Consider the following 47,785-nt stretch of genomic DNA (forward strand, 5'->3'; position numbering starts at 1 on the left):
GGATGCTGTCGCCCGTCGAGTTCGAACGGCAGCGGAAACTGAGAGCCGAAGGCGTCTAAGAAACGCGGGGCTATTCACCTTTCGGAAGGGTTGGTTAAGTGGCGAGCTGATCAGCTTTCGGGCCGGTTCAGCAGCTTCGCTCTTTTCTTGAGGAACAGGTCCGCGCCCTTCATCTTGCTGGTCAGGAAGTCCCCTGCGGTGAAGAAACCAAGGAAGGAATTCCCCTGTTTGGGGCCAAGCGGCACAAGGATCGGCGCCTTGCTGCCCCATGGCTTGTAAGGTTTTATGCCTTCGACGGTTTTGCCCTGCCCCAATCCGACCAGCGTCGCCTTGAGCCAAGGCAGTTGGCGGCTGATGGCGACGATCGTCATGGCGTCGCCTGCATCGGCAACATCACCCACCGCAAAAACGTTCGGCAGCGAGGATGGGCGCATCCACGGGTCGACCTTGATCCGGTTTGCCGTCGTTTTCTGGACACCGCTAAGCGTTTCAAGCACCTCGGAATGCGCGCGCGATCCGATAACCGGAAAGATCAGGTCGAAGCCGTGCTGTGACCCATCGGCGAGTTGCAGGGTGCCCGCATAAGGCTCGGTCAAGCTTTTCAGGTTCTCCGCCATCTGGCCAAGAATGAGCGTGACGCCAGCCTTGCGCAGTTTCGCAGCCAAAGAGGTGCCCAGCTTTGATGGCATCGTCGGGAACAACGCCTCGTCGCTTGAGATCAACGTCACCTTCTTGTCCGGCATGGCATAGGCGATTTCGCCCGCAAGCTCGGTGCCAACGGCACCAGCCCCGACAATGCCGATGTTCCGCGCCGCTTTGAGTTGCTGGTGAATGCGCTGGTTGTCCGCCTTGAGGCCCGCGATATCGGCGCCTTGAGGCTTGAAGGGAATGGCGTTGCCAGATCCGGTGGCAACAACGATTTGATCCGCCTCTACCCGAATGCCGTCCTCCAACGTGACACCCTTGGCGTCTATGGCTTTTGCCTTGGACGCGATGACCCTGCCGTTCGTGAGCAGCCGATCATAGGGAATGAGAGCGCGATCCAGCAGCGAAGGGTCGACAACCGCGCGGATCATGGCCGGCGCGTGAACGAAGTGACTGCGCGGCTCGATCAATGTGACTTCCGCAGTGTCGTCGAGAGACTTCGCGAGTTCGGCACCTGCGTGACCGCCGCCGACAATGGCAATTTTCTGTGACATGATTTCTAACCTTCTTGGGGGCCTTGCGGCGTTGTTCTATGATTTGTGGGCGGCGTGATCGGCGGGATAGGTGATCTGTCCGAATTTCCCGGCGCGATACTCGCGGAACGCCTCGGTCAGCTCGCCGTCGCTGTTCATGACAAACGGGCCGCGCATGGCGATGGGGTCGGTGATCGCCTCACCGCCAAACAGCAGCAGATCGAGCGGTTCAACAGCCGGGTTGGTTATCTCCAACGTCCCCCCCCGGGCGTCCAATCCGATGAGGGTATGAGCGTCGATCTTGGCATCACCGACCACGGCCCCATGCGTCGGCAGGAATCCCGCTACAGGCAGACCGGCGTGCAAGGCGATATCGACCGTCGCAAGCGGCTCGATCCTGACGTGCCAGATAAATTCGCCCGCATAGGTGGGGATGGGCGAGGATTGCCCATCATAACCGCCAAGCAGAACTTTGACCTCCCCACGCCCACCCGCGAGCATAACAACGGGCAGGTCCGGGGATGAGACGGGCATGTATTGCGCAGGCTCGATCTTGTTCGGCGCGGGCAGGTTGATCCAGAATTGAAAGGAATGCAGCACCCCGCCATCACGGCGCACGGGCGTCGCGAGCATTTCGTCATGGATAATGCCGTTGCCCGCGTTCATCCATTGCACGCCTCCCGCCGTGACGGTGCTGTTGTTTCCCAGGCTGTCGAAATGGGTCATTGCGCCTTCCATGACATAGGTGAAGGTCACGATACCCCGATGGGGATGGGCGAAGCTGCCATCGGGCTCGGGCAACTCACCGGCAGCAATTTTGCGCTTGGGCAGATGATCGAGAAGCAGGAACGGGCCGACCGCGTTCACAGCCCGGTTCGGAAGGGCACGTGCGATGGTAAATGTACCGACCCGATCGGGCTGCGCTGGCTCTTGGAAAGAAACTTGTTTCATTGGATTGCTCCGGTTGTTGATCCGGAGATAGGCGAAGCAGAACTTGATTGATATTTATACTTTTTTAGTATCTACATAAGATATTATTAACTTATGGTGCCTGATGAAACTCGATCAACTGAACGTCTTGCGCGCCGTTGTTGAAACCGGCTCGGTCAAAGCGGCCGCCGAACGCCTCAACCGGACGCAGCCAGCGATCAGCCAGGCGTTGAAGGCCCTGGAATTCCAGACCGGAACCGAATTGTTTGACCGGTCGGGGTATCGGCTTGAACTCACACCCGTCGGCAAACGGGTTTATCTTCAATCCTTGCGCGTTTTGACGGAGGCGGAGGATCTGGGTCAGTTGATCCAGCATTTCGAGAAAGGGCAGGAAGAAACGATCACGATCGCGGTGGATACCAGCACCAACCTCAACGCGCTGACCCTCATCTTATGCAAACTGCAAACGGACTTTCCCGAGACCCGCGTGATCCTGCGCCCCGAGGTTCTGTCCGGCGCCATCGAGGCCTTAAAAACGGAAACTGCGTCAATCGCGATTTCGCCAATGTCCTCGATCATGCTCGAGGAAGAGGGTTTCGACTACATCCCCCTCGGGACATCGACGTTGCGCAATGTTACGTCACCATCCCTTTGGGCTGAGATGGACAATCCCAAGCGGCTCTCGGACATGCGGCGCTTCCATCAGGTCATCGCAAGCGACAGCGGGCAAGCCAGAGGGCTGTTCGACCGCGAAATCGGCGTCCAGAAAGGCCAGCGCCGCTGGTACGTCAGCGATCTCCACACAAAGAAGCACCTTCTGATCGCGGGCCTCGGCTGGGGCCGCCTGCCAGAACACATGATCGCAGAGGAGTTGAAGCAAGGGCGGCTGTGCGAGATAGACTTACCACACACGCATCTTGCCTTCGACGTCACCATCTATGCGTTTCGCCAGTCCAAACCAATCGTCCGCGCCGTAGCGGAATTGCTTTGGAGAGAATTTGAAGCCCTTGCTGCGTAAGGCATGTATATCGTGAAGGTCGGCTTTGATAGCCGATTTCCCGATGCGTTTCTGCTCCTGACCCTTTATGAAAGTAGTGCTCCGGCTATCCCTGTGATGCCGACAAATGCATCATGGGACCCCTGACAGTCGAATGGCAGCTTCGGCGAAATCCACACGCGATTTCGCAGTCGAAGCGAAAGTCGGCAATCCGCCGATTCCGTGGAAAAACACCCGCATGCGACCGCAGTAATTCGCCGCCTGAGTCGACCGTGAATGCCTTTCCTATCAGGCCTGCCGCGGTTGCTGCGGTGCAGGAAGGATCTTGGCCAGTTTCCGGAGGTGCTGAGCGGTGGCCGCGAGGAGCAATTCGTCATTTGCGCCGCATGGGCTGCGTAGTCGGAACCGTCCCAGGCCGAGTTTGCGCTTGAGGTGGGCAAAGAGCATCTCGACCTTCTCTCGTAGCTTCATCGAGATTACGTATTGGTCGGTCTTGGAGATGTCGCGGGCAACCTGTCGGGCGTCTTCATGTTCCTCGCGGGTGATCTTGCGAGCATCCGCGTTCGGGCAGCACATGGCCTTGGATGGGCAGGCTTGGCAGACTTCTTTCAGGGCCCGATAGCGGGCGGTCCCCTTGCCGGTCGGCCCTCGGGTGGGGTCGGATAATTTCGGCGGAACTGCTTCAGCTCGTGCCCCTCGGGGCAGATGTATTGGTCTTTTTCTGCATCCCACTCGAAGTCGGCGCGGGTTCAGGTCCCGTCATTGCGCCCCGACTTGTCGATGACGGGGATATGCGGGGCGATCTTGCGATCGACCAGCCAGCCCAGCATCGGCCCGGTGCCGCATGCGGTGTCCGCGATCAGGCGTTCAGGGTGAAGGTCGAACCTGGCCTCCACGCGCCTCAGCATGGTCTTGGTTGATCCTACTTCAGCCTGCCGGATCGATCTTGTCGCTTCCACGTCCAGGATGACACCATGGTCCGTGTGGATCAGGTAATTGTCGGAATAAATGAAGAAGGCTGGTCCCTTACGTGCCGCAGTCCACTGGCTCGCCGGGTCGGAATGCGAGCTGAACTTGGGCTGAACCTCGCTTGCTGCGCCGAATGCGGCTTCGTCCAAGACGTCCAGATACTCGCGAACGGCCCGGGGCGCGTCAGCCAGATCGATCTGCCTGACGTCCCAGTCCTCCTTCGGAGATGAGTTCTGCTTGTTCGCATCCGCCTCGATAAGGCTGGCATCAACTGCCATGCGCTGGCCGCTAACCAGTCCCTCGTCTATGCACCGCGCCACGGTCGTCTCGAACAGATGCCGAAACAGCTCACTGTCACGGAACCGGCCGTGCCGGTTCTTCGAAAAAGTCGAGTGATCCGGGACCCGGTCGCTAAGGTCCAGGCGGCAGAACCACCGGTATGCGAGGTTCAGATGCACCTCCGCGCAGAGCCGCCGTTCCGACCGGATGCCGAAGCAATACCCCACCAATAGCATGCGGATCAGCAACTCTGGATCGACAGACGGGCGACCCGTATGGCTGTAGAAATCGGCGAGGTAAGCGCGGATGCCAGACAGATCCACGAACCGGTCAATCGAGCGCAGAAGTTGATCTGGCGGGACGTAATCTTCCAGCGAGGACTCGTAGAACAGCGCCGGCTGCGCCTCCTGCCGCGGTCCCATCATTGCCGATCCTCCCACCCGGTGAGGGAATTAAAAGGCACCTCGATCAAGCACGAGTTTTTCAACGGAATACGCCCTTCTTCCCTGAAGGCTGACGGCCCACAGGAGACCTTGGCCGCCAACGTGGATGCCGCGGCGCGGCATCACCAGACCGGTCCTTCGCTGCATTGCAAAAGCCAAGCTAACGCGAATACACTCAATGAGGCGCGAAAAGGGGGCGTTGTCTAACGTGCACGCGCTTTTTGCAGCGTCTTTGACAAGGCCTTCCCTTTCGAGACGTTCGGAAAAACCCGTCGACTTACGCGGTACAAAACCCACTCGAAACGCCAACCGCCTCTTGGCCGCAAGCGAGCCTTTCGTTGCCCTCGACTGAAATGACAACCCTCCTGGATGCCAACCCGACATCGGCCCGAGCCGTTCAGGCCGTCGGTTGCGCGCCCGGTTTGTCCGCACATTCGTTGAAACACCGGATCTCGCAACCGGCGCAGATCGGGTCGGACGCCCGGGCGACGGCCGGTCGGATGGCATCCGACTTGTGCGGATGCACGTTGTCTGGACCCAGTTCGTCCAGACAGTGCAGCCGTTTGAGCACGTTCAGGACGCTCGGATTGGCGGCGATCAGGTGAAGATCGTTGCCATGCGCCCGCGCGCGGCGCGCCTCGGACAGGATGAAGTCGGCACCGGAAAGGTCGATCTTCCCGACGCCCTTGAGGTTCAGGATGCAAGTCTTCAGACCGTCCTTTTCCTCCATCCGCCGAAATTCGCGCTCAACATGCTCGATCGAGGCAAAAAACAGCGGGCCTTCGATGCGCACGAACCGGATTTGCGGGCATTGCGGCAGGTTGAAGGACTCGGCATTCATAAAAACCCGTCGGCCATTCACTTCTGTCGGAGCGCCGACCGCGACCAAGGGATGCGCGCTCTTGTTGAGGAAGATCGACAGCGAGGCGACGACGCCGACGAGGATGGCGAAGTCGAGCCCCGAGAGGATGCCGGTCAGGAAGGTGGCAGCAAGGATGAAGGTCTCGGACCGGCTGGTCGCGACAATGTGGCGGATCTCGGCGATGTCAATCAGTCGCCAGGCGACGTAGAGGATGATTGCCGCCATGGCGGGCACCGGCACGAAACGCACGAACGGCGAAAGCAGCAGCAGTAGGACCACGAGGAAACCCGCGGCAAAGACTGCCGACATCGGCGAGGCCGCACCGCTTTCCGCGTTCAGGCCGGAGCGGGTGAAGGAGCCGGACCCCGCGTAGCAGTGAAAGAAGCTGCCGGTGAGGTTTGAGAGGCCCTGGCCGACCATTTCCTGATTGCTGTCGTAGGTCTCGCCGCGCCGTATGGCGAAGGATTTGCCGATCGAGATTGCCTCGAGCAGACCGACGCAGGCCACGGCCGCGGCGGCGGGCAGCAGCGCGCCTATTGTGCCTATCGACAGGTCCGGTGCCTCGAACGACGGCAACACCGCATCGAGCGGCGCGAACATTGCCACTTCGGCGCCAAGCAGGACGGCGGCGAGCGAGCCGGCCACCAGCGCGATGATGTAGCCCGGCAGGCGGCGGCTGATGCGGAAGGAGGCGATCAGGCTGGCGAGCGTCACCGCCGAGATGATCACCGCGTCGATGTTCAATGTTCCTGCGTCCGCCACGATCCGCGACAGGCGATGCAGCACACCGCCCTCGCCGCCCGCAAGACCCAGCGCCGGGCCAAGCTGTGACACGGCAATCAGGACCGACGCGGCGGCGGTGAACCCGACGATGACCGAATGCGAGATGAAGGCGATCAGCCCGCCCAGCCCCGCCATCCCCGCCGCGAGTTGCAGCACGCCGACGAGGAAGGTCAGCACCAGCGCCAGCGCGATATAGGTCTCGCTGCCGGGCACGGCCAAGCCACTCAGCGAGGCAAAGAGCACGGCGGAGATCGCGGTGGTCGGCCCCGAGACCATGACGCGCGACGATCCCCAGAGGGCGGCAACGACGGTCACGATGATCGCGGTGAACAGCCCGAATTCCGGCGGCAACCCTGCGATTATGGCAAATGCGACGCCCTGCGGCAGCACGATGGTGGCGCCCGTCAGCCCGGCAAGCGCGTCGGCTTTCCAGGACGCTGGCGTCTGCTCAAGGACCCATGGCCTTACAGGAGAGAGGCGCTGCAGGACAGCGCGCGCCAAGGCCATCGGATCATCCGGCCTTACTAGTTTTCCCGGCGCGGACCACGTCCGGCCCGAGAACCTCGCGCAATTCGTCCTCGTTGCGATAGCCGATCAGGATGCCCGCCTTCGCTTCGCCCAGGCTCGGGTCTCGGGCTGCGATCCACGCGTCGGAGCGGGTTGTGCGTTGCGATGTGCGGCGTGCCCAGGCAAACAACAGCTTTTCCATGCGGGCGCACTCTGCCCGATGCGCCGGATCGGCGCCGAGGTCGGTCAGTTCGGCAGGGTCATTTTGCAGGTCGAAGAGCATCGGGCGGAACCCTTCGGCGAAGATATACTTCCAGCGCCCGTCGAACAGCATCGTCAGCTTGGCGTCCTTGACCTCGACACCCAGTCGCCGCCGGACGTCGCGCATGGAGTAGTCGTATTCCGAGACCGCAACGTCGCGCAGGCTGTCGGTCTGGCCGTGCAGCAACGGCATCAGCGAACGGCCTTCGATGATATGCGGCACTGCCGCGCCGCCGAAGTAATCGAGGATCGTCGGAACGACGTCGATCGCCTCGACCAGCGCGGAAGATTTCAGACCGCGGGTGGCATCGGCCTCTGCACGCGGGTCGACCACGATCAGCGGGATGCGGGCCGAAGCGTCGTGGAACAGTTCCTTCTCGCCCATCCAGTGATCGCCGAGGTAATCGCCGTGGTCCGAAGTAAAGACGATCATCGTCTCGTCCGTCAGGCCTTGCTCGTCCAGAAACGCCATCAACCGGCCCATCTGGTCGTCGATCTGCTTGATCAGCCCCATATAGGCAGTCAGCACGCGGGTCCGGGTGCCATCGTCGCAGAAGGCGCGGCTCACGCGTTCCTCCATGAAGGCACCATAGACGGGATGGGGGGTGTCGCGCTCGGCCTCGCTGCGCACCGGGTCGAGATGCGTTTCGGGGCCGTACATGTCGTGATAGGGCGCGGGCACGATATAGGGCCAATGCGGCTTGATATAGCTCAGGTGCAGGCACCAGGGTGTAACCCCGGCTTCGCGGATGAAGTCCATCGCGCGCGAGGTGATGTACGGCGTCTCGCTTTCCTCGTCGGCGGCGCGGGCGGGCTTGTCGGCATTGTCCATGAACCAGCCGCTGAGGATGTTGCCATCCTCGTCCTCGGCGCTGTTGGCGACCGTTTCCCAGGGGTTGTCGTCCTGCCAGCCGCGCGCCTTCATGAAGGCGTCATAGGCCTCGTTGCGGGGATAGCGCCCACCGTCGGGGTGAAGCCCGTCCTCGCGCTCGAAGGGCTCGAAGCCGCATTCCGCGACCCGCACGCCGATCTCGCTGTCCGGCGCGAGGCCGAGGCGCTTCATGCCCTCGACATCGGCCGCCATATGGGTCTTGCCGCAAAGAGTGGTGCGCACACCCAGTGGGCGGAGATGGTCGCCCAGCGTCATCTCGCCGACCTTCAGCGGGATGTTGTTCCAAGTTGACCCATGCGAGCTGACATAGCGCCCGGTGTAGAAAGACATCCGCGACGGGCCACAGATCGGGGATTGCACATGGGCACGGTCAAAGAGCACCCCGCGGGCCGCAAGGGCGTCGATATTCGGCGTATGCAGATGCGGATGCCCGGTGCAGGACAGGTAGTCCCAGCGCAGCTGATCGCACATGATGAAGAGAACGTTCTTGGTCATGACCGGGGCCCACCTGATAGTCGGGCCGGGGCGCTGCCGCCCCGGCTGTTTGCTTGTCTACCCGCGCGCGATATCGGGGATCGTGACGCCAAGCTCTTCGAGCGCGCGCAGCGCGCCGAGATGCAGCGGCATGTTGAGATCCGCCACCGCGCCCTCGGGCGTGATCGCCTTGAGCCACGGTGCGCCGTCGCGCATCTCGGCCACGCCTTCGAAGAAGGTCTTGGTCATGTCGTAGATCATCGCCTCATCAGCGCTCTCGTTCGTGACGATGCCGACGGTGACGCGCAGGGTGGTTGTGTCCTGATCGTTGACCTGGTTGTCGCCGTAGACCCCCGCCGGAAGCGTGCCGAGACCAAAGCCGGGGCGGTTTGCCAGAGCCTTGATCGCGTCGGTTTCCAGCTGGTCCGCAGGAATGCCGAGGAAACGGATCGGGTTGGTCACCGCGATCTGGGTCAGCACCGGGCTGGGCGCGTTGGTCGGGTTGCAATAGATGTCGAGGTTGCCGTCCTGGAACGACGCGGCTGCGGCGTCCCATCCCAGTTTGACCGCTTCGTAATCCTCGCCAGCCTTCAAGCCGGTGACCGCCTCGAACAGGCGTTCCATGGTGGAATAGGCAGCACCGCCCGGAGGGCCGAGGAAAACCCGCTTGCCCTTGGCCTGATCCAGCGACGTGATGCCCGAGGAGTCGTAGACCGCGATGTGGTAGACGCCCATCGGGAAGTTCAGCACGGTGCGCAGCTTCTTGGACAGTTCCGGTGCCTGGTCCATCTTTTCGAACATGGCGCGCTGGTTCGCCATCAGCGCATGCAGTGCCGGCGAGGACATGCAGAACGCGGTCTTGCCCATCGCCACTTCGAGCACGTGGCGGGTGGCGGCGCCTGTGGCGTTGATCTGGATCTCGTAGTCCGGCAACTCGCGGTTGATGATATTGGCGAAGGTGGTCATCACCAGGTTCGGGCTGGTGCCCGGCCCCAGCGTCGACATGCGCAGCAGTTCCTTGGCCAAAGCGGCGCGGGGCAGCATGGCCAGCGTCGCGGCGGCGGCGGTGCCGGCCAATAGGCTACGGCGATTAAGGGTTGTGGTCTTCATGATTGTTTTTTCCTCCATTGCGATCATGAAACTTGGTTCTTGGCGGTTATCTCCAGCCGGTCGATGTACATCAGCCCGACCGCGGCCACGGCGGCGATCCACGAGACCAACGGCCCGAAGAAGATCAGCGCAACGGCCAGTCCCAGACCCACCGGCAACATGTAGGCCTTGCCCCTGCGTGGATAGCAAGCGCGCGAGATCAGGATCGTGGCGAGCAGGACAAAGACGATTGCCTGCGCCGACTCCGCCAGCGGAAACCCTGTCCCCAGCAGCAGCGCGGGTTGGTAGATGAAGGCAAACGGGATCACGAAGCCAGGCAACGCCAGCCGCGACGCCTCCAATGCTGTCATCATCGGGCTTGAGCCCGCGATTGGTGCGGCGGCAAAGGCGGCGAGCGCGACCGGCGGGGTGATCGCCGACAAGACGCCGAAATAGAGCACGAACATGTGCGTGTGGACGATCGGTACGCCGAGTTTCTGCAGCGACGGTCCCATGACCAGCACGATGATCAGGTAGGCCGGCACCGTCGGCATCCCCATCCCCAGCAGGAGGCAGGCGACGGCCATCAGGATCAGCGATATGATCAACTGGTCTTCCGCGAGGCTCGACAGCAGCGAGGCAAAGCGCAGCCCCACGCCGGTAAGATTCAGCACGCCGATGACGATCCCCACGGCGCCGACGATGACCACAAGCTGGGCCGAGATCAGGCCGGCGGAGCGGATAAACTTTACCCAGGCGGCCCCGTTGAACAGCAGATCGGGACGCACGGCAAAACCCAGCAGAGCGGCCAGCGTGACGCCGACAAAGCCGGCGTAGGCAGGCGACGAGCCGCCGACCATTGTCACGACGATGCCGGCGAGCGCCAGCACGAAGATGCCCATCTGCACAAGCTCGCGCCAGTTGAACGAGATGTTTGGGCGCGGCTCGTCGGCCAAGTCCATGTTACGAGCGGCGCTGGAGATGGCGACGAAGAGGCCACCGTAGTACAGCAATGCGGGCACGGCCGCGGCGGCACAGATGGTCAGATACGGCACGCTGGTGACATCGGCCATGATGAAGGCCACGGCGCCCATGATCGGCGGGGTGATCTGGCCGCCGCTGGAGGCCGCGGATTCCACCGCCGCCGCGAACCGGGCCGAGAACCCGCGTTTCTTGATCAGCGGAATGGTGATGACCCCGGTGCCTACGACGTTGGCCACCGCAGAGCCCGAAATCGTCCCAAACAAACCACTGGCGACCGTGGCCGCAGCGGCGGGGCCGGAGCGCACCCGCCCGGTGGCAGCCATGGCAAGCCGCACGAGCACGAGGTCGATGGCCAGCAATTCAAGCAATGCGCCAAAGACGATGAATATCAAGATAGTCGAGACGACCGTTGCCATCGGACGCCCGAAAACGCCGTCGAAGGAATACCACAGCACGGTCATCAATTCTTCGGTCGAGATGCCCGCATGGCGCAGGAACCCTGGTGCCAGATGACCGAAAGCGCCATAGGTCAGCAACACGCCGGCGACCACCGCCATCACCAGCCCGACCGAGCGTCGGGTCAGTTCGATCACCGCGATGAGGCCGAGAAATCCCATCCAGATATCGCTCGAGGTCAGGAAGTAGAGCCCGGTCTCGATCTCTTCGGCGGCGCGGAAGTACTGATAGACGCTCAGCGACAGGCCGAGGGCCACGATCACCAGGAGACCCCGGTCCAGAAGGCTGCCCGACCGGTCCAATGCGGAAAGGATGATCAGCAGACCGCCCGCCAGCAACATGCCGACCCGCAGGTAGGAATCCGAGAAGACGCCGAAGACCGACACATAGAACACCACCCCGATGACCAAGAGCGACAGCCCGGTCACGGCGTGATCCAGATAGGCGGTTTTCCTGAGTTCCGACACGATTTCCTCCCTGGTGTTGCAGTCACCGGCCAGCCTGCGATTTTCGATTCGAGGCTTGGTGAGCATGATGGAAAAGATATCGATTTGCTGCATTTTTAGCGATGAAGTGTTACACTAGGTGAAACGGGAATCATGCTGAAGCTGAACAGATCCATCGAACGGGGGCTGACGGTGCTTGAAGTCATCCACACTTCGGGCGCCATTTCCCTTGCGTCTCTTGCAGGCCGTACAGGGTTGTCGAAGCCGACGCTGTTGCGGATCTGTGCGACGCTGGAAAACCGCCGCTGGCTGACGCGCAGAAGCAGTGACGGGTACTATCAACTCGGCACTGCTTTCCCGCAGGCTGGCGGTATGCCGGACCTGGTCGACAGGCTCGTGGCCGTCAGCAAGGAAGGAATAGTTCGGCTTTCCGAGGAAACCGGGCTGGGTGTCGATCTGGCTGCCGCAATTGGCGGGGGCCGGACCGAGATTGTCGATACCACCCGCGTATTCAAGAAGCATGCGGTCTATCCGGATGCGGTCGGATTCCGCCCCTCGCCGATCCTGTCGGCCCTGGGCGGTGCGTATCTCTCGGGCCTGACAGCGTCGGACCGCGCTGCTGTGCTGAAGGACCTGGTGCCACGCCTGCCGCGTGACGACACCGCTGCCCTGCCACAACTGCCGAAAATTCTGAATGCCATTGCCCGAAACGGTTATGCCGCTCGGGCCGAAGGCCATTGGGGCCGAGCAGTGGATTATGGCGAGCTTCCGGCGGCGATCGCGGTCCCAATCCGGGCCGGCACCGAGGTGGTCGGCGCGGTCAACCTGGTTTGGAACGCCAGCGATCAAACGGTCGAAGCCGTCGCCAAAGGCCACCTCCTGCGCCTTCAAGCAACGGCGCATAGCATTGGCCGGGATTACGCCGCCCTTGCCTGACGCGGCTTGCCCCTGATAACCCGTCTCTCGTGGCGGATGCTCAGAGACGCAAGGCCGACAGGTCCGGGATGCACAAAAGCGCTTCGGGGTTCTCCAGCGAGTCGGTGTGTTTGACAACGCGTCCGTGCACAACGTCGCCCACCGCCAATTCGCTGATCTTGCCGCTTTTGATACGCGGGATGTCTATGACCGCGAGGATCACGGCAGGCACATGCCGCAGCGAAGAGCTCTGCCGGATCGCGGTTCTGATCTCCTTGCTAAGGGTCTCGGTCAACTTCGCGCCGGGCCCCAGCGTCACGAACGACACGACGCGCACGTCGTCGCCAGTGTCCTGCCCGATGACCACGGCTTCCTTGACCTCGTGGAACTTCTCGACCTCGGCATGTCTCCGCCGTGCCGATCCGCACAGTAGCCGTCGGTTGCAAACAGCACCTTGGGCTCGATCTGGCCGAAGCGGTCGAACACCGCAAGGGCACCGAAATCCGGCGAGGCCGATCACCACACGAGCCCAAGCGAGATCGTGGCCAGCTTCGCTGCAACCGCCTCGGGGCGGTTCGGCAATCATCCCGCTACGCGGTCGCCCGGAACGACCCCCGCCTCGGTCAGCGCCCATTGCAGCCGCGAGATATGGGATTGCAGTTCCAGAACCACGTCAACTGCACGTTGTCTTCACCCCGGAAATCCAGCGCCGGGGCCTTGGGGGTCGCGGTCCGCGCCGGTGTTCAGGAGGTTCTCGGCGAAGTTCACTCTGGCGCCGGAGAAGCAGCGGGTGGACAGCATGTCGCCGCCGGTCACGAATGGCGCGCCGCCCTTGTCGCCGATGACTCTGAAATTGTCCCAGAGCGGGCTCAGAATGCCTCGGGTGATGCTGCGAAGCCGGTGATTTCCGAATCTGCAATGCGCGCCTTCGATGGCTGCCAGATGATGTCGGTGGTCATGATGCCACTCGCGGATCACCATGCGCGGGCAACACGGTCCCGACGCAGGGACCGAAACCTATCCGGTAGCCGTCACCCTGCGCGTGACCGTACAAAGCCAGGGTATCGCCGTCCTCGATGAAGGTGCGGGTCGCTCCGCCCTCGAGCGTGATCGGGTCCTTGCCGCCCCAGGTCATCTCCAGGAGCGAGCCGAACATGCCCTTTTCGGGGCCCGAGATCGTGCCCGAACCCAACAGGTCGCCGGTCCGCATCGCGCAACCGGACGAGGCGTGGTGCGCAAGCTGCTGCGCGGCCGAGTAGTACAGGGTGTTGTAATTGGTCCGGCAGAGCTCCGTGGGATCCCCCTCCGGTGCGGCAATGGTCACGCTGAGGTCGATGTCATAGAGCATTGGCCCGGTGTCCTTGATGTGCGGCAGGAGTTCGTGTTCGCGCGGCGGGGTGGCGCAGCGGAACGGCTCCAGCGCTGCCTTGGTGACCACCCAGGGGCCGATGGTGGTGGCGAAGGCCTTGGCCTGGAACGGCCCGAGCGGCTGGTATTCCCAGGCTTGGATGTCGCGCGCCGACCAGTCGTTGAGCAGCACGTAGCCGAAGATCATGTCGTCGGCCTCGTCGACGCTGACGGGCTGGCCCATCTCAGAGGGCGTGCCGACGACCGCGCCCATCTCCAACTCGATGTCGAGCCGTTGGCTGGGGCCAAAGCGTGGCCTTTCATCCTGCGGGCCTTTCAACTGGCCCATGGGCCGGTGGAAATCGGTGCCCGAGACCACCACCGTCGAGGCGCGGCCATTGTAGCCGATGGGAATGTGCAGCCAGTTGGGCGGCAGCGCGTTGGCCGGATCGCGAAACAGCGAGCCGACGTTGAAGGCGTGCTGGCGGCCGGCGTAGAAATCAGTGTACTCGGTCACGGTGAACGGCAGGTGCATGGTGACGTCAGCCATGTCGTGGAGCGCGCCCCGCACCGCGTCGGTCTCGCCGCCGTCGCGCAGCAGGTTGGTCAGCGTTTTGCGCACGTCGACCCAGGCCTGTTTACCCTTGCCCATGAAGGTATTCAGCGCCGGTTCGTCGAAGCCGTAGTCGGGCAGGAGACCTGCGGATTGAAGCGCGGCCAGGTCAAGCACCTTCTCGCCGATGGCGACGGCACAGTGCGGCGCATCGGCAGCAGAAAAAACACCAAACGGCAGGTTGTTCAGCGGAAAGGGGCTTTCGGGGTCATTCGCGGACTCGACCCAGGAGCGGACAAGCTCAGTCATGGCAATATCCTTCGTCAATGTGCGTCAGGTTGGTTTTTGGGGCGGGCCGCATCGAAAGCCGCACGGTCCAGGCAACGCCTCTCGATCTCGGTCAGCCGTGTCAGGGCCGACAAATCGCACCCCCAGCGATGGGCGTTGTAGAGTTGCGGTACGAGGCAGAGATCGGCCAGTCCGGGTGTCTCGCCGAAACAATAGTCCTTGTCGGGCGCAATCAATTTCTCGAAGGCCTTGAAGCCCCGTTGCATCCAGTCGTTCATCCAGTCCACGGCCTCTTGCTGGCTGTGGCCCATGGACTTGAGCCGCGCAATCACGCGCAGATTGTTCACCGGATGAACATCCGCGGCGATGGTCAGGGCGGCGGCGCGGACCTTTGCCCGCTGAATGGCGTCCTTGGGCAGGAGCGGCGGATCGGGATGGGTTTCCTCCAGCCAGTCGAGGATGGCCATCGACTGAGTCAGAACCGTGCCGTCGTCCAGAACAAGCGTCGGGACGCCAAGCCCCGGGTTCAACGCGGCGTAGTCCGACGACGACTGGTCGCCTTCGACCAGATTGATCGAGACCGGCTCGTAAGCCAGCCCCTTGAGGTTCAACGCGATCCGCACCCGGTAGGAGGTGGTCGACCGCCAATAGGTATAGAGCCTCATTTCTTGCCCGGCGTGCCGTCGAACTTCTTCTCCATATCCGCCCAGCAGTCGATGTAATCGTCTTGCAGCGGCGCCTCCTTGCCCGCGAACTGCGTGAGCTGCTGCGGGAAGCGGGTCTCGAACATGAACGACATGGTGTTGTCGAGCTTTTCCGGTTTCAGATCGGCGTTCGAGGCGCCCTCGAAGGCGTTGCGGTCCGGTCCGTGCGGCAGCATCATGTTGTGCAGGCTCACGCCGCCGGGCACAAAACCTTGTGGTTTAGCATCGTACTGGCCATAGATATTGCCCATCATCTCGGACATGATGTTCTTGTGATACCACGGCGGGCGGAAGGTATCTTCCATCACCATCCAGCGTTCACGGAACAGCACGAAGTCGATGTTGGCGGTGCCTTCCTGTCCCGAGGGCGCGGTCAGCACGGTAAAGATCGACGGGTCGGGATGGTCGAAGAGGATCGCGCCAACAGGGCAGTAATTGCGCAGGTCGTATTTGTAGGGCGCGTAGTTGCCGTGCCAGGCGACGATGTCGAGCGGGCTCTGTCCGATCTTGGTGGTGTGGAACTGGCCGCACCATTTCACGGTGACGGTTGAGGGTACCTCGCGATCCTCGAAGGCCGCCACTGGCGCCTTGAAGTCGCGCGGGTTGGCCATGCAGTTGGCGCCGATGGGCCCGCGGCCGGGCAGCTCGAATTTCTGACCGTAGTTCTCGCAGACGAAGCCGCGCCCCGGACCGTCGAGAAGCTCGACGCGGTAGACGAGACCGCGCGGGATGATGGCGATTTCCTTGGGTTCAAGGTCGATGATCCCCAACTCCGTGGCAAAGCGCAGCCGACCCTCCTGCGGCACAACCAGCATCTCGCTGTCGGCAGAGAAGAAATAGTCGTCGACCATCGACTCGGTGACCAGGTAGATGTGGCTGGCCATGCCCACCTGGGTGTGCACGTCGCCCGCAGTGGTCATGGTGCGCATGCCGGTCAGCCAGGTCAGCGGCTCATCCGTATGCGGCACCGGATCCCAGCGATACTGACCAAGGCTGGTCACCTCCGGGTGAATGTCAGGGGCCGAGCGAAAATACGGCAGGTCGATTTTTTTGTAGCGGTGGCTGTGCTTGACCGAGGGCCGGATCCGGTAGCACCAGGTGCGCTCGGGTCGCACGTCGGTGAAAGCCGTCCCCGAAAGCTGTTCGCCGTAGAGGCCATAGTTGCACTTCTGCGGCGAGTTCATGCCTTGCGGCAGCGCCCCCGGCAGCGCCCCGGTCTCGAAATCGTTGCCGAAACCCGGCATGTAGCCGGGGGTGGTGGTGAAGCCATCGGCCTGCCTCAAGCCGGATTTCTCTGGGGCGTTCATCTTGCGTCTCCTCAAGCTGGGCCTTCGGGTCTTGACCGCGCATCACCCAAGATTACGGTTCGCTTGATGGAACAGTCGAGACGGCGTTTCACCAAGTGAAATGCCTGCTGTATCAGGCAAAGAAATTTCTGCCGGATCGCCGTGGCGCTCAGTATGCCGATCGAGGTCGAGGCGGGCTGCGAGACTACCGAGCACCATGTCCATCATCATGAGAACGAGTGCATCTGGAGGGCGAGGCAACGGCTTTGATCGGCGAGGAGGAACACCCGATCGGACCAGCTGATTTCATTGGCTACCGAAAGGGCGGCTTGGCCCACTCGATACTTAACACGAGCAAGGACACGCTACGCTGCATCGTTGTCGGTGAGCGACTGGTAAGAGACGTGTGCGACTACCCGCGCTTGGGTAAACGCCTCTACCGTGCTGCGGGTTTGCCTTGGAACCTCGTTGACCATGACGCGATTGCTTAACCAGATGCCGGAAAGAAGAAGTAAACCCGCAGATAGGGGTGCAAACCGCCCAATGTTTCAGGCTTGCGCGCAACAAAATCTCGGCCTCGAGAAACGCAGACCGCCCCTGCAAGGCGCGGAACCGCAGCTTCGTCCAGCATGCCAATCTCGACAAGAAGTAAAATGCTGCATCGCGCCAAGAAGGACCGCTTCGGCGCAGCCGCACTGCAGCCATGAGCGCCCTTGCGAAGGTCGACTTCGGGCCGGGCGTGCTATGCAATGGGCGCTTCCTGCGCAACTGGCGCTCGCGCTGAGTGAGACGCAGAAAGAATTCCAGCCAAGATCGTCGTTCTTTCGACAGGGAAGGTTCTGCAGCAGACATGTGCTGGGTTAGGGCAAGGTCCTTCCGGCTCCGGTTGTTGTGCCGAAAAAATTCCGGTCCGCTTGGTAATGCCAGGGACCGAAATCCACCCACCTTCCGATAGAGACGGAAGCGTGCTGGCTGCTTGCCGAATGTCGGCTTGTGCCGGGGGGCTCTTGGCAGGTTTGCGCTTGCGGCTAAGGTTCGCTATCCGCCCACTCTTACGATGGCATGCGCTGTCACGGCGGCTGGGACGCATGGGCAGCCAACTGCAGAAAGGTCCGCATAGCCGATCGAAACGATCTGCGGATACCCCTCGTTTTTGTAACTCTGCGATCGGAACCATCTCCTGCAAAACAGGAGATGCCCATGCTTCCCTTCACACGATTTCATGCCGCGACGCTCCTCGACTTGAGCGCATGGTCGACGCTCTCGCGCAATTCTGTTGCCACTTTCATCGCCCGGTTCGGGATTCAGCCGCTTGGTAACAAGTACCCCATGCTGCGAATCTATGAGCACCTTCTCGGTCTGTCGCCATCGGATGCGGCCGAGGAACAAATGCTCGGTGGAGGCCTGATACGGGTGACTGACGTTGCGGAACGGTTCGGTCTCTCCAGCGACGACCTCCGTGACGCTCTACGCACCCCTGGCAACCCCTACCCGCCGCTTTATGCATTCGGACCACGACGGAACCTGATGCTGAACGCGCAGGTCGAGCAGTTGCTGGCAAGCCCCAGAAACGCCTTTCACAGTCTGGCCCCGATCGAGGGACACGCCCTCCCCGCCTCGCGCCTGGCGCGGCATCTCAAGGTCCCGCAAGCCCGGATCGACGCGATCCTCGCGGACACGGGCGATCTCCCGGCCCGGATCATCACCCATGGGCGCATCCGCTACATCATTTCGGACGTGGCGCACAGGCTCGCATCCTCAGAAGAAAAACACGCTTCGGAGGAAGATCTCCAGGCCAAAGAGACAAATGTCGTAATGCCGGATGTCGCGCCCTCCTCCATGGGGGGCGCGTCTCGCGGCCTGTTCGCAGACACCATGACACGCGCGGCCGCCCAGTCTGAAACGCAGCTCTCCTGCACAGCATCCGGCGCAAATGCACGCCGAGGCGATGGCCTGCACGTGGCGCCGGCCGAGGCGAAACTGTCGGGAACATAAGGCGTTGCTTAGTTCCCGGATATTTCGACTCGAGTGCACATTTTCGCTTCGTCTGCACACCAAGCGACCAATCTTCTCCTCGAACCCGCTGAAAGGAAATTCCATGGCTCCCAAGACCAAATACCAAAGCCGCATCGTTGCGAACCCGCTCGCCCAAGCGCCATTCACGCTTCGGGAAGTGTTCGAGCACGAACCCGATCGGCGCCGACAGTCCGCCCTGCGCCGGCTCGAGACCGACCTCGACAGGCCCCTCGAGAAGATTCCCGCGGACATCGACGGGTTCGATGCGCACTTTCCGAGCGGCGGCTTCGACGGTGCCAAGACACCCTGGACCAGTGCCCAAGCCTACCAAGCTTGGCGCAACGCCGTCCGCCGCGCCATCCGGAGGTACATCTTCGCGCTCGGCATGTCCGTCATGCGGATCCGTTACGTCCAGGCGAGCCTTCTCTCCCGGACGAATGCGCCCCCCCACTCCCCGATCCCGGCAGCCCAGCTTCTGGGGCACACTGGCGTCAAGCGCACCAAGGCCCTTTTCGCGAATTTCCCCAAAACCGCCGCCGCACCTAAGTCCGACTGAGCCCCGAGATCGCGCGGCCGTCCGGAACGTCGGCCGCCTCCCTACAACCCGACAAGGAATACCGAATGGGTTTTTTCTCAGATGCCTCGCAGGTCGCCACGGCCGTTGCAGTGCCTACCTCAAAAACCATGCAAACGGTGTTCGACGAGACCGTCAACGAAACCGAACGCAACCGTATTGCGCGGGTGGCCGAGTATTTCAACGCACCACTTTCGACCCTGGATGGCGACGAGGTCGACCTCCTGGCCTGGTTCGACGCGAATTTTCCGTCGCTCAAGCAGATCGGGGCCGGACCGTTGCCAGATGCAGGTCGGAACTTCTGGAAGTCGAAGGGCAGCTATGGCAAGTGGCGCGAGGTCGTCCGCCGCCGGATCAGGACCACCCTTGGTCTCGTCGCTGCGAAGATGGCATTGCGGGAGCGCATCGACGGCTGGACCCCTTTCCTGGCCCTCTTGGAAGACCTCTCGAAAGACCACGGTCCGGTGCATCCCGGAACATTTGGCTCGATCCGCACCTTTTCCGACCGCGCAAGAGCGGCCGGTATCGACCCGATGGACCTGACCCCTGACATCGTTCCGCCCTTCCTGGATCAAATGCCCGCCCACGAGCGAGACGCGTCGGCAACAGCTCTCAGAGCGCTTGCCCGCCACCGCGTCTTCCCGCAGATCTCAGCGCATCTGCCACCGGACTTCGACACGGACTACCTCGTCCCAAAGGCACGCACACCTGTACCCGAGTCCGTGCGCAAGATGATCGCCGAGATGGTGGAAGCGGCACGCTACGACCAGCGCACCTATGATGATGTCTCCGAGAGTTGCACCGAGAATTTCAATCAGGAGACGGCCAAGACTTATCGGGGGGCCCTGGTTGCACTGGCCCGGGCCGCAGAGGAAACCGGCGTTGCGGACCTGGCGTCGCTGAACTGTCTCGACTCGCTGTTCGAGACCCCGGTTCGCATCGCCACCATCCGCCACTGGATCGACCAGTCCGAAACGGATACCGGGTTCAGTCTTCGGTCTGCCGCGGATTACGTCCGCATCGTCGCCCAGATCGGCAAGGCCAACGGCCTCAAGACCAAAACGTGGCGGAAGAACTTGAAGAAGAACCCGCACCTGAAAGAAGGTCACGCGGCAGGCGAAAAGATGTCCGCCAAGAACCGAACGTTCTGCGAAAGCCTCATTCACAATCCCGCCGATGTCCGGACCTTCTTGCGGCAACATGTGCTCTACCAGGATCGGGCGAAAGAGATCCTCGCGACGGACAAGACCCTTACTAAATCCCAACTGCGCGCCGCGCGGCGGTTTGCCACCTGCGCGGCCTTTTCCGCGCTGGAGATCCGGGGCGCCGGCTTGCGGAAAGGCAGTGCGCTGGCTGCAGAGTGTAGCGGCACCGGGCAGAATCTTTTCCGCAAGACGGCAGGTGAAAGGAAGTTGTTCGAGCTACGGGTCGCGCAGAAAGACATGAAAGGCGAGTATGTTGAGTTGCCCCCCATCCACATCCGGGATGACAAGTATTGCGGCTACGAGGTGCTCGATTGGTATCTGAAGACAGCGCGGCCGCTCTTCGACTTTGCCGACCCAGACTACTGCGAGAAGAAAGAGTGCGCACTGGCCACGCACCTGTTCGTCTCTGAGAAATCCGCCCGTCCTCTGGCTGGGTCCATGCTCTACAAATGGCTGACCCGAAGCAGCGCAGAGATCAGCTTGCCGATGTTCCCGCACAATTTCCGGCATGGCTTCGCGACGCTGCTGCTCGCGCGGAATTGGAGCAACCGAGGGCGGGCGGCCTCTTATCTCGGCTGCTCGGTAGGCGTGCTCGACACCTATTATGGGTGGATCGACAAGAGACAGAAGCTCGAAGAAGTGCAGGATCTCCTGGCGGAGGCTTTGGCCGGAAAATGACCCGCCACGTCATCCTCGCGAAGCCGCACTGGCAACCCAACGCGGCTTCCCCCATCCTGCTGGGCATGCCGCTCGCGGAGTTGCAGGCACTCGACAGCCTGGTCGAGTTCATGATCGAACATGGCTGCGCGGAACTCACGCCTTCAGATTGCCGGGTGTGGGCTCGCCTCAATGACGGCGCCGCCGCCATCGGCAATGCCGTCGCGGCAATGATCAAGACCGACGGACCCGAAGCCCTGCCGCTTGCGTCCCTGCGTGCGGCAGAACAGTCCCTGACCGCCTGTGCGCGCTTCGCCGGCATCTCGCGTGAGCCGCGTCGCTACTATGAACGGACCATCTCACTCTATCCAGAAGACCTTCCGGCGGAATGGCAACAGCACCTGGCCCGGATCCGGGACCGCAGAGAAGATGGCGAAATCAAGCTAGTGCCGGATCTCTACTACCGCATGACCCGGAAGCTCTGCCAATACGGCTGGTATCTGCGAGAAAGCGGGCTGGCGCTGGACTTCGAAATAGCCTCGCTCCGGAATTTCTATACCTATGAGACGACGAGAATTTCCGCCCGGGGCGCGCCACTGAGCACGTCAACGATCATCGCGACATTCGCCGATCTCAGGGATTTTCTGCGGTTCTCGAAGGCCTACCCGAAGGCCCTGGTCAAGCAACTCGATAAGCTCCTCCAAAAGCTGCGGGACCGGGCAAGCGTGGAAACCGCACGGAAATTCGCAGCCCTCGCCGCGATCGATATCACGACGATTCATCCGCGCGCCGAAGCTATTCTCGCAGACGTGGCAAAGCAAACCAACCCGGCAAGGCGTGTTATCAAACGCAACAGAGCCATGGCGATCGCGGTGCCTCCGCTGACACCCCTTCGCCGTGAATGGCATGATCTCAGGTTCGGCCGCGATCTGGTGTGGGCCGAGGGCCGCTATCGCCTGCGGGACTACAAGTTGCGCAAGACACGGTATCGTCCCGGTCGAGAGGACTACCCCGGTTCGGTTCATCCGAGCGTGCAGCATTTCGTCGACGCCCGCCTGCTTCAGGATGATGACCCAAAATACCTCGACGCCCTGCGCGACGCGGCCGGGGAAGAAGAATGGCCGCTATTCATCCATCCAGATGGCACGCTCGTTGCTGAGAATTACGTGTCGCAGGTCTGGTCCTCGGAGTTCGGAACCGGCGCTCACATCTGCCGATCCATCGTCTATGACGTCGTGTTCGCGATCAGCGAGGACGCAACTTTGGCCGGTATGCTCATGAATGATCACACGTCGCAGCAGGCGCGCAAGAAATACACCGGTGACAGGGCAAAGCAGGCATCACTCGCAGCCGCCGGGAAAGAGATCGACGACATCTTCGACGCATATGATGCATAAGATGGTTCCTACCGATGGCACCCCAATTTAGCTTGGTGGCAAGGCAGTCGCGGTAGCACTCCTTGACCGAGGTGGTCGTCAGACAGAACGATGATGCTCATTCCGCCGGCTCCGCGGCCGCGGCCAGGCTGTGTTGCATCTTCTGCTCCCAAGTCTCGATCAGGAAGAGCGCGACGGTGCTCGAAGCGTGGTTTGCGAGGCGCGCGATCCCCGGGTCGATCCGACGGTGGCCGTGGTCCCGGCCATGAGCGTCGCTGCCATGGGTGCGCAGCGCCCCGATCCTTTCGGTGGCCGTGGTCAGATACGCTGAGTGTCTGCCGCACATGATCGATATGTACACGCCGGCTGGCGGTGCTCAGCAGTTTCCCCGGGCGACCTCATTCAGGATCATCTTCTCCAGTGCCAGATCTGAAACTGCACGCCTGAGCGCGGCATTCTGACTCTAAATCTGCTTCAGACTTTGTCGCTGGTCCCGGCTGATGCCGCCAATGATGCGCATCGCTCGGCCACCTCGTCACGGCGCTCCTCCAACCCTTCAAGCACGATGTGGATTTTCGCCCCGCACGGATGGTGCTTCCGTGTGCGCCGGCGAATATCCTTTAGCTTCGCCTCGGCCATAGGCATCGATGACGGGGCGGCGCGGCGCCATGTCGCAGGCGTCGCGCTTGGCCTCGAGTTCGACCGTGTAGCCGAGGCGCTGCAGGAGATCGCCTGCCTCGGCCCGGACCCGGCGGCGACGGTCGCGGTCCTCTCCGACTCCGTGAACCACGACGAAGGCGATGCGGTTCGGCGGCCCGACATGCGCCTGCGCGTAAATGCGCAGGTGCGGCAGGTCGCGGTTGGCAGCCCGCAAGGCAGTCTGGGACTGGCCGAAGCGATCGGGCCGGGTGTCCTGTGTCTGCATGGATGTCGCTCCGCTTGCTCTATGCAATGGAGCTTGGCCAGATCGGGCATCGACGAAACCGAGAACCATGTCCCTCGGTCAGGTCCCGCGCCCGACGTGATGTATCGGCACTTCTCGATCAGCGAGAATCGCCGACGACGGCCACTTGTTGCTGCTATTTTATTGCTACTTGACTCGGCGAGGCGGATTATCCATTTAACATCAATGACCTACGAAGCGTTGCTCCAATCCATCATCGGGGCGACGGACAATCTAGCATTTTGTCGTACTTGCATTTCTTTTCGTATCATCAAACTGTTGGCGGCGACGGATGCACCGCTGAACTGCGCCCCGACATTCCCGACTTTGCCCCTCTGCTACGACTTGGCGCACAAGTGGCGCACATGAAAATGGCCACCTTCACCAAGTTTCCTTCCGGTGTTGCCGGGTCCAGATCAGACGAACGGGCCGCTACGCGATCGAGACCTTCCTTTGACACGACGACGCCCATCGCCGGGCCCGTCAGGCGGAGACCCGGGTCGATCAGGGGCTCGCGCCCAACAAGTCGTCCCTTTCCCGCCTTCAGACCCTTGGCGACCTCATCGACGTTCATATAGACGGTTGTACGCGGTAGGGAAACCGCCCCGACGCGAGCCCAGGCGGCAATGCTCACGACGCGCAAGCGCGATTGCGGGAAGGAGAAGAACGGCCACCCCGATCGGCAACCGCTGATCGGCGACGGCCAGATGCGCGCCAAGCAAGGCGCGGGTCCGGCACCCCTCGGGATCGACATCGACGTGATCAAGATGATCATCCCCCATGCGGCGGCGGTGCACTGCCGCGACATCTCTCCGGAGCCCGTCGATCTGGCGCGTGTCGCGTCAAAGCGCGGGCTGATCGGCGAGGGCACGGAGCGGGATCGACGCCCCGGTACGGACGCGTTGGACCGCCTGATCCGATGCTTCGATGCCAACGGAGGCCTGACGACACCGATGACGTGGATCGTGAAGTTCGGGGCGGCAACGGCATCGCGAGATCGTCCCAAATCGTCAGCGATTACCGGCGCTTGAGCGCTTCATTCCAGGCCGGCCAGGTCCCGGCTTGATTGTCGGGTGTTTCGGTCTGATCATGCCGGAGTCACGAGATGGCCCCCTTGCAGGGCTCGTGCGACAGCGCCGCGAAACCCACCCCGCAGGCGACAACGCGGGGCCCAAGTGATCCGACACATGCTAATGCGGACCAATCCCAATGGCCCGGGGAGGTATCGCGGCAACCTCGCGCATGTCCTGGTGACCGGTGGCGGCACACCGGCCCGCGGCCAGCCCGGGCGGTAGACCATGGACGTCGACATCGGGGGGATCGACGCCGACCTCATGCTCTACTCGGCGACCTTTTGCGTGCGCGTTCCGCAACAGGTGTTCGCGACCCGATGCTCGGCTTCCGCCGCCGGGATCCGGGCCCTCGCGCGTTTCTTTACCGCTTTTCCCGCGCGACGACGGCGTCGTGTCCAAGGCCGGCGCAGGCGAACTCGGGGCCGAGCTGGGCCAGACTCCCGAGGTCATGGAACGGAAAGACAGCCAGGCCTCGGGCAAGGGCGACACCGTGCTGACACTGACGCCTTTGGGCGAGGCGCTGGTCATTGCCCTGCCGGCCGACGGCGCACCGTGCCACGACCGGCAGAACGGGATCGAAGCGGGGCATTTCCGCGCCGGGATGCGGCCGACCGCGATCACCCCTCGCCTGCCGAGGCCGAGCCGGCCGAAGACTTCCCGGATCGCCTGAAACTGCGCACTGCGGAAAACACCCAGGGGCCGCAGGGAAAGATCGCCGCGTTCCTGGTCTCGCCCACCTGCGCAACTGTCGCGCGCAGCGATGGGCTCCGGTTCACCAACCTCAGCGGCGCACCCGGCCGAAGCCGACCCGGACCGCGCGTTCGGGTCGCTGCGGCGGGTGCGGACGGGCCGGCGCCTGGCCGGTCGCCACAGGGCGCTTGGCTGGCTGGCACGCCGGGCCGCCGCTGCAGAGGGACCGGCCGGCGCCCCTGGCCGCGCCGCTTGCCCTGCCCGTCCCGTTGCCCGCAAGGGCGGCGGCGATGGGCCTGTCGACGCTCGCAGCTCTGCCGGTCCTCGGCCTGCGGATGGCACGCCTCCCGCGCTGCGGACGGGCCGCCGCCGTCCATGCCGACGCGGGCCTCAGACCAGCACGATATCGCCCAGCAGCCCGGCGGTGGATGTCACCCCGTCCAGCGTCACCGTCGCGCCGGTGTCGAGCGTCAGCACAAGGTCGCCCGCCGGCACCGAGGCGCGCGCGTCGAGCGCGGCCTGGCTCAGCGCCCCGCCCCAGAGCGCGGCGGTGAAGGACAAGTCGTCCTGGCCCACCACGAAGTCGGTGATCAGGACATCGCCCATCCCGTCGCCAAAGACGAAACTGTCGCTGCCCGCCCCGCCCGTCAGCGTGTCATTGCCGCCCAGCGACTGGATCGTGTCCCAGCCACCACCGCCGAACACGCGGTCGTCGCCATAGGCCGCCTGCGCCTCGTCCATCCAGGTGTCCGCGCCCGTGCCCAGTTCGGCATGGTCCGACCCGCGTCCACCGTAGATGACGTCGTTGCCGTTGTTGCCGTAAAGCGTATCGGCCTGGTCGCCGCCGTGCAGCGTGTCGTGGCCCTTGCCGCCGCGGATGTCATCGGCCCCCGAGCCGCCCTCGGACAGGTCGTTGCCCTTGTGGCCGGCGATCGCGTCCGCGCCGGCGCCGCCCGAGATCGTGTCGAACCCGTCGTTGCCGTTGAGCCGGTCGTTGCCCTCGCCGCCCCGGATGTCATCGCCGGCGGCGCCGCCGAACACCAGGTCGTTGCCGTCCCCGCCCAGCAGCGTGTCGAACCCGTCACCGCCGTTCAGCGTGTCGTTGTCGGCCCCACCCTCGATCCGGTCATGGCCCGCCTCGCCCCGGGCCAGGTCGCGCCCGTCGCCGCCGTAGATCACGTCGGCGCCGGCGTCGCCCAGCAGTTCGTCGTCGCCGCCGAGCCCGGTGAGGGTGTCCCATCCCCCCCGGCCCGCGATCACGTCGTCGAAGTCGCTGCCGGTCAGGTCGTCCGCCTCGTGCGATCCGCTGCCGCTGGCCCCGCGCACCACCTCGACACCCGCGAGCGCCCCGTTGACCCGTTCAAGCAGGCTGACAAAGTCGATGCGGAAATCGGTCGGGTTCCACGACCCGTCCCCCATGTCCTGCCCGGGGTCGTAATCCGGCACGTCCCGCTGGAAATCGGCGATGCTGCGGGCCTCTTCAGGCGCCGCGCGCCAGGCCATCTCGGGCGTCAGGCTTTCGGTTCCGTTCGAGCGCAGCTCGGACCGCGTGCCGCCGTCGTAGACCCTGGCCCAGACCGCCTGGTCCTCGTAGACATCGCCCGTGTAGGTTCCGGCCAGCAGGTCGTAGGTAAACCGGTTGGCCTGCACCGTCTCGCCGGCTTCGGTCTCGACCGTCTCGTTGCCGGCAAAGACCAGCACGTCGGTCCCCGCCCCGCCGTCGATGGTGGCATCGGCAAGGCCCACGCCGATGGTGTCATCGCCCGTCCCGCCGTCGATCACATCCGCACCAAGCGCGACGATGACGTCGTCGCCGGCGCGGCCCTCGATCGTGTCGGCCCCCTCGCCGCCGGTCAGCACATTGCCCAGACCGTTGCCGCGGATCTGGTCGTCGTGATGGGTGCCGATGACGTTCTCGATGCTGGTCAGAAAGGTGCGCAGGTCCGTGGTGCCCATGTCGTATTGCGTCCCGGCCTCGAGGTCGACATCGACGGCCGCAAAGCCTTCGTCGTCGATCCCCGCGTCGAGCGCCGCGCGCATGGTCTCGTCGATCCCGGCAAAGGCAAAGGAGACCGTGTCGCTGCCGCGCCCGCCGTCGACGGAATCGGCGCCGGACGGGCCGGTTCCGCTGCTGCCGGGGTGCAGCATGTCGTCGTCGTCACCGCCGCGCAGGTCGTCCCGGCCGGACCCGCCGTAGATCGCATCCTTCCCGGTGGTGTTCCCCACGATCTCGAGCGCGCCACCCGCGCTGCCAGACCGCGCGATCTGGGCCCCGGGCGCCAGCAGGTCGCCCCGGTCGTCCGTCGCCTCGAGCTCGAGGTAGGGCGTCACCGTCGTGCTGGCCAGCGCCTCAGGCATCAGAAACTGGTTGAAGATCCGCACATGGGGAATCTCGGCGTCGATGTATTGGTGATGGATCTGGTTGAAGGCCCCGATCGTGATCTCGCCATCCACCGGGCGCAGGTCGGTGGTGCTCGTGACGGCGCCCTGCAGCACCCCGTCGACCCAAAGACGCATCGTGCCGAGGACCGCGTCGTAGCTGCCGACCACGTGATGCTCGCCCCCGTCGGCCAGATCGCCCGACTGGATCGAAATCGCGGCCCCGCTGACCCGGTCGGCGCGCAGATGCGCCTCGCCGTCCTTCAGCGCCAGCGACAGGCGCTGCCCGCCCGTGCCGTTATGGGCCGTGATGATCCGCTGGAAGGCGGCGGTGTCGGAAACGGTCGTGATCCAGGCCTCGAAGGTCAGGCCCCCCGACAGGGCCGCCGCGTGATCGCCCCCGACCTCGAGGTACTGGCCGATCCCGTCGACGGCGCGGTACGACTCGCCTGTGCCCGCGACATCGTCCTGATCGCCGCCCCAGATCGTGTCGTTGCCGCCGTTGCCGACCAGCTTGTCATCCGTGGCGCCGCCGCGCAGGCTGTCCATGCCGTAAAGCCCGGCAAACGCCTCGAACCCGGTGAATTCCAGGGTGGTCCCGTTCCAGTAGGCGATGCCCTGGTCCAGGTTGAGATAGGCATCCCCGCCGTTGATCCCCATCACCAACACGTCGACTCCATCACCGCCATGGGCCCAGGTGCCGTAGGCTTCATCAAAGGCGATGGTGTCGTCGCCCGCGCCGCCGTTCAGGGTCGCGTAGCCATGCGGGCTGAAGAGGTAATCGTCGCCCTCGCCGCCGTCGGCGACGACACTGCCGGTGACCGTGATCGTGTCGTCTCCGCCTTCGCCCAGGACCAGCGCCGGCGTGTCCGTCGGATAGGTGTGGACCGTCAGGTCGTCCGCGCCGTCCCCGGCCCGCAACGTGAAATCCTGCGTGGCGTACGCCGACGCCGAGGGGCGCCACAGGTTGACCACGTCGTCGCCGCTGCCCAACTGGACCGTGCCGAAGCCCATGAAGGCGTCGATGGCATGGGTCGCCCCGGTCGCATCGCCATAGAGACCGCGCCCGTCGCGGGCGTCCCAGGCGCGGACGAGGTTGCCATCCTGGACCTCGCCATCCTGCCAGACATGCCAGCGCACGCCGTCGACCTGGCTCAGGTCCAGCGTGTCCAGCACGTCGCCGAGATAGGTCCGGTCCTCGGGCTCGGGCGGGATCGCGTCGCCGCTGGCCTGCGGCAGCAGCCGCGCCGACCCGATCACAAGGTCGGTCCCGTCATCGCCCGATATCTTGCCCGTCGCCCCTTCGGCATGAATGGTGTCGTTGCCACCTGCGCCAAAGAGGCCGCGGAAGGCGGCGGCGCCCTTGAGCCCGTGCAACACATCGTCGTTGTCGGTGCCGACGATCTCTTCGACCCCGTCCAGCGTGTCGACCGCCAGCAGCGAGGCCAGCCCGTCGTCGTCGCGGTCGGACATCCGCCAGACCTCGACGCCGCCGGCCGTCGTGCCGGTCGCCTCGCGCCAGCGGGTTTCGATCCAGCCGATGGAATCGATGGCCTGCTGCATCTCGAGCCGGTCGTCCTCGTAGCCCGGGCCCCACAGCTCTTCGTGGAACGGGCCATAGTAGATTGGAAACTCGCCGTTGAATGCCGGCCCTTCGCCGTCGAGGATGGTCGTGTAATAGGCCCGGTCCCGACCCGCGCCGCCGATGATCAGCTCGCCCACCGGCAAGCCGGTGACGGGGTCGAGCAGGTCGTCCCACCCCAGCGCCCGGTCTGTGGCGACAAGGAGGTCGTCGCCCGCGCCGCCGTCCAGCGTGTCGCGGTCCGCCCCGCCCACCAGCGTGTCGTTGCCATCGAGACCGATCAGCGTGTCGGTCCCGCCCCGCCCGTGCAGCGCGTCATTGCCGCTGCCGGCGATCAGTTCGTTCCCCGCAAGCACGCCGTCGCCGAACAGATGCGCCCGCTCGGTCACGTCGGCCGAGACGTTTTCGATATAGTCGAGCGTGGCCGTGCCGCTGAGCGCGTTGCTGGCGTCATAGCTCTCGGACGTACGCGCCCCGAGATCGACGACCACGCGCCGCAGCGTGCCCGAGACCGCGTAGGTGTCGCGCCCCGCGCCGCCGTCCAGCATGTCGGTGCCGCCATCGCCCTGCAACGTGTCGGCCCCCGCGCCGCCCACCAGCGTGTCATTGGCCCGCCCGCCGGTCAGCAGGTCGGCGCCAAGCGCGCCTTCGATCCGGATCCCGGTGCCGCTGGCCTGCAGGTAATTGGCAAAGATGTAGGTCTCGGTCGTGTCCCCGGCCGGCGCGCTGTAGTCGGTGGCGGTCGTGTGCACCTTGTCGCGCAGCTCCTGCATGGTCAGGGTCAGCGCCTGGTCCACGCCATTCACCCGCTCGGTCGAGCCGAGGAAGGTGACCTGGTCGATCCCCTGCAACAGGTCCGTCCCGTCGAAGGACACCCCCGGCAGCGGCGAGACATGTTCGATCGTCACGTCGGAATAGGCGTCGTCCAGGTCGGCCCAGCTGAAGACATATTGCCCGAGCGGGCCGGCAAAGACCGCCGTGTCGATCCCCGGCAACACGCTGCCCGCGCCATCCCCCACAAGCGTGTCGTCGCCCCCGGCGCCGTAGAGCATGTTGTTGCCGCCATAGGCGGTGATCAGGTTGCCGGCGTCGTCGCCGACCAGCAGCACGTTCTCGACCGGCACGCCCGCGACATCGGCGCTGAGCACATCGTCACTGTCCGAACCGCGCAGCGGCGCCGGGATCTCGACGAAGACGGCAAGCCCGGAGGCGTCGAGCGATCCGATCCGTTCGCGCAGGTAGCCCTGCAACTCGTTCGTCGCCTCGTCGCGGACCTCGGTCGCGGTCTGGATCAGCTTGGCCTCGATCTCGTCCACGATCCAACTGCCGATCCCGAACGGGTCCTGGATGCGCGCGGTCGGAAGGCTGCCGTCGGGCAGCGACACCCCGTCGCCCAACGGCGTGCCGTCTGCGTCCACCACCTCGTCGCCGTCGTCGTCGTAATTGCCGAAATCGGTGGTGATTCCGTCGATGTCGGGCACCGCGAGGTCGATACGGTCCAGCAGATTGTCGAGCACGTCCACATCCGGCAGGAAGGCCGAGATCTTGTCCGAGGCCGCGTTGATCACCTGGTCGATCTTGAGCGTCTTCAAGAGGAAGTCGATCACCGGGTCGACCGTGAACTTGGTGATCAGCCCGACCGCGTTCAGCACGGGCTCGATCGGCTTGAGCGCGCCGTAGACCATGTCCAGCGGCGCCCGGATCGAGGCCAGCACCCCGGTGACGCGGCCAAGGTCGGCCTCGATGCCCAGCAGCTGGGTGAAATCGGCAGTCGGCAGGTCGGCCTCGAAGGCGTTGAGGGCCGCGACGATGTCGTCATAGGTGTCGTTGATCTGCGTGACCGCGGCGGCGGGCGTGGCCATCACGGTGCCAAGCGCCAGGATCGGCTCCTCGGCAATGACATAGGCCTTGGCGGCGATCTCGGCCACGGCCTGGAAACTGTCGCGCTGGCCGATGACCTTGCTTTGCCCCTCGGCCAGCCGGGCATCGACCAGTTCGACCTTGCCGATGGCATATTCGAGCTTCTGGTTGATCTCGCTGTCGGTGATCTTTTTCGCGACGGCGTCGATCTTGGCCTCGACCTGGTCGGTGACATCCTCGATCCGCTTGAGCATCTGGGTGCCGACCTTGGCGATCCCCTTGAGCGGGCCGGCCTTGTCCATCAGCTTGAAGACCAGCTGCAGCTTGTCGACGTCGTCACCGAATGCGCTGACCTCGGCCCGGATCGACGCGACCTTGTCGAGCGCGCGCCGCACGACCGAAAGATCATCGACCACGCCGCCGGCGCGGTCGCGGATGTCCTGGATGTTGTCGACGATTTCGGTGAGCCCGTCGTGATAGTCCACGATATTGCCGGCTGCTTCCTCGACGGTAATCGCCATCGGCTGTCTCCAATCACGCAAGTTCAATAGCGGCCGGCCCCGCGGACCGGATCAATTGTCGCAAGGTTACCGGGGCCGGGCCGCCCGGTCCATCAGGTGATTACCCCATTGTGTCCGCGCGAGGCGCCTATCCGCGTCGGCCGATCGCCCGGGACAGCAGGGCCTTGCGCATGATCTCTGCCAGCGTGCCCACGGCCAATCCCCAAAGCGGGCCCGCAACCAGGGTGCTCAGCGCCGTCGCGGCGATGACCGGCCGGCACGAAGGGCGTGCGTCGACAAGGCGGCGGCTGATGGCCAGGTCCCAGGCCGCGATCAGCAACAGTGCGCCCAGCGTCGCGCCGGGGATGGCGGACAGGACGGCGCCCTGCCATTGCGCCGGCAGCAGCGCGACGACCAGCAGCGCGCCGCCGATCAGGCAGGGGGCCGCGCCGCTGCGCGCGCCGAACCGGTGATGCGCGGTGACGCCGCCCGCGCCATGGCACATCGGCAGCGCGCCAAAGGGCGCCAACAGCAGGTTCGCAAGGCCCGTGGTCAGGCAAAGCCGGCGCGGCGTGACCCGCGCCGCGCGCGCCCCGTAAAGGTCGCCGGCCACCAGCGCGGTCAGCAAGACCGCGTTGGTCAGGGTCAACGCCAGCTGCGGCAGCGCCAGTTCGGTCGTGGCGCGGCGCAGCGTCTCGGCGTCGAAAGACAGCAGCGGCCAGCTGGCGCCAGGCAAGGCGGGCGGCGCCGGCACCTCCGGCAGGCCCAGGATCAGCCCCAGCCCGACCCCCGCGCCCAGGGTCAGCACCGCCGCATGGCTGCCGACACGCAGCGCGGCGATGGTGAGCCCAAGCGACAGCGCGGCGATCGGCCAGTGATCCTGCATCAGCCCGATCGCCACCCAGCCCAGCGAAAGGCCCAGCCCCAGTTGCAGCCCAGACAGCACCGACTGCGGCACCAGCCGCGCGATCCGGTCGATCAGCCCGGTGCCGCCGAGGCCAAGCAGGACCAGGCCGATGAGCACGCCGCTCAGCGCGATCTCGGCGGCAGAAACGCTGCCCAGAAGCGCCACGGCGGCAATCGCCTTCATCGGCTGCACGGGGATGGGCAGGCGGTAGACAAGGCCGGTCGCGATGTAGAACAGGCCAAAGCCCAGCAGCACTGTCTGCGCAGGCAGCCCGGCCAGCGCGATGGCGCCAAGGCTCAGCGGCAGCAGCGTGCCGAGATCGCCAAGCGCGCCGTTCGCCTCGCGCAGGGCGCGGCGTAGCCGGGGACCGTCCCGTTCCGTCATGCCTGGCACCTCCGCGACTCTGCCCTGATCGGCTCCTGCCCCCGGATCATACCCGCTGCCACGCAACAAATCACCGAAAGGCGACACGAGATGAAACTCATCGCACGCACCAAGCTGGCCGGGACGGCCAGGTCCATCGACACCGGCGCGGTCAACTCGACCGAGCGGATCGACCTCGGCGGCGCGGCCGTCGTGACCGCGACGATCACCAATGCGTTGTTCGCAGACCCGGGCCTCGTGGTCGGCTGGACCGCCTGTGCCATCGTGAAGGCCTCCGACGTCCTGGCCCGCCAGTTAACGCGGCGGGTCTGAAAGCCTTGCGGTCTCCGTGCGGTCTCGGCATGCCTTCCCTGGTGCGGCCCCGGAGATGGCGCCAGAGGCCTCCATCGCGGCCAGGTGGGCCGGGCCTCGGCAGGCAGCATCATTCCGGCGATGCGTGCCGCCAGCCCGGGGATGTCCGACCACTCCGGCGGGGCCCGCCTTGTGGGCGACAGTGTCGTGGCTTGGCAGGGATCGACATCTGGCGCAACGCCCACACCAGGCAGAGCGGGGCCTCCGGGTCGTGAACGTGGAAGCCGCGGTTGACCTTTCCGAGCAGCGTGACCAGGTCGCCGGTATCCATGTCGGGCGCCTCGGGTCCGTCCTGTCTGGTGCGCGTGATCGGCGCCCGGGCGGCCTCGAGCCGTTTCTCCGCGCGCTGACCTGCCTTTCGCTGCCCCGCCAACAGAAGCCGGACACGCCATGCGGGCACGTCCTGGCGCGGCACCTGGGTAAGACGGACTCCGCCGGACTGGGAAAGTGATGTCTCCCCCCATGCAAGGGCCTGCAGGACGTGCCTTTGCTCGTCCTCCGATGGGTGCTGTCGTCTGCAAGCGGATCGACCGCGTCTCCTCGCCCGTCCAAAGCCGCTTCGTCCGACGCGCCATCACGCCCCCGTAATGTCGACTATCTCATGGTGGACGTTTTCAAGCACCTGCTCTGCTCCCCAACGCTGGACCGCCGGAAGCTGGATTTTTCCGGCTGTTTCACGATGACGGGCTGGTAACGTCATCGGGATCATGCTTTGCACGACCGTGCCAGGCAATGGATCCCGGCCTCCCGGCAGCCTGCGCGCCCGGCGTGCCTTGCGCGCCCTGCTTCAGGCTGACCGCCAATTTCGCATCCGTGACCCTCGGGGCCTTCGCGCATTCCGCTCGGCCGCCAGCCGGGACAGCCCGTCAGGGCAGGTCGATGTAATCGCCCGCCACGTAGCCCGTGACACCGGGCGCGCCGGCCAGCGACACCTTGCACCACGCCTGCCCGATCTCGGTCACGCAGTCGTGGCGCACCAGCTCGGTCCCGTCCGGCAGTCCCAGCAGCACACGGTAACCGAGGCCCGGGCCGGCGCGCAGTTTCAGCATGTCGCCTTCGCCCACGCGCTGCACGGTCGTGCGCGTGCCGGTGACGCTTTGCGCGGCGCTGCACCCGGCGACCAGGACAAGGGCGGACAGGGCGATCCCGATGGGTCGTATCATGGTCTCTGCTCGTTCGTTCGTGGTTTTCCCCTTCATGCCCGCTTTGACCGCCACCGCGCAACCCGGCACGTGACGGCTTGCGCCCGGCGGCATGACCCACTAAAACGCTCAAGTATAAACGAGAGCCACGCCAGCGACGCGCCGGATGCAGCCATCGGAGCCTTTCCCAAGACCCGAGGATGCCATGACCGCGCTTGCCGCCCCCTCTCCCGACGCCATCCGTGCCTTTGCCGCGGACCATCCCAAGCTGCGCGCGCGCGATCTTGCCGCGCGGCTGAACATCACCGAGGCGCAGCTGGTCGCCGCCAGCATCGGCCACGGGGTCACCCGGATCGAGGCCCATCCCGATGCGATCATCCCCGCCGCCGAACGGCTGGGCGAGGTGATGGCCCTGACGCGGGTCGAGGCCTGCGTACATGAAAAGGTCGGGCAATACGGCAATTACCACCCCGGCGCCCATGCCGCGATGACCCTGACCGAGGATATCGACCTGCGCATCTTCCCCGCGCACTGGGTCCACGCCTACGCGGTCGAGTCCGAAGGCGACACCGGCCCGCGCCGCTCGCTGCAGATCTTCGACGCGGCGGGCGACGCGGTGCACAAGATCCACCTGCGCCCCGGGTCGGACCATGCGGCCTTTGCCGAGGCGGTGCGCGCCCTGACGCTGGACGACCAGGCGCCGGGGCAGGCGGTGACGGCCCGCACCCCGCCCGAGGCGCCCATCTCGCGCCCCGACAAGCTGGAGATCCTGCGCGACGAATGGCGCAAGCTGACCGACACGCACCAGTTCCTGCGGCTCTGTTCCAAGCTCAGGATGAACCGCCTTGGCGCCTATCGCATCGCCGGTGCGCCCTTTGTCTGGGCGCTTGATCCCTCGGCCGTCGAAGGCATGCTGAACGCCGTTCAGCAGACCGGGACCGAGGTCATGGTATTTGTCGGCAATCGCGGCTGCATCCAGATCCACACCGGGCCGATCAAGACGCTGAAGCCCATGGGGCCCTGGCAGAACGTGATGGACCCCGGCTTCAACCTGCATCTGCGCGCCGACCTGGTGGCCGAGCTCTGGGCGGTCGAAAAGCCGACCCAGCGTGGCCCGGCCCTGTCGGTCGAGGCTTTCGATGCCGACGGCGGGTTGATCTTCCAGGTCTTCGGCGTCGGCAAGGAAGGGCGTGATTCCCGCCCCGCCTGGCGCGCCATCGTCGAGGCGCTGCCCGACCGCGCCGGGGTCCCGGCATGAGCCGGCTTGTCGACGGGCGCGCCTACCTCATCGGCACCTGGGGCGCCATCGCGCTGTCGGTCGCCGTGGGGCTCGCGGGCGCAACGCGGGCCGAGGCACCGGCGCAACGCCCCGCTGACGTGCTGTCGATCGGCGGCTCGGTGACCGAGATCGTCGCGGCGCTGGGACAGGCGGACCGCTTGCAGGCGCGCGACAGCACCTCGACCTACCCGCCCGAGGTCACGGCCCTGCCCGACCTCGGCTACATGCGCGCGCTCTCGCCCGAGGGCGTGCTGGCCTTCGCCCCGTCATTGATCCTGTCCGACGAAGGCGCCGGTCCGCCCGAGACGCTGGACGTGATCCGCGCCGCCGGGGTCGACTTCGTCGAAGTGCCGAACGAGGCGAGCCTGCAGGGCATCCTCGACAAGATCGGCGCCGTAGGCACCGCGCTGGGCGTGCCGGATCGCGCCGCTGCGCTGGCTGAGCAGGTCGCGGCCGAGATGGCCGCCGCCACCGACGGTGCAGACCGGCCAGAGGCCGAACGCAAGCGGGTCCTGTTCATCCTGTCGGCCCGCGGCGGGCGCATCACCGCGGCCGGGCGCGATACGGCGGCCGATGCGATCATCCGGCTCGCGGGCGGGGTCAACGCGGTCTCGGACATCGACGGCTACAAGCCGCTGACCGACGAGGCGATCGGCCGCGCCGCCCCCGATGTCATCCTGATGATGGACCGGGGCGACCATGCGCTGCCGGAGGCCGAGCTTTTCGCCCTCCCCGCGCTGCGCCTGACCCCCGCCGCCGAAACGCAGGCGGCGCTGCGGATGGACGGGCTGCTGCTGCTCGGCTTCGGTCCGCGCACCCCGCAGGCGGTGCGGGCGCTGAACGCCGCGCTTTACGGCAACGGGGCCTGAACCGTGGCGAGCCTCTCGGACATCGCCCTGGCTCCGTCCCGCCCGGCACGGTTGCACCTGTGGCTTGCCGCCGCGCTGGTGCTGGCGGCGCTCGCCAGCCTGCAGGTCGGGGCGGCGGACGTGACGCTTTCGGCCCTCGCCGGCAAGTTCATGCGTGGCGAGGCGCTGTCCCCGCTCGAGCGGCTGATCCTCTGGGACATCCGCCTGCCGCGCCTTGCCATGGGCGCGCTGGTGGGCGCCGGGCTGGCGGTGTCGGGCGCGATCCTGCAGGGGCTCTTTCGCAACCCGCTGGCCGATCCCGGCATCGTCGGGGTCACGGCGGGCGGGATGCTGGGCGCGATCCTGGCTATCGTGCTGGGCGGGTTGCTGCCTGCCGCCCACCTCGCCCGCACCGGAGGCCAGCTTGTCCCCCTCGCCGCCTTCCTCGGCAGTTGGGGCGCGACGCTGCTGCTTTACCGCGTCTCGACGCGCGGGGGGCGGACATCCGTGGCGACCATGCTGCTTGCGGGCATCGCGCTGGCCGCGCTGGCCGGGGCGCTCGCGGGCATCCTGATCTACATGGCTGACGACCAGCAGCTGCGCGACCTCACGTTCTGGAACATGGGCTCGCTCGCAGGGGCAAGCTGGCCCAAGGTGCTGGCCGCAGGGCCGCTGGTGGCGCTGGCGCTTGGCGCCGCGATGACCCTCGGGCGCGGGCTCAACGGGCTGGCGATGGGCGAGGCGACCGCCGCCCATATCGGCATCAACGTGCAGCGGCTCAAGACTGCCGCCGTGCTCTGCGCCGCCGCGGCCACCGGCGCGGCGGTGGCCATCGCGGGCGCCATCGGCTTTGTCGGCATCGTCGTGCCGCATCTCGTCCGACTTGCCGCCGGGCCCGACCACCGCACCCTGCTGCCCGCCTCGGCCCTGCTGGGCGCCACGCTGCTGACTCTTGCCGACGTGATCGCCCGCGTGATCGTCGCGCCCGCCGAACTGCCCATCGGCATCGTCACCGCTGTCCTGGGCGCGCCGGTCTTCCTGTGGATCCTGCTGCGCCGCAAGGGAGGCCTCGCATGAGTTTCATCGCCACCGACATCCACGTGCGCTACGGCCCGCGCGAGGCGCTCCGTCGCGTCTCGCTGACCGCCCGGGCCGGAGAGTTGACGGCCATCGTCGGCCCCAACGGCTCGGGCAAGTCGACCCTGATGGGCGCGCTGACCGGCACCCTGCCCTTCGACGGTTCCGTTACCCTGAACGGGCAGGACATCACCCGCCAACGCCCCTGGCAACTGGCCGCACAGCGAGCCGTGCTCCCGCAGGACAGCCGCCTCGCCTTTGACTTTCCGGTCATCGAGGTGGTCCGCATGGGGCTGCAGGCCGGTACCGCCGGCGACCGCCCCGAGGTGCCGATGCAGGCCCTCGCCCGGGTCGGCCTCGCCCATTACGCGACCCGCAGTTTCCACGCCCTCTCGGGCGGCGAGGCGCAGCGCGTCATGCTCGCCCGCGTCCTTGCGCAGGTGTGGGAGCCGGTGGCGGACGGCCAGCCCCGCTGGCTGCTGCTGGACGAGCCGGTGTCGAGCCTCGACATTGGCCACCAGTTGCAGGTCATGGAGATCGCCCGCGATTTCGCCCGGTCCGGCGGCGGGGTCATCGCCGTGATGCATGACCTCAACCTCACCGCGCTCTATGCCGACCGGATCGCCGTGCTTGCCGGTGGAGACCGCCTTGCCTTCGGTCCCCCCACCGAGGTGCTGACCGACGGGACCCTGTCACGCGCCTATGGCTGCGCCCTGCGCGTCTCGGCCCCGCCGCCGCAACATGTGCCCTACATCCTGCCCCATGCCGCGACGCCCTGACCGGTGCTGCGGGCTTTCACCCGAGGCGCGAAGCCTCTACCCTGACCGCGCAGCCTGTGCCGCGGCCCATTCCAAAGGAGACCCGGAATGTACCTAGCCATGAACCGTTTCACCGTCCCGCTCGAAAACGCGGCCGCGTTCGAAGAGCTTTGGCTGTCGCGCGACAGCCACCTGAAAGACATGGACGGTTTCGTCGCCTTTCACATGCTGAAGGGCCCCGAGGAGGACGGCCGCGTGCTTTATGCCTCGCACACCGTCTGGGAAAGCGAGGCGCAGTTCCGCGCCTGGACCACCAGCCCCGAGTTCCGCGCCGCCCATGCCCGCGCCGGCGACAGCAAGAAGCTGCACGAGGGCGCGCCGCGCTTCGAAGGCTTCCGCGCGATCCAGGAGATCGCCGCGACCCAGGCCGCATGAGCCTGACCGTCACCCGCACCGCGCCTGTCTTTCGGTCCTTCGACGAAGGGCTGGCGCGGGCCTTTTACGTGGATTGGCTGGGGTTTGCATGGGAGGGCGAACACCGGTTCGAACCCGGCATGCCGCTTTATGCCTTCCTGCGCCTCGGCGATTTCCACCTGCACCTCAGCGAACATCACGGCGACGCCACCCCCGGCTCGACCGCGTTGCTCTACGTCACGGGCCTGCGTGATTACCACGCGGCCCTGCCGCCGCATCCGAACATGCGGCCGGGGCTCCAGCAACAGCCCTGGGGGCTCGAGATGGCGGTCACAGACCCCTTCGGCAACCGGCTGCGCTTCCTCGACCAGGGCGACACCGATCAAGCCTGAGTGAATTGGTCAGGTATTGATCCCGCCTGCGTCCGGTGCTAGCAGAGTCGCATCCAGCACGGGCCCGCCCCAAGCCAGACGATTGTCTCAATCCGAAAAGGCCGGGCCCATGCCGCACCTCCCTGCACGACTTTGTCCCCTTGTTCTGGCCGCGTCGCTGGCCGCGCCCGCGCTGGCCGAGACGCCCCATGTCTCGATCGAACTCAACGCGCTCGACCCCGTGGAGGGCGCCTGCCAACTCAGCTTCGTGGTCTCGAACGGACACCAGGCGGACATCGACCAGAGCGTCTACGAGGCGGTACTCTTCGACACCGAGGGCCGGGTCGACCGCCTGACCCTGTTCGATTTCGGCGCCCTGCCCGCCGGCCGCCCCCGGGTGCGGCAATTCGTGGTGCCCGCGCTCGACTGCGCCGCTCTGGGCCGGGTGCTGATCAACGGGGCGGAGACCTGCACCGGGTCGGACCTGCCCGCAGGCGCCTGCACCACCGGCCTGGCCCTGAGCAGCCGGACCGACGTCGAGGTGATGGGATGATCGCCATGCTCTCTGACGCCCTGCGCCGCGTGTTCGACCTTGGCGGCCCGGTCGTGCTGCTGCTGGGCGCGCTGTCCGTTCTGGTGCTGGCCGTCGTGCTCTACAAGCTCTGGCAGTTCACCGCCGCCGGGGTCGGGCGCCACACCGCCCTGCGCGATGCCGCCGCCGCGTGGGAGGCCGGCGACCGCGCCAATGCCCGCCGGCACCTTGCGGCCGCGCGCAGCTACCTTTCCCCCGTGCTTGCCATGGCACTCGACGGCCAGGACGACGCCCCCCGGCTCGAGGCCGAAGCCGAGGCGCGCTTTGCCCGGCTGGAACGCGGCTTCCGGCTGCTCGATTCCGTGGCGCAGCTGGCGCCGCTGCTGGGGCTCTTCGGCACGGTGCTGGGCATGATCTCGGCCTTCCAGGCGCTGCAGGCAGCCGGGTCCCAGGTCGATCCCTCGATCCTGGCGGGCGGCATCTGGGTGGCGCTGCTGACCACAGCCGTGGGCCTCGCCGTCGCCATGCCCACCGCGCTGGTCCTCAGCTGGTTCGAGGCGCGGATGGACGCCGAGCGGGTCCTTGCCCAGCAGGCGCTGCGCACCATCCTCGCCCCCGGCACGCAATCATCCCGGACGATGCCCGCCGGGGCCCCGGCCCATGCGTAGGCAACGGCGACGCCGCCGCCTGTCGATGACCTCGCTCATCGACGTGATCTTCCTGCTGCTGCTGTTCTTCATGCTCTCCTCGACCTTCACCCGCTTTGGCGAAGTCTCCCTCTCGGCGGCGACCGCCGGCCCCGGCACGCCCGATGGCCGCCCGGTCTTTCTGACCCTCGGCCCCGATGCGCTGCGCCTGAACGGGGCCGAGGCCAGCCTGCCGGGGCTGGAAGAGGCCCTCGCCCCCCATCGCACAGGCCCTGCCCCGCTGACCGTTCTGGTCTCGCTGCAAGGCGCCGTCACTTCGCAGCGCCTCGTCGACCTGCTGGGCGCCCTCCGCGCCCTGCCGGACCTGACCGTGACCGTGTTGGAGGCCGCATGAGACGCAGCCGCCCCCGCACCGAGCGCGAGCCCACCACCGCCCTCATCAACATCGTCTTCCTGATGCTGATCTTCTTCCTCGTCGCCGGCACCCTCGCCGCGCCGCTCGACCCGCGCCTCTCGCTGGTCCGCACCGCCGAGATCGAGGGCGCGGCCCCCGCCGATGCACTTCTGATCCATGCCGACGGCCGCCTCAGCGCGGGCGCCGCGCCCGTCGCCACGCCCGCCGACTACCTTGCCACCCTGCCCGAGGACGCCCGCGCCCGCATCCGCCTTGTCCCCGACCGCGACCTGCCGGCAACCCTGCTGGTCCGTACGGGCCGCGCCTTGCGCGCCGCCGACGCGGGCGAGGTCGTCGTCGTGACCGAACGGGGGCTGCCATGATCCCCGCCGCACACGCCGCCAAGGCCGCCGCCCTGTTGCTGGCCCTCGCCGCCCATGGCGCGCTGGTCTGGGCCCTGGCCCGGCCCGAGGCGCCGCAGATCGCCGGCGGCAGCGGCGCGGCCGAGGTGCGCCTTGGCGCTGCCTTTGCGGACATGTCCGCCGGCACCCTCACCGCCGCGCCCCCGCCCGAGATCACGAGGGCCGCCCCCGCAGCCCCCCTGCCCGCCGTCCGCCCGGCCGAGCGGCTGGCCGCGCGACAGCCCGAGGCCACGGCGCCACCGCGCCCCACCACGCAAGCCCCGACGATACCTGTCGAAACCCTTCCCGCCGTCCCCGCCGCACCGACCGAAGCCGCGCCGCCCCCGCCGCCCGAGGTCGTCGCCGCGACCGACCCGGACAGCGCGGCCCCGCTGCGCTCGGCCCGGCCGCAGCCACGCCGCCCGGACCTGGCGCAGCGCCGGCCCGCGCCTCAGGCCGCATCGCCCGTCGGCAATGCCCCGCGCACCGCCACCTCGGGCGTCGCCACCGGGCGCGAGACGGCGCGCGCCCGCGATGGCGGCGCCGGCGGGCAAAACCAGGCCGCAGGGAATGCTGCCGCCAGTTCCTACCCCGGCCAGGTGATGAGCCGGATCGCACGCGTCGGCAAACCGCGGGTGCGGGCCCGCGGCACCGCACTTGTCGCCTTCACCATCGCCGGCAACGGCGGGCTGGCGCAGCTGTCGCTGGCGCGCAGTTCGGGCTCCGAGGCGCTGGACCGCGCCGCGCTGCAACTGGTGCGCCGCGCCGAGCCTTTCCCGGCCCCGCCGCAAGGCGCGCAGCGGGCGTATTCCATCGGCATCACGGGGCGCTGAGCCGCGCGCGACCTGTGCACCTGCGCGCATTGCGCATCCGGCCCGGCGCGATTATTCTGACAAAAATACTCAACAACCCAGACACAGGACATCACCATGCCTCTCACCCAATCGGGCCGCTTCGACACCGAGCACGGCTCGCGCTACCTCCAGCAGCTCTGCAAGCACTTCGCCCACAAGATCGAGGTCAGCTTCGACGCCCATGACGGCACGCTTGCGCTGATGACCGGCCCGGTCCGGCTGCATGCGGACGACACCGGCCTTGTCGCCGAGGTCACGGCCGAAGACGATGCCGGCCTCGAACGCGCGCGCCACGTCATCGACAAGCACCTCGAACGCTTTGCCTTCCGCGAGGCCTTCACCGGCATGGACTGGCAGACCGCCTGACCCGCCCGCCGGCGGCCGGGGCATCCTAAGCTGTCGTTAAGGTATTGTGGCTATTCCGGCAGGGCCTTTCGGCCCGTACCCTGGAGTAGACCCATGAAATTTGCACGAACCCTTGCCGCGCCGCTGGTCGCGCTGGCCTTCGCCTTTCCCGCCCAAGCCGAACAGGGCGTCGACAGCGCCTCGGTGATCTTTGCACAGGTCGCCGCGCTGGACGGTCCGGCCGGCGCGCTTGGGTCGGGCATGCGCGATGGTCTGCTTGCCGCCTTCGAAGAGGCGAACCGCGCCGGCGGCATCCACGGCCGGATGATCAGGCTCGACAGCATCGACGACGGCTACGAGCCCGACCAGTCGGTGGCCGCCGTCCGCTCGGTTATCGATGGCAATGCCCACCTGGGGCTGATCGGACCGGTCGGCACGCCCACCACCCTCGCCACGCAGCCCCTGGCGACCGAGGCCGGGATGCCCTTCATCGGGCCCTTCACCGGCGCCGGGTTCCTGCGCGAAGCCGGCCTGTCGAACGTGGTCAACGTGCGCGCCACCTACGACACGGAAACCGAGGCCTGGATCGCCTACCTGGTCGACCAGATGGGCATGGAGTCCGTCGCCATCCTGTATCAGGACGACGGCTTTGGCCGGGTCGGCCTGGCCGGCGTCACCGCCGCGCTTGAACGGCGTGGCATGACCCTGGCCGCCGAGGGGACCTATACCCGCAACACGACGGCCGTGAAATCGGCGCTGCTGGACATCCGCAAGGCCGAACCGGATGCGGTCGTGATGGTCGGCGCGTACAAGCCCATCGCCGAGTTCATCAAGCTCTCGCGCAGGCTCAAGTTCGACCCGACCTTCGTCAACATCTCCTTCGTGGGCTCCGACGCACTGGCGGCCGAGCTTGGCGCCAACGGCGACGGGGTCATCATCAGCCAGGTCGTGCCCTTCCCGTGGGACGCCACCCTGCCCATCGTGGCCGAGTACCAGGCCGCGATCACCGCGCAGGACGCAGGCGCCCATCCCAGCTTTGTCACGCTCGAAGGCTACCTGGTCGGCCGTGTCGCCCTGCGCGCGCTCGAGGCCGCGGGGCCCGAGCTGACCCGCGACGGCTACCTGGCCGCGCTGAACGCCCTCGGCAGCTTTGACCTCGGGGGCCTCGCCTTCAGCTACGGCCCCGGGGACAACCAGGGGCTCGACTCGGTGTTCATGACCCGCATCACCGCCGATGGCACCTTCGAGATCGTGCCGACCGAGGAAAAGCACGCCCGGAACTGACCGACCGGCCGCGCGCGGGCACGGTTCCGCGCGCGGCCCCCTGACCCGAGGGCCGCGCCCCGCGCGACGCCCCAACCACGGTGCCACGATGGAAAACCCCCGGTCTCGCAACCCGTTCGGCAGCATTGCCTTCAAGGTCTCGGGCATCCTGCTTGCCATGGCGGTCACGACCGCGGCCGCGATCGGCATCGCCACGATGGTGTTCGGCGCCATGGCCAGCTCGATCGGGTCGCTGATGACCGTCGCCGTGCCCAACCTCGAGGCCAGCGCCATCGTCATCGACCGGATCAGCGCGACCAAGGATGCGCTGACCAACCTCGGCACCACCGACAGCGAAGGGACACTGGACGCCAACGCCGCCAACCTGGCCCGCGCGCGGGCCGAGCTCGAGGCCGCGGTGTCCGACCTGCCCGAGGCTTCGGTGGCGCGCATCCAACCCATGCTGAACGATCTCGGCTCGGCCACCGAGCGCATGCGCGGCGCCCTGGCCGAAAGGTTCGTCGCCGAGGCCCACATGTCGGACGAGATCGCGCGCTTTTCCGAGGTGTCGCAAGGCACCCGGGCGCTACTGGCAGAAGCCGCGGACGATGCGCTCTACAACCTTGTCCTCGGCGGCGAGCAGACCGTCGAGACCGTGCAGGGCACGCTTTCGACCCTGACCGAAGTCGAGTTCCAACGCCTGCAGGCCGCTCTCGACACCCGGGCCGAGATCAACCTGGCCGTCGGCATCGCGCTGGCGCTGACCGCGACCTCGGACCCGGCCTTCGCCTCGATCCTGCGCGACGTGGTGCAGGGCGGCGTCGACCGGCTGGGCCGGAACCTCGACACCCTGTCCGAGGCGCCGGGCCTGGCCGATTACATCGCACCGCTTCGGGCCACCCACGCGCAGCTGGACACCCTGGCACAGCGCGGCTTCCCCCGCCGCGGCGCCCTGCAGGACCAGTTGCTGGGCCTGCGCCAGGAAAGCGACGCGGCGCTGAGCGAGCTGATCGACACCATGTCCTTCGACCTCGCCATCATGGCCGAGGAGACGGCAAGCGCGAACGAGGCCGAGATCCGCCGCCTGCTTGGCGATGAGGTGGCCGCGCTGCAGCGCGCCGGCGCCATCGAGGCCGCGGTCAACCGGGTCTTCATCGCGGCCCTGCTCGGCGTGGTCGCCGAGGATCTCGAGCGCGTGGAAGGCGCGCAGGTGCAACTGACCGAGGCCGTCGGGCAGCTGATGACCGTGGCCGGCGACGGCCCGGTGGACGCCGCGCTGCAGGCCCAGCTGGACGCCATCGCCGCGATCACCGACCCCGGGGCCGGCCTGCTGGTGGCCCGCCGGATCTTCCTGGACGCCGATGCCGCCTCGGTGGCCCGGGCCGGCGAGGCAGGGGCCATCCTGACCGACATCGCGACAAACGCGCGCGTGGAGGGGGCGAGTGCGCTCGCGGCCATGGTCGCCTCGGGCAATTCCGTCCTGTCGGGGACCGAGGTCGCGCAGCAGCAGATGCGCCTGATCGCGGCGCTCGGGCTGGCCGTCGTGTTGGCCGCGCCGGTCCTGACCTGGCTGCTCGTGGTGCGCCCCATGGGCCGCGTGACCCGGGTGACGGAGCGTCTGGCTTCGGGCGACCTGGCCCCGGTTACCGGCTTTTCCCGCACCGGCGGCGAGGTCGGGCGCATGGCCGCGGCGCTCGGCGTCTTCCGCAACAGCCTGATCGAGCGCGAGGAGATGCAAGAGCAGGAACGCCGCCGCGAACGCGACCAGCAGGCCGCCGCGCGCAGGGCCGCCGAGGACACCGCCCGACGCGAGGCCGAAGCCGCCGCCGAGAAGGAACGGCGCGCCCGCGAGGCGCACGAGCGCGACGCCTGCGAGGCCGCGGAGCGCGCGCGGCGCGAGCGCGAGATCCAAGCGGAGCGCGACGCCCGCGCGGCCGAACAGGCGCAGGTGGTCTCGACCCTGGGAACCGCGCTGGAACGGCTGTCGGACGGCGACCTCACCACGTCGATCGACACCGCCTTCACCGGGGATTACGAGGCGCTGCGCACCAATTTCAACGCCGCCGTGCAGTCGATCTCGCGCGTGATCCACAACCTCACCGACGGCGCCCAGGTGGTGAGCGACTCATCCGCGGCCATCGCCGCGGCCGCGAACGACCTGGCCGGCCGGACCGAGCGCAACGCCGCCTCGCTCGAGCAGACCGCCGCCGCCGTCTCCGAGCTCGAGGCGACCGCCCGCCACACCGCCGAAGCCGCGCAGACCGCCAACTCCGCCATGAGCGACGCGCGCCGCCAGGCCGAGGACACCCGCCAAAGCGTCGATTCCGCCGTCTCGACCATGGCCGGGATCGAGGAATCCTCGGAGGTCATCTCCAAGATCGTCGGCCTGATCGAGAGCATCGCCTTCCAGACCAACCTGCTGGCGCTCAACGCCGGGGTCGAGGCGGCCCGCGCCGGCGAGCAGGGCCGCGGCTTTGCCGTCGTCGCGACCGAGGTCCGGGGCCTCGCGCAGCGCGCCTCGGAAGCGGCGAGCGAGATCACCGCGATGATCTCGACCACCCGGTCACAGATCGCCTCGGGCGTGACCATCGTCAACGAGGCGGGCTCGGCGCTCGGCGGCATCCTGACGCTGATCGAGGCGGTCTCGGCCCAGGTCGAGAGCATCGCCACCGGCGCCCGCGAACAGGCCGCCACCGTGTCCGAGATCACGACCGCCGTGTCGCATATCGACGGCTCGATGCAGCAGAACGCCGCCATGTTTGAGGAATCGCTCGCCACCAGCGAGGTCCTGCGTCAGAAGTCCGAGGAACTCCTGGCCCTCTCGCGCCAGTTCAGGAACAGCTCCGGGGGTGGCTCGGACCGGTTTCCCCGATCGATCCCCCGGGTGGCCTGAGGCCGGTCCGGGACGCGGCGCCGCCGCGCGCCGCACCATGCGTCGGCCGGTTGGCGGCAGCCCTGACCGGCGCATGAACAACCTGGTTTGCATGCCTCGCGGCCTCCCTCTTGCCGAAGCCACGCTGCCTGCGCGCGCCCGGGTGCCACACGGACCCGGGGCGACCAGACCGCGACAGGGCGGCGCCGGGGCCCCTCTCGCATCATCACCCGCCGCCGCCAGTGCAAGGCCGCACCCACCGACGCCCGGGCCTGTCGCGACGGCGACGCGCACAAGTCCAAGACACAGCTGCACCGAACCGTTCCACGGCCGCGCGAATTCCCCGAATCTCCGGCCGGTGTCCTTGACGGACCGGTCCACTTGTCCAATGGTAAACCATCCTCCATCGTGCCAGCCCATTTTCCGGACCCTGGATGCAATCACGAACCAGGCGGAGTTCGATACCAGAGCGTTTTCCGAATGGGCCCGACCGGCCTGACTGGTCCCAATACTTTTTACGGAGTGACCTTTCGCATGCCCCCAATTGCAAATGATGATGCCCTGTCGGGCGACCGCGATGTCACGGGCAACGTCGGCTATTACGAGATGGGCACCGGCCAAGGCGCCAACTCGCAAATCGCATCGATCACGGCCGGCGGGCATACGGCGGTCAATATCTTGAACCTGAGCGCGGCCGAGTTGGCCGGGATCGACGTTCTGGTCATACAGAACCCCAGCAACGGCAACTATTCCAGCGAATTCCGGACCCAGTTGCCGGTGATCCACCAGGCGGTCGAGGACGGCCTCGTGCTGGTCATCCATGACCGCTACGTCGAGACCGCCGAAAACATCCTGCCGGGCAGCGAGGGATTCGACATCCGGCGTGTAACGGGTAACCGCGACATCGAGTTGCTGGACGATGCGCATCCCATCGCCGATGGAGTCGGCGGTGTCGTCAGTGACACCAGCCTCGACAACGGCAACTCGAGCAGCCATGGCTACGCGGTCGCGGGCAGCCTGCCCGGCACCGCCGACCTGATCCTGAGCATGGCGAACACCGGCAACATCGTCACCTTTGCCTATGAATACGGCGCGGGCGACGTCATCTATTCCTCCATTCCCCTGGATTACTACCTTGCCTCGAACTCGACCTCGGCCGTCAATCTCGGCATGCGGGCCTATGCCGCCAACCTGATCGACTACGCGGCCAACGTGCTGGCCGAAAAGCTTTTCACCAACGAAGACACCCCCGCCCTGATCGACGTGGCGGACCTTCTGGCCAATGACAGCGACCCGGACGGCGGCACGCTGGCGGTGTCGGGCGTGGCGGCGACCAGCACGCTGGGCGCGGCGCTGACGCTGAACCTCGATGGCACGATCACCTACGACCCCACCGGCTCGGCCACGCTGGACGCGCTGTCGCAGGGCGACCGGGTCGAGGACAGCTT

The 47,785-nt window shown here is 66.1% G+C and carries 43 protein-coding genes and 1 pseudogene; 25 read left to right on the plus strand and 19 right to left on the minus strand.

Translation table 11 applies throughout. The annotated features are described in order from the left end of the window. Positions 1-110 precede the first annotated feature (110 nt). Together MF270_RS26370 and MF270_RS26375 are read right to left on the minus strand one after the other, a co-directional pair. Positions 111-1,199, minus strand: coding sequence for an NAD(P)/FAD-dependent oxidoreductase (locus MF270_RS26370; RefSeq protein WP_238368610.1), 1,089 nt, complete (start codon positions 1,197-1,199; stop codon positions 111-113). A gap of 36 nt (positions 1,200-1,235) precedes the next feature. After that, positions 1,236-2,129: a pirin family protein gene (locus MF270_RS26375; RefSeq protein WP_238368611.1), complete on the minus strand. Its 894-nt coding sequence runs from the start codon at positions 2,127-2,129 to the stop codon at positions 1,236-1,238. Positions 2,130-2,232: 103 nt separating this feature from the next. Here MF270_RS26375 and MF270_RS26380 point away from each other — a divergent pair, with 103 nt between their 5' ends. Next, complete coding sequence (locus MF270_RS26380; protein WP_238368612.1) at positions 2,233-3,126, plus strand: LysR family transcriptional regulator; 894 nt, start codon at positions 2,233-2,235, stop codon at positions 3,124-3,126. Between the two features lie 3 nt (positions 3,127-3,129). Beyond that, positions 3,130-3,252 carry a hypothetical protein gene (locus tag MF270_RS28300; RefSeq protein ID WP_272490899.1) on the plus strand — a complete coding sequence of 41 codons (123 nt, stop codon included), beginning with the start codon at positions 3,130-3,132 and terminating at the stop codon, positions 3,250-3,252. 141 nt (positions 3,253-3,393) lie between these two features. On the opposite strand, the pseudogene MF270_RS26385 reads toward MF270_RS28300, so the two are convergent. The 5 genes and pseudogenes from MF270_RS26385 to MF270_RS26405 all read right to left on the minus strand — a co-directional run bounded on the left by MF270_RS26385 (position 3,394) and on the right by MF270_RS26405 (position 11,664). Then, a pseudogene (locus MF270_RS26385) lies at positions 3,394-4,778 on the minus strand (IS1182 family transposase). A 415-nt stretch (positions 4,779-5,193) separates the two neighbouring features. After that, entirely contained in the window at positions 5,194-6,948 is a 1,755-nt protein-coding gene (locus MF270_RS26390; protein WP_238368613.1) for a SulP family inorganic anion transporter, read from the minus strand. A gap of 4 nt (positions 6,949-6,952) precedes the next feature. Continuing rightward, positions 6,953-8,596 carry an alkaline phosphatase family protein gene (locus MF270_RS26395; RefSeq protein WP_238368614.1) on the minus strand — a complete coding sequence of 548 codons (1,644 nt, stop codon included), beginning with the start codon at positions 8,594-8,596 and terminating at the stop codon, positions 6,953-6,955. A gap of 57 nt (positions 8,597-8,653) precedes the next feature. After that, a complete protein-coding gene (locus tag MF270_RS26400) occupies positions 8,654-9,685 on the minus strand; it encodes a TAXI family TRAP transporter solute-binding subunit (protein WP_238368615.1) in 1,032 nt (343 codons plus the stop codon). 23 nt (positions 9,686-9,708) lie between these two features. Next, positions 9,709-11,664, minus strand: a complete 1,956-nt coding sequence (locus tag MF270_RS26405; protein WP_238368616.1) for a TRAP transporter permease — start codon at positions 11,662-11,664, stop codon at positions 9,709-9,711. Positions 11,665-11,703: 39 nt separating this feature from the next. On the opposite strand from MF270_RS26405, the gene MF270_RS26410 reads away from it, so the two are divergent. Further along, positions 11,704-12,486 carry an IclR family transcriptional regulator gene (locus MF270_RS26410; RefSeq protein WP_238368617.1) on the plus strand — a complete coding sequence of 261 codons (783 nt, stop codon included), beginning with the start codon at positions 11,704-11,706 and terminating at the stop codon, positions 12,484-12,486. A gap of 40 nt (positions 12,487-12,526) precedes the next feature. Here MF270_RS26410 and MF270_RS26415 read toward each other — a convergent pair whose 3' ends face one another. From MF270_RS26415 to MF270_RS26440, 6 genes are all read right to left on the minus strand, one after another. Further along, positions 12,527-12,832 carry a hypothetical protein gene (locus MF270_RS26415; RefSeq protein WP_238368618.1) on the minus strand — a complete coding sequence of 102 codons (306 nt, stop codon included), beginning with the start codon at positions 12,830-12,832 and terminating at the stop codon, positions 12,527-12,529. Positions 12,833-13,155: 323 nt separating this feature from the next. Beyond that, positions 13,156-13,446 (minus strand): hypothetical protein, encoded by a 291-nt coding sequence (locus MF270_RS26420; RefSeq protein WP_238368619.1) that lies wholly within the window; start codon positions 13,444-13,446, stop codon positions 13,156-13,158. Beyond that, entirely contained in the window at positions 13,421-14,674 is a 1,254-nt protein-coding gene (gene fahA / locus MF270_RS26425; RefSeq protein ID WP_238368620.1) for a fumarylacetoacetase, read from the minus strand. Before fahA ends, MF270_RS26420 begins: the two co-directional genes overlap by 26 nt. Positions 14,675-14,688: 14 nt before the next feature. Then, positions 14,689-15,318 (minus strand): maleylacetoacetate isomerase, encoded by a 630-nt coding sequence (maiA, locus tag MF270_RS26430; RefSeq protein ID WP_238368621.1) that lies wholly within the window; start codon positions 15,316-15,318, stop codon positions 14,689-14,691. Then, positions 15,315-16,664 carry a homogentisate 1,2-dioxygenase gene (gene hmgA / locus MF270_RS26435; protein ID WP_238368622.1) on the minus strand — a complete coding sequence of 450 codons (1,350 nt, stop codon included), beginning with the start codon at positions 16,662-16,664 and terminating at the stop codon, positions 15,315-15,317. Before hmgA ends, maiA begins: the two co-directional genes overlap by 4 nt. A 42-nt stretch (positions 16,665-16,706) precedes the next feature. After that, positions 16,707-16,874, minus strand: a complete 168-nt coding sequence (locus tag MF270_RS26440; protein ID WP_238368623.1) for a hypothetical protein — start codon at positions 16,872-16,874, stop codon at positions 16,707-16,709. A 969-nt stretch (positions 16,875-17,843) separates the two neighbouring features. Here MF270_RS26440 and MF270_RS26445 point away from each other — a divergent pair. The 4 genes from MF270_RS26445 to MF270_RS26460 all read left to right on the plus strand — a co-directional run bounded on the left by MF270_RS26445 (position 17,844) and on the right by MF270_RS26460 (position 22,492). Further along, positions 17,844-18,638, plus strand: a complete 795-nt coding sequence (locus MF270_RS26445) for a hypothetical protein (RefSeq protein WP_238368624.1) — start codon at positions 17,844-17,846, stop codon at positions 18,636-18,638. A gap of 103 nt (positions 18,639-18,741) precedes the next feature. Further along, on the plus strand, positions 18,742-19,215 hold the full coding sequence (locus MF270_RS26450) for a hypothetical protein (protein ID WP_238368625.1): 474 nt from the start codon (positions 18,742-18,744) through the stop codon (positions 19,213-19,215). Positions 19,216-19,280: 65 nt separating this feature from the next. After that, positions 19,281-21,116, plus strand: a complete 1,836-nt coding sequence (locus MF270_RS26455) for a site-specific integrase (RefSeq protein ID WP_238368626.1) — start codon at positions 19,281-19,283, stop codon at positions 21,114-21,116. Next, complete coding sequence (locus MF270_RS26460) at positions 21,113-22,492, plus strand: hypothetical protein (RefSeq protein ID WP_238368627.1); 1,380 nt, start codon at positions 21,113-21,115, stop codon at positions 22,490-22,492. The genes MF270_RS26455 and MF270_RS26460 overlap by 4 nt, the downstream gene beginning before the upstream one ends. A gap of 97 nt (positions 22,493-22,589) precedes the next feature. Here the strand turns inward: MF270_RS26460 and MF270_RS26465 are convergent, their stop codons facing one another. Both MF270_RS26465 and MF270_RS26470 read right to left on the minus strand, forming a co-directional pair. Then, on the minus strand, positions 22,590-22,817 hold the full coding sequence (locus MF270_RS26465; protein ID WP_238368628.1) for an abortive infection family protein: 228 nt from the start codon (positions 22,815-22,817) through the stop codon (positions 22,590-22,592). A gap of 210 nt (positions 22,818-23,027) precedes the next feature. Further along, a complete protein-coding gene (locus tag MF270_RS26470; RefSeq protein WP_238368629.1) occupies positions 23,028-23,396 on the minus strand; it encodes a hypothetical protein in 369 nt (122 codons plus the stop codon). A 644-nt stretch (positions 23,397-24,040) separates the two neighbouring features. Between MF270_RS26470 and MF270_RS26475 the strand changes: the two genes are divergently transcribed. Continuing rightward, on the plus strand, positions 24,041-24,445 hold the full coding sequence (locus MF270_RS26475; RefSeq protein ID WP_238368630.1) for a hypothetical protein: 405 nt from the start codon (positions 24,041-24,043) through the stop codon (positions 24,443-24,445). 433 nt (positions 24,446-24,878) lie between these two features. After that, positions 24,879-25,157, plus strand: a complete 279-nt coding sequence (locus MF270_RS26480; protein WP_238368631.1) for a hypothetical protein — start codon at positions 24,879-24,881, stop codon at positions 25,155-25,157. Between the two features lie 410 nt (positions 25,158-25,567). Here MF270_RS26480 and MF270_RS26485 read toward each other — a convergent pair whose 3' ends face one another. Both MF270_RS26485 and MF270_RS26490 read right to left on the minus strand, forming a co-directional pair. Beyond that, positions 25,568-31,519, minus strand: a complete 5,952-nt coding sequence (locus MF270_RS26485) for a LamG-like jellyroll fold domain-containing protein (RefSeq protein WP_238368632.1) — start codon at positions 31,517-31,519, stop codon at positions 25,568-25,570. Positions 31,520-31,646: 127 nt separating this feature from the next. Further along, positions 31,647-32,789 carry a putative sulfate/molybdate transporter gene (locus MF270_RS26490; protein WP_238368633.1) on the minus strand — a complete coding sequence of 381 codons (1,143 nt, stop codon included), beginning with the start codon at positions 32,787-32,789 and terminating at the stop codon, positions 31,647-31,649. Between the two features lie 90 nt (positions 32,790-32,879). On the opposite strand from MF270_RS26490, the gene MF270_RS26495 reads away from it, so the two are divergent. After that, a complete protein-coding gene (locus MF270_RS26495; protein WP_238368634.1) occupies positions 32,880-33,101 on the plus strand; it encodes a TOBE domain-containing protein in 222 nt (73 codons plus the stop codon). A gap of 613 nt (positions 33,102-33,714) precedes the next feature. Here the strand turns inward: MF270_RS26495 and MF270_RS28305 are convergent. Continuing rightward, a complete protein-coding gene (locus MF270_RS28305; RefSeq protein ID WP_272490900.1) occupies positions 33,715-33,849 on the minus strand; it encodes a hypothetical protein in 135 nt (44 codons plus the stop codon). Between the two features lie 157 nt (positions 33,850-34,006). Next, a complete protein-coding gene (locus tag MF270_RS26500; RefSeq protein ID WP_238368635.1) occupies positions 34,007-34,303 on the minus strand; it encodes an SH3 domain-containing protein in 297 nt (98 codons plus the stop codon). A 184-nt stretch (positions 34,304-34,487) separates the two neighbouring features. Here MF270_RS26500 and MF270_RS26505 point away from each other — a divergent pair, with 184 nt between their 5' ends. The 15 genes from MF270_RS26505 to MF270_RS26575 form a co-directional block, all read left to right on the plus strand. After that, a complete protein-coding gene (locus MF270_RS26505) occupies positions 34,488-35,540 on the plus strand; it encodes a hemin-degrading factor (RefSeq protein ID WP_238368636.1) in 1,053 nt (350 codons plus the stop codon). Then, positions 35,537-36,430, plus strand: a complete 894-nt coding sequence (locus MF270_RS26510) for a heme/hemin ABC transporter substrate-binding protein (RefSeq protein WP_238368637.1) — start codon at positions 35,537-35,539, stop codon at positions 36,428-36,430. Before MF270_RS26505 ends, MF270_RS26510 begins: the two co-directional genes overlap by 4 nt. A 3-nt stretch (positions 36,431-36,433) precedes the next feature. Then, a complete protein-coding gene (locus tag MF270_RS26515; RefSeq protein ID WP_238368638.1) occupies positions 36,434-37,486 on the plus strand; it encodes a FecCD family ABC transporter permease in 1,053 nt (350 codons plus the stop codon). Continuing rightward, positions 37,483-38,265 (plus strand): heme ABC transporter ATP-binding protein, encoded by a 783-nt coding sequence (locus MF270_RS26520; protein WP_238368639.1) that lies wholly within the window; start codon positions 37,483-37,485, stop codon positions 38,263-38,265. The genes MF270_RS26515 and MF270_RS26520 overlap by 4 nt, the downstream gene beginning before the upstream one ends. Before the next feature lie 87 nt (positions 38,266-38,352). Further along, positions 38,353-38,679, plus strand: a complete 327-nt coding sequence (gene hmuQ / locus MF270_RS26525) for a heme-degrading protein HmuQ (RefSeq protein ID WP_238368640.1) — start codon at positions 38,353-38,355, stop codon at positions 38,677-38,679. Next, positions 38,676-39,050 carry a glyoxalase superfamily protein gene (locus tag MF270_RS26530; RefSeq protein ID WP_238368641.1) on the plus strand — a complete coding sequence of 125 codons (375 nt, stop codon included), beginning with the start codon at positions 38,676-38,678 and terminating at the stop codon, positions 39,048-39,050. Before hmuQ ends, MF270_RS26530 begins: the two co-directional genes overlap by 4 nt. 109 nt (positions 39,051-39,159) lie before the next feature. After that, entirely contained in the window at positions 39,160-39,582 is a 423-nt protein-coding gene (locus MF270_RS26535; protein ID WP_238368642.1) for a hypothetical protein, read from the plus strand. Continuing rightward, positions 39,579-40,229 carry a MotA/TolQ/ExbB proton channel family protein gene (locus tag MF270_RS26540; protein WP_238368643.1) on the plus strand — a complete coding sequence of 217 codons (651 nt, stop codon included), beginning with the start codon at positions 39,579-39,581 and terminating at the stop codon, positions 40,227-40,229. The genes MF270_RS26535 and MF270_RS26540 overlap by 4 nt, the downstream gene beginning before the upstream one ends. Beyond that, positions 40,222-40,602 carry an ExbD/TolR family protein gene (locus tag MF270_RS26545; protein WP_238368644.1) on the plus strand — a complete coding sequence of 127 codons (381 nt, stop codon included), beginning with the start codon at positions 40,222-40,224 and terminating at the stop codon, positions 40,600-40,602. Before MF270_RS26540 ends, MF270_RS26545 begins: the two co-directional genes overlap by 8 nt. Next, complete coding sequence (locus MF270_RS26550; RefSeq protein WP_238368645.1) at positions 40,599-40,985, plus strand: ExbD/TolR family protein; 387 nt, start codon at positions 40,599-40,601, stop codon at positions 40,983-40,985. The genes MF270_RS26545 and MF270_RS26550 overlap by 4 nt, the downstream gene beginning before the upstream one ends. Beyond that, positions 40,982-41,836: an energy transducer TonB family protein gene (locus tag MF270_RS26555; RefSeq protein ID WP_238368646.1), complete on the plus strand. Its 855-nt coding sequence runs from the start codon at positions 40,982-40,984 to the stop codon at positions 41,834-41,836. The genes MF270_RS26550 and MF270_RS26555 overlap by 4 nt, the downstream gene beginning before the upstream one ends. A 96-nt stretch (positions 41,837-41,932) precedes the next feature. Further along, positions 41,933-42,223 (plus strand): DUF2218 domain-containing protein, encoded by a 291-nt coding sequence (locus MF270_RS26560; protein ID WP_238368647.1) that lies wholly within the window; start codon positions 41,933-41,935, stop codon positions 42,221-42,223. 93 nt (positions 42,224-42,316) lie between these two features. Beyond that, on the plus strand, positions 42,317-43,486 hold the full coding sequence (locus tag MF270_RS26565) for an ABC transporter substrate-binding protein (RefSeq protein ID WP_238368648.1): 1,170 nt from the start codon (positions 42,317-42,319) through the stop codon (positions 43,484-43,486). A gap of 88 nt (positions 43,487-43,574) precedes the next feature. Further along, positions 43,575-46,358 carry a methyl-accepting chemotaxis protein gene (locus tag MF270_RS26570; protein WP_238368649.1) on the plus strand — a complete coding sequence of 928 codons (2,784 nt, stop codon included), beginning with the start codon at positions 43,575-43,577 and terminating at the stop codon, positions 46,356-46,358. A gap of 513 nt (positions 46,359-46,871) precedes the next feature. Further along, the coding region (locus MF270_RS26575; protein WP_238368650.1) for a cadherin-like domain-containing protein at positions 46,872-47,785 on the plus strand (914 nt) is incomplete at its 3' end.

Source organism: Mesobacterium pallidum (genome assembly GCF_019966535.1).
In the GTDB taxonomy this organism is placed as follows: domain Bacteria; phylum Pseudomonadota; class Alphaproteobacteria; order Rhodobacterales; family Rhodobacteraceae; genus Mesobacterium; species Mesobacterium pallidum.

Coding starts and splice junctions, on each gene's coding strand:
- MF270_RS26550 (WP_238368645.1), top strand. CDS start 40,599: ATGAGACGCAGCCGCCCCCGCACCGAGCGCGAGCCCACCACCGCCCTC.
- MF270_RS28300 (WP_272490899.1), top strand. CDS start 3,130: ATGTATATCGTGAAGGTCGGCTTTGATAGCCGATTTCCCGATGCGTTT.
- MF270_RS26540 (WP_238368643.1), top strand. CDS start 39,579: ATGATCGCCATGCTCTCTGACGCCCTGCGCCGCGTGTTCGACCTTGGC.
- MF270_RS26485 (WP_238368632.1), bottom strand. CDS start 31,519: ATGGCGATTACCGTCGAGGAAGCAGCCGGCAATATCGTGGACTATCAC.
- MF270_RS26460 (WP_238368627.1), top strand. CDS start 21,113: ATGACCCGCCACGTCATCCTCGCGAAGCCGCACTGGCAACCCAACGCG.
- MF270_RS26445 (WP_238368624.1), top strand. CDS start 17,844: ATGCTTCCCTTCACACGATTTCATGCCGCGACGCTCCTCGACTTGAGC.
- MF270_RS26500 (WP_238368635.1), bottom strand. CDS start 34,303: ATGATACGACCCATCGGGATCGCCCTGTCCGCCCTTGTCCTGGTCGCC.
- MF270_RS26380 (WP_238368612.1), top strand. CDS start 2,233: ATGAAACTCGATCAACTGAACGTCTTGCGCGCCGTTGTTGAAACCGGC.
- hmuQ (WP_238368640.1), top strand. CDS start 38,353: ATGTACCTAGCCATGAACCGTTTCACCGTCCCGCTCGAAAACGCGGCC.
- MF270_RS26465 (WP_238368628.1), bottom strand. CDS start 22,817: ATGTGCGGCAGACACTCAGCGTATCTGACCACGGCCACCGAAAGGATC.
- MF270_RS26570 (WP_238368649.1), top strand. CDS start 43,575: ATGGAAAACCCCCGGTCTCGCAACCCGTTCGGCAGCATTGCCTTCAAG.
- MF270_RS26405 (WP_238368616.1), bottom strand. CDS start 11,664: ATGCAGCAAATCGATATCTTTTCCATCATGCTCACCAAGCCTCGAATC.
- MF270_RS26475 (WP_238368630.1), top strand. CDS start 24,041: ATGCTCACGACGCGCAAGCGCGATTGCGGGAAGGAGAAGAACGGCCAC.
- MF270_RS26505 (WP_238368636.1), top strand. CDS start 34,488: ATGACCGCGCTTGCCGCCCCCTCTCCCGACGCCATCCGTGCCTTTGCC.
- MF270_RS26400 (WP_238368615.1), bottom strand. CDS start 9,685: ATGAAGACCACAACCCTTAATCGCCGTAGCCTATTGGCCGGCACCGCC.
- MF270_RS26455 (WP_238368626.1), top strand. CDS start 19,281: ATGGGTTTTTTCTCAGATGCCTCGCAGGTCGCCACGGCCGTTGCAGTG.
- MF270_RS26470 (WP_238368629.1), bottom strand. CDS start 23,396: ATGCAGACACAGGACACCCGGCCCGATCGCTTCGGCCAGTCCCAGACT.
- MF270_RS26520 (WP_238368639.1), top strand. CDS start 37,483: ATGAGTTTCATCGCCACCGACATCCACGTGCGCTACGGCCCGCGCGAG.
- MF270_RS26490 (WP_238368633.1), bottom strand. CDS start 32,789: ATGACGGAACGGGACGGTCCCCGGCTACGCCGCGCCCTGCGCGAGGCG.
- MF270_RS28305 (WP_272490900.1), bottom strand. CDS start 33,849: ATGATCCCGATGACGTTACCAGCCCGTCATCGTGAAACAGCCGGAAAA.
- MF270_RS26390 (WP_238368613.1), bottom strand. CDS start 6,948: ATGGCCTTGGCGCGCGCTGTCCTGCAGCGCCTCTCTCCTGTAAGGCCA.
- MF270_RS26510 (WP_238368637.1), top strand. CDS start 35,537: ATGAGCCGGCTTGTCGACGGGCGCGCCTACCTCATCGGCACCTGGGGC.
- MF270_RS26395 (WP_238368614.1), bottom strand. CDS start 8,596: ATGACCAAGAACGTTCTCTTCATCATGTGCGATCAGCTGCGCTGGGAC.
- MF270_RS26565 (WP_238368648.1), top strand. CDS start 42,317: ATGAAATTTGCACGAACCCTTGCCGCGCCGCTGGTCGCGCTGGCCTTC.
- MF270_RS26530 (WP_238368641.1), top strand. CDS start 38,676: ATGAGCCTGACCGTCACCCGCACCGCGCCTGTCTTTCGGTCCTTCGAC.
- MF270_RS26450 (WP_238368625.1), top strand. CDS start 18,742: ATGGCTCCCAAGACCAAATACCAAAGCCGCATCGTTGCGAACCCGCTC.
- MF270_RS26545 (WP_238368644.1), top strand. CDS start 40,222: ATGCGTAGGCAACGGCGACGCCGCCGCCTGTCGATGACCTCGCTCATC.
- MF270_RS26495 (WP_238368634.1), top strand. CDS start 32,880: ATGAAACTCATCGCACGCACCAAGCTGGCCGGGACGGCCAGGTCCATC.
- MF270_RS26410 (WP_238368617.1), top strand. CDS start 11,704: ATGCTGAAGCTGAACAGATCCATCGAACGGGGGCTGACGGTGCTTGAA.
- MF270_RS26375 (WP_238368611.1), bottom strand. CDS start 2,129: ATGAAACAAGTTTCTTTCCAAGAGCCAGCGCAGCCCGATCGGGTCGGT.
- hmgA (WP_238368622.1), bottom strand. CDS start 16,664: ATGAACGCCCCAGAGAAATCCGGCTTGAGGCAGGCCGATGGCTTCACC.
- fahA (WP_238368620.1), bottom strand. CDS start 14,674: ATGACTGAGCTTGTCCGCTCCTGGGTCGAGTCCGCGAATGACCCCGAA.
- MF270_RS26555 (WP_238368646.1), top strand. CDS start 40,982: ATGATCCCCGCCGCACACGCCGCCAAGGCCGCCGCCCTGTTGCTGGCC.
- MF270_RS26420 (WP_238368619.1), bottom strand. CDS start 13,446: ATGGTGATCCGCGAGTGGCATCATGACCACCGACATCATCTGGCAGCC.
- maiA (WP_238368621.1), bottom strand. CDS start 15,318: ATGAGGCTCTATACCTATTGGCGGTCGACCACCTCCTACCGGGTGCGG.
- MF270_RS26370 (WP_238368610.1), bottom strand. CDS start 1,199: ATGTCACAGAAAATTGCCATTGTCGGCGGCGGTCACGCAGGTGCCGAA.
- MF270_RS26440 (WP_238368623.1), bottom strand. CDS start 16,874: ATGATGATGGACATGGTGCTCGGTAGTCTCGCAGCCCGCCTCGACCTC.
- MF270_RS26560 (WP_238368647.1), top strand. CDS start 41,933: ATGCCTCTCACCCAATCGGGCCGCTTCGACACCGAGCACGGCTCGCGC.
- MF270_RS26535 (WP_238368642.1), top strand. CDS start 39,160: ATGCCGCACCTCCCTGCACGACTTTGTCCCCTTGTTCTGGCCGCGTCG.